The organism is Streptomyces sp. HSW2009 (assembly GCF_040240285.1).
In the GTDB taxonomy this organism is placed as follows: Bacteria; Actinomycetota; Actinomycetes; order Streptomycetales; family Streptomycetaceae; genus Streptomyces.
In genome coordinates, this window is the sequence record NZ_JBEHZD010000002.1 from 1 (window position 1) to 57671 (window position 57671).

Below are 57671 nucleotides of genomic sequence, written 5' to 3' on the forward strand. Positions count from 1 at the left end.
GCCACCACCTCGCTCCCCGGGACCCAGCGGGCCAGCGCCGCCGAGAAGACCCCCGTGCCCCCGCCCCCCCCCCCGGCCGGGCGCGGCGGGGGGGGGGGGGGGGGGGCGGGGGGCCCCCCCCCCCCCCCCCCCCCCCCCCCCCCCCCCGCGGCGGGGGGGGGGGGCGGGCTTTTTTTAAAACCCCCCCCCCCCCCCCCGCCCCGCCGCCCCCCCCCCCCACCGCGCGCCCCAGATCGCGTTCGCGCCCGCCGGCCGGTTCCCGCTGACCGAGACCGATCTGCGCGAGCACGGGCCGCAGCGGGCCCGGGAGTTGGCGGTGGAGACGGCAGCCGCCGAGGCCCGCCGCCCCTTTGACCTCGACGGCGGCCCGCTGGTCCGCGGCCGGCTGCTCCGGTGTGCCGACCAAGACTGGTTGCTGGTGGTGGTGTTGCACCACCTGATCTGTGACGGGTACGCGCTGGGGCTGTTCTTCGCCGAACTCGGCGCGGCGTACGCGGGCGACGCCGAGCCCTCACCGGCCGTCGACGCGCTGACCGCCCAGCACGAACTGGCGACCGCGGCCGGGGGCGCCGAGCGCGCCGCCGACCGTGCCTACTGGGCACGACAGTTGGCCGACGTGCCGGCCCGGATGGCGCTGCCCACCGACCGGCCGGGGCCGGCCACCGCCAGGATGGGCCGGCGCATCCCGATCCCGCTGCCGTCCGACTGGTTCGCCACCGCGCGTGCGGCGGCCTCCGAACTGCACACCCCGCCCTTCGCGGTGGCGCTCGCCGCGCTGGCCCGTACCGTCGGTGCGCTCGCCGACAGCACCGACGTGGTGATCGGCACGACGGTCAACGTGCGCGCGGAAGCCGAAGCCGAGGACACCATCGGCTACTTCCTCAAGACCGTCCCGCTTCGGCTCCACCTGCCGCCGGAACGCACCGTCGGCGCCGCCGTACGGCACGCGCACGAGGTGGTGCTCGCGGCGATGGCGCACACGAGCTGCGAGTTCGACGACATCGTCGCCGCCGCCCCGGCCCCGGACGCGGCCCGCCCCGAACTGTTGCAGGTCGCGCTGGAACTCCAGTACGCGGCGGAGGAACTGGAGCTGACCGGCACCGACACCAGCCGCATCCCTCTGCACACCGGCACCGCCAAGTCCGACCTCACCTTCCATCTGAACGCCGCACCGGGCGCCCCGAGCGAGCTGGAGTTCGCCACCGAGCTGTACGAGGAGTCGACGGCGCACAGCCTCGCCGCGGCGTTCGCGACGCTGGTGACCGGAGTGCGGGCCGGCGGCGGGGCGCGCCCGGAGGCCGTACCGCTCGATGCCCTGCCGCTGGATGAACTTCCGTTCACTGACCGTACGGTGCGGGGAGCGGTGGAGGATCTGGCCCGGGGTGTGCCGCTGCCCGAACTGCCGTGGACCGTGCTGCCGGCCGCGGTACGGGCCCGCGCCCTGCGCCACCCGGAGCGCCCGGCCGTCGTCGCCGACCCGGCCGACGGCGGGCCGCCGACCACGTTGACCTACGCCGAACTGGTAGCCCACGCCGATGCGTTGGCCGGATGGTTGGTTGCTGCCGGGGTGCGGCGGGGCGCGGCCGTCGGCGTCCTCGCGCGCGACGCGGCGGTGCGGATCGCCGCCGTGTTCGGGGTGTGGCAGGCCGGCGCGGTCTGCGTCACGCTCGACCCCGACCTGCCCGCCCGCCGGCTGCGGCACATGGTGACCGCCGTCGATGTCGGAGTGCTGGTCGTGGAGGAGGGGCAGGACGCCGCGTTCGCCCCGCCCGAGCTGCCGCGCTTGCGCTGGCCGCACGGCGCGTCACCCGGTGCGCTCCCCGGCGCACCCGCCGATGTGTCCCCCGACGCGGCACCCAACGCTTCCCCTGGCGCGTCACCTGGTGACCCCACCACGCCTGCACCGGCCGGCGTCGGGCCCGGCCCGGACGACACCGCGTACGTCATCTTCACCTCGGGCAGCTCCGGCACGCCCAAGGCCGTGGCCGTACGCCACGGCAGTCTCGCCGCCTTCGCGGAGGCGATGCACCGACTGGCCTTCGCGCGGTTGGTCGCGGACGCCGGAGGCCCGCTGCGGGTCGCCCAGAATGCGCCGCCCTCCTTCGACGCCTCCTGGCAGTCCGTGCTGATGCTGGGCACGGGACACACCCTGTACCCGGTGCCCAGCACGCTGCGGCTGGACGGCAAGCGCTTCGTCGACTTCCTCCGCGACCACCGAATCGATCTGCTCGACGCCACCCCGACCCATGCCCAACACCTCGTGGACTCAGGCTTGTTGGAGCCTGGGCCGGTCGCCCCGCGGCTGCTGGTGCTGGGGGGCGAAGCCGTCCCGCAGGGGCTGTGGACGCGGCTGAGTGCCGGGCCGGTGCGGGCCGTGAACGTGTACGGGCCGACCGAGTTCACCGTGAACGCCACGGGTTGCCCCATCGACGCCGACCACCCGCGCCCCGCGATCGGACGCCCGCTGGCCGGAGTCACCGCCCGGGTGCTCGACCGCCGGCTGCGCCCGGTGCCGCCCGGCTTCCCCGGCGAGCTCTACCTGTCCGGTCCGCAACTGGCGATCGGCTACCACGGCCGCCCCGACCTGACCGCCGAACGCTTCATCGCCACGGCGGGCGCCGTCGCCACGGCCAACACCGCCACCACCACGACGACCACCCCTGGTACCGGGGCAGGCACCGGAACAGGCACCGGCACGGCCGTCCCCGGCGAGCGGGCCTACGCCACCGGCGACCTGGCCCGCTGGCTGCCCGACGGCACCCTGGAGTTCCTCGGCCGCCGTGACGACCAGGTGAAACTGCGCGGCCACCGCATCGAGTTGGGAGAGGTCGCCGAGACCCTACGGGCCGCTCCGCTCGTCGCGGACGCGGCGGCCACCGTCCTGGACACAGGACCGGCGGGCCCGGTCCTGGTCAGCGCGCTCGTACCGGCCGGGCCCGGGCTGACCACGGACGCGGTGCGCGACTTCGCCGCCGAGCGACTGCCGCGCCACCTGGTCCCGGCCGCGTACCACGTACTGGAGGCGCTGCCGCGCTCCGCCGCGGGCAAGCTCGACAGGTCGGCGCTGCACACCCTGATCGCCGCGGCGCACACCGCACCGGCCGCGAACCCGGACAACACGAGCGCACCGGCCGACAGCCCGCTGGCCGCCCTCTGGTGCGAACTCCTCCAACGCGAGAGCGTCAGCCCGGACGACGACTTCTTCGCCCTCGGCGGCCACTCCCTGCTCGCCACCCACCTGGCCAGGGAGGCACAGGCCAAGCTCGGCGTTCGGCTCCCGCTGCGCATCATCTTCGAGCACCGCACCCTGGCCGCCATGGAAGCAGCCATCGCCGACCGCGAGCCCCCACCCGGCACCCCGGCACCCAGCCCACAGACCCCGCCCACCATCGCACCCACACCCACACCCACACCCACACCCACCGCCACACCCACCCAGGCCCGTACCGCACCGGCCGGCGGCCACCGGCTGGTCACGCCGCTGACACCGCACCGCGAGGGCGCCCCGCTCGTCCTCGTCCACCCACTCGGCGGCACCCTGCACGCCTACGAACCGCTGCTGCGCCTGCTGCCACCCACCCTCCCGGTCCTCGGCCTACGCTCGCCGGCCATGGCCGGCGCAGGTCAGGAGCCCGCCACCGTCCCCGAACTGGCCCGGCGGTACGCCACCGAACTGGTCACCCACACCCGGTTGCCCGCGCTCGCCCTGTTCGGCTGGTCGCTCGGCGGGCACGCGGCGCTCGCCGTCGCCGCCGAACTCGAACGGCACGGCATCGAGGTCACCTCCGTCGACCTGTGGGACTGCGGCATCGGCGACTGGGAACCCGACGGTGACCAGGAGGCCCTGCGCCTCGCCCTCAACGCCACCTACGGAGCGGGTGACTCGCAAGCCCGCCGCCGCGTCCTGGACCTCGTACCGGAAGGGACGGTCGCCGACGAGGCCGCGCTGCGCCGGGTCCTGGACCTGTCCGGACCACCCGGCGATGCGGACCGAGACACCCTGGAACACCACTTCCGCACCATCAGGCACCAGAGCGACATCTTCCGCGGCTGGCGGCCCGACACCTGTCTGCGCGCCCCGCTGCACGCCGTGTACGCGAGTGACAGCCTGCGCACCGCGGTCGTGGCCCGTACCGACTGGACGCCGTGGACCGGCGGCGACTGGACCGAGGACACCATCGAAGCCGACCACTACAGCATGATGCGCCCGCCCCGGGTGGTACTGGCCGCCCGTGGCCTGCTGAGCCGACTGCACACCCGGAGGACCCCGTGAACACCCGCCCCGAGCCCGTACCGGCGCCCGTCCCACCCCATCGGGCCGCGGCGACCGCCGACGTCCGCAGCCTGTACGAGCGCTTCCCCTACCCCTCGCCGGACGCCCAATCCGGGCTCATCCACGACGTGTCCAACGCCATGGGATTCCTGCTGGCGGACGGGCAGTTGGGCGCCCGACGGGTGCTCGACGCGGGCTGTGGCACCGGGCACCGGCTGGTCGCGCTGGCCAAGAGTCACCCACAGGCGCACTTCGTCGGCGTCGACGCCAGCGAGGCGTCCCTCGGGGTCGCCCGCGAACTGGCCGACCGGCACGGGGTGGGCAACATCGACTTCCGGCAGGGGCTGGTGCCCGGGCTCGACCTGGCGGACGACTTCGACCTGGTCGTCTGCACCGGCCTGGTGCACCACCTGCCCGACCCGCGGGCCGGACTGCGCTGGCTCAGCCAACGACTCGCCCCCGACGGCCTGTTGTACCTGTGGCTCTACCACGCCGTCGGCGAACACGACCGGCTGTTGGACCGGGAACTGGTCCACGCCCTGCTGGACGAGTCGGACGCGGGCTCCGGGCTGGCCACGGTGCGCGCCCTCGGACTCACCCTCGCCGCCGACCGCTACGGCTCCACCAGCGAGAGCGCCGCGGCCGGCGACATCCGGCACGTCATCGACGCGGACGCCTACCTGCACCCGGTGGTGCACGCCTGGCGCTTCGGCGACCTGCCCGACCTCCTGGCCGGCCTCGGCCTCGACTGGGTCGCCGCGTTCAGCATCAACTACGAGGGCGGCAGCAAGTTCGTGGACCTGGCCGCCGCGGAGGACGACCCCTACCTGTGCGTCAGCGGAGCGGAGAACCTGCCGGCGGAACTGGCGGACCGACTGCGCCACCGCGACCCCGCACACCGCCTCCGCGTCCTGGAACTCACCCTGCGCCCCACCGGAATGAGCCTGGTGGCAGGCCGGGGCAACAGCCTGCACCACTGCGTGCCCCGGGTTGCTGGCAGCCGCTTCATCGGCGCGGAGCAGGAGTGAAGCGGGGTTGATACGGGCTGGCACAGGGGAGGGCGGCGCCCACGGCAGCACGGCAAGGGCGCCGGACGGGTACAGGGCTCGGGCAGGGCCGGTAGGCGCCCGGCCGAGGCTGGTACGGGGCTTGACCAGGGTTGGTTGGGAGTTTGATCAGGGTTGGACCAGGGGCGTTCGGGACTGATCCAAGGTGTGCTCGGGGTGGGATGAGGCTGGCACAGGGTGGGCGCCGGTCCCGCCCAACCCCGCTGAGCCACCCCACCCATCTCCACTGAGCCACCCGCGCCCTTTCCCCGGCCCGATCCCTCCCGTGTCCCGTGCCGGTGGGTACGCGCGCCGGACCGAGCGCGGCAACACCCTGCCTGCGGCGCAGGTGTGTCGCGTACGCGGGGGCGGTGCCCACGGCACCCCGTGGGCGGCGGCCGTCAAGGAGTGGGCAGGGCGAACACGGCCACGTCGTAGCGTTCGAGGACCGGTCGCGGTCCGCCGGCTGCGGCCTCGGCTGCTGCCGCGGCCTCCATACGGGCCAACCCCCGGGTGAACTGTGCGTCGGTGAGCTGGGTGAACTTGGACTGTGGTGCGTGGGTCAGCCGGGCCCGGTAGTCGGCGAGGCCGGCTGCGACGGGCTGGGCGAAGGAGTCGACCGACTCCAGGCGGAATCCGGCGGCGAGGAAGTCGGCGACGACCTCCGCCCGGTTGGGGAAGCGCCGTGCGTCCAGCGCGCGGAGTTGTGGCCAGTAGTCGTAGACCACCGCGTCCAGCCGCTCGCGGAACGTGGTGCGGACCACGACCCGCCCGCCGCCGCACAACCCGGGCCAGCTCCTGGGCTGCCCGCGCCCGGTTGGTAATGTGGTGCACCACCCGGGAGAGTAGGGCCAGGTCGAAGCAGTCGGCCGCCGTGGGCAACGCCTCCGCTTCGCCCGACAGATAGCGCACGGCCGGGTGCGGATGGTGGCGCCGGGCCTCGGCAAACATCGCGGCCGACGCGTCCACGGCCACCACCTCGCTCCCCGGGACCCAGCGGGCCAGCGCCGCCGAGAAGACCCCCGTGCCCGCGCCGACCTCGATGACGGCGGGCGCGGGCCGTGGCGCGTACGAGGCGATCAACGCGACCCACGCCCGCAACGACGCCTCCGGCATCTCGTTGCCGTGCTCGTACGCGCCAGCAAGCCGCTCATTGTCGTAGACACGGTTCATGGCACCGATCCTCAGGCAGGGCCCGCGTGCGGACAAGGCCGCCCCGGCCGGGGGATGCGGACGCGGCTCGGGTCCCACGCCACAAGGCGACCAACGCTCCCGCGCGCGGGCCGGCTCAGGCTGTGTGCCCGGTCCTGGTCCGGCCCCGACCCGGTGCCGGGTGTGTCGCGTACGCCTGATCAGCCCGGGCTACCCAGCCGGGCGTTCCGTCGGGTTGGCAGCCGGGCGGGCAGCCCTGGGCGGGGAAGATGGCCGAGGGTGTGCGCGCGTGCGTCGGGCATCAGCGCGGGTCCTCCTCGCGCTTCCCCTGGCCCTTGCCGAGGTACCAGCGTGCGGTACCCACCACCCCGTAGTCGCGCAACCTGCGGGTGGAGTTCGCCACGACCATGTCGCGGGCGTGTACGACGGCGGCGGTGTGTCGACGCACCCGGTTCACGAACAGCCGGTCGGTGGGGGAGGGCCGGCGCGGCATTCCGCCCACCTTCTCGTACAGCGCCGCGGTGATCGCCAGGTTGTTGCCCGCGTGCATCCGGTACGGGGCGAGGTAGCCGTGGCGGCGCCGGTGTGCGGGGCGCACCCGGCCGAACAGGGCCGCGCCGCGCACCAGCGTGCGGAAGACCGCCCGACCCAGCGGCCCGTGCTCGTCGCGCCGGGTGTCGACGCGCCCGCAGACCAGACCGGCGCCGCTGCCCAGCGCGGTGCGGGCCGCCGCCGTCCAGGTGGGCCGCGGCAGGCAGTCGGCGTCGGTACGGGCCAACAGCGAGGCGCCGTGCCGGATCGCGTACCGGCAGCCGGTGTCCACGGCACACCCCAGGCCCTTCTCCGGCTCGTGCAGCACGTGCACCGAGAACGGCGCCCAGCGGGCGAACTCGTACGCGATGGCCGCGGTGCCGTCGGTCGAGGCGTTGTCCACGACCACCAGCGTGAAGTCCCGGTCCCGCTGGGCGGCCAGCGCCTCCAGCGTGTCACCCAGCCGCGCCGCCTCCTGGTGGGCGGGGAGCACCACCCACAGGCCGCTCACGCCTTCTCCCACACCATCGTCATGACGCCCGCACCGCCGCCCAGGCCGGCGGGGAGCACTCGTTCGGCGGGGCGCAAACCCTCGTGCACCGGGTTCGGGGCGGCGCTCTGTTCCTGGAGTCCGTACGAGGTCACCTCGCGCTGAGGCAGGTAGGAGGCCACCGCCGAGATACCCATCCGGCGCGAAGGGGTGCGAGCTGCGTGGTCTGTGTGCATGGGCAGGACCCTACGAACGCCTTCGAACATCCTGCCTGAGCACGGATACTCAGCCGACGTGGGGCGGGGGCTGAGTAGGAACCGCGCAGAGACCACAATCTGGTGCCGGGGACGTGGGGCGGTTCCGCGAGCAAGCCGGACGTGCTGGCGTCGGCGCTGAGGGTGTGGGTTGGCCCCTGGTAGCCGTGGCTTGAAGCCGGGGGTCTCCGGGCCCAGACGGAAGAAGGCGTGTTGCGCGGAGCCGTAAATCCCCATCCGGAGCGTTGCCGACCGTGGGTGGTGCGCATGCCCAACTGGCATGTGGTGGCCGATGGTTGGTGGTCAGCGCGTTGCCGCGGGCCCGCGGCAAGGGACGAGGGGGCGGGCATCAGGGTGTGTCGCCCCGCGGGTGGGTCGCACGCGCCGGAAACCCATGTGCGTAGGAGGGTGTGTTGCTGTCATTCTGCGCAGATGTCCCAGCGACTCGAATCCATGGTCATCCGACACACCCACCGCGTTCCGCGCCCCGAGGGACCCGCCGGCGACGGTGCACGGGCCGCGCGGCGATTCGACGCGGCCTTGATGTCCGTGGGATTCAAGCTCTCTGCCGAACTGCTGGCCAACCTGTCCGAGCTGGCTGAGGAGAGCGTCGTGGCGAGCGCGGTGCGCACCCTGGACACCGTCCGCGAGCTGGTCGGCGACCACGTCCAGCACAACACGTACTTCATCGACTTCCCCGCCCGGGTGCCCGACACCTTCGACTTCTGGATGGAGTGCATCGTCGACGCCCTGCTCGACGGCGCCTCCCGGGAAAACACCCTGGCCGGGCTGCGGGCCGGCACCGTCGACCTGCTGACCCTGCCCAAGTACGGCAACTACCAGCACACGTACCAGCAGATGCTGGCCGCGCACGACGAGCTGATCGCAGCCGCCGGCGACCGGGTCACCACCCTGCACCTCGGCGGCCCGCTGGAGACGGAGGTCACCGCCCTCTACCTGGCCCTGGCGGGCAGCACCACCCCGCTCGGCGAGCAGGGCATCGCCGACCTCGGCACGCTCGCCGGGCACTGCGCGGACGGGCCGCAGCCGGACGCCATCCCGGTGCGGGAGAACCGCGCGCTGATCAACGCCGCCCGCCTCCAGGTCGGTGCCGGCCCGCAGGTGGACACCGTCACCGACGTGCTCAGGCTGGCCTGTGCGCTGGCGGGTGGTGACGTCAGCCTGGTCGAGCCCACCCGGTTCCGCTCGGTGCCCCGCGGGCTGCGCCGGGCGCTGTTGGCCTGCCTTGACGGGCTGGTTGCGGCTGCCCCGGCCAAACTCGCCGACGTCGGTGCGCATCGCGAGCAGTTCAAGCGGCTCGGCGAGCGGCTGCACCCGCACGAGTACCCGCAGTGGCCGCACGCCGCCGAGGTGTTCGCCGTCGCCCGGGGCGAGCAGGAAGCCCGCTCGTTCGACAGCCGTGTCGAAGGGTTGCTCGCCGCGGGCGACGTCACCGGCGCGACCCGCCTGCTGGCGACCGCGCCCGGCAAGCTCTTCCGCGCCCTGGACCGGCTGCTGTGCACCGGCTCCACCGACGAGCAGCGTGCGGCCGTGCTGGCAGCGGCCGAGCAGGTCGCCCCGCAGATCTCCGGCCGGGTGCTGCTCTCCGTCCGCGAACACCTGGGCAACCGGACCGGCGACGCCCGCCACGGCCGGCTGTTCGTCAACCGCTTCGGCGGTGCCTGGGCGGCGCCCGACCGGCGCCAGGCCCTGCCCGATTCCGTCCGCAGCCGGCTGATCGCCACCCTGGACGCCGAAACCCGGCGCCGGCTCCCCACCCCCGGCCACCTGCTGGTCGATCCGGAGGTGCTGGACGTCGCCCTGCCGCTGAGCGGTCGGGCGAGCGCGGCCGGCCTCGGCGTGCTGCCGCGCGGCTCCCGCTCGCGCATCGACGGCGAACTGCTCCGCTTCTTCGTCTACTGGAAGCAGACCGCCCGGACCACCGACTACGACCTGTCCGCGCTGCTCCTGGACGCCTCGTACGAGACGGTCGACTGGCTGTCGTACACCGCCCTCACCCGGGCCGGGGGCGAACACTCGGGTGACATCACCGATGCGCCCGAGGGTGCTTCGGAGTTCATCAACCTGCGGCTCGGTGCGGTGCGCGGCGCCTCCATCGTCCCGCAGGTCTACATCTACGCGGGGGAGGGCTTCCACGAGGTCGCGGAGTCGTTCTTCGGCTTCATGCTGCGCGAGGGCGAACAGCAGGGGCAGCCGTTCGAGGCCCGTACCGTACGCATGAAGTCCGAGCTGCGCGGGCCCGGCCGGGTGGCCCTGCCGGTGGCGTTCGTACGCGAGGACGACGGGGCCTGGTACGCCCACTGGCTGCACTTCTACCTCAAGGGTGAGCCGAGTGGGAACCGGGTCGAGGAGAACCAACTGTCGGTCGGCACCCTGCTGCGCGGGGTCATGCAACGCGACTACCTGACGGTCCGCCACCTCGTGGACCTGATGGCCGAGCGCGCCACCACGACCACCCGGTGGGAGGGCGGGCAGGTGCCTGCGGAACCGGTCACCTATCTGGGGTTGGAGCGTCCTGCCGACCTGCACCCGGACTCGGTCGTCATCACCCCGGAAAACCTGCGTGACCTGATCCCGGGGTGACTGTTACGGTAAGCCTGGGCGAGGCCATGAAGGGGCTTCCTTCTCTCCATTCACTCATAGAATCTAGCCCCTTCGCTTTCCTCGCCCCTCGCACGTTCTCGCACGGCGGGGCGCCCCCCCCCCCCCCCCCCGCGCGGGGGTGCCCCCGCCCCCCCCCCCCCCCCCCCCCCGTCGTGCTGTCCCCGGACGCCCCACCGCCTCCCAACCTTCTTTTCCTCCCACCCCCTTGCTTCCCACCCTGCCGGGGCGGGCGCCCACGCCGAGTGAATGGGCAGGCATGGGCTCCGAGGCAGGCAACCCCGATGACCCCGGGTGAGCAACCCCGGTAGCCCTGAGGTGAGCAACCCTGGCGTGGCCCCACGTGGGTAACCCTGCCGGCTGTGGCAGCCGTGGCGTCAGACGTTCTCCGAGACCAGCACCGCCGTCGTACCCGGCTCAAGGGCGCGGAAGACGTGCGGTACGTCGGCGGGGTAGGCGATGTAGTCGCCGGGGTGGAGTTCGACGGGGTCGGACTCCACGCCCACCAGGGCGCGGCCGGTGCTGAGCACCACATGCTCGACGACGCCCGGCGTGTGGGGGCTCGACGTGCGCTGGCTGCCCGGCTCGGCGGTGATGGTGTAGATGTCGCGGCGCGCCCCCGGCGGGCCGACGGCGAGCAACGTGGCCCGGTAGTCGGCGTGTTCGGCGGCGAAGACCGGACCCTGGCCGGCGCGCACCACCCGGACCCGGGGCGTGGGCAGGTCGAGCAGCCGGGAGAACGGGATGCCCAGCGCCACGCACAGCGACCACAGCGTCTCCAGGCTCGGATTGCCCGAGCCCGACTCCAAGAGCGAGAGCGTGGACTTGGACAAGCCGGCGCGCCGGGCCACCTCGCTGAGCGAGAGCCCGGCGCGCTGCCGCTCCTGCCGCAGGGCCGCGGCGACGGTCTTCATCAGGGGAGCGGAAGGGCCGGCGGGCGGACCGGCAGCGGTTCCACCGGACGGGCCGGCCGCGGTGGCGGGTCCTTCGTGCGGTGACGGGGGTGGGGACTGTGGCGACATGGTGATCCGTGTGTTTGACGGGGCGGGACGATGTGTTCATTATATTCAACATGCGATCGATGTGGCGAACCCTGGATCGGAGTCTGCTTCGCGGGATCGTGTTGGCCTGTCTCGCGGTGGGCGCCATCGGCGTTTCGTACGGAGCGGTCTGCGTCACCGAGGGCTTCCCGATGTGGTTCCCGGTGCTCGCCGCCTTCCTCGTGCTGGCCGCCTCGTCGGAGTTCCTGTTCGTCGGGGTGATCTCGGCCGGTGGCAGCCCGGTGGCCGCGGTGCTCGTCGCGCTCCTCGCCAACGCCCGACACCTGCCGTACGGCCTCGCCATCCCACCCCGGGTGATCCAGCCAGGCTGGCGCCGGGTCGTCGCCTCCCACCTGATGAACGACGAGAGCGTGGTGCTGGCCCTGGCCCAGCCCGACGTGCCCAGACAGCGCAGCGCCTACTGGGTGTGCGGGGTGGGCATGCTGATCTGCTGGCCGGCCGGGGCGCTGCTCGGGGCGCTGGCCGGGAACGTCATCCACGACACCGACGCGCTCGGGCTCGACGCCATGTTCCCCGCGGTGATCCTGGCGCTGATGCTGCCGGCCCTGCGCGAGCGCAAGATGCGCCGGGCGGCGTTGGCCGGCGCCGCCGTCGCCCTGGCCGCCACCCCGTTCCTGCCGTCCGGACTGCCGGTGCTGCTGGCGCTCGGCGCGGTGTTCCTCAACGCCACCCCGGCCGAGCAGGAGAAGACCCCCTGATGCCCTACTCGCCCGCCGTGCTGGTCGCCCTCCTTGCGCTGGCCGCCGGCACCTTCGCCTTCCGCTTCACCGGCCCCGTGCTGCGCTCCCGGCTCACCTTTCCGCCGCGCGCCGAACAGTTGCTGAACACCTCGGCGATCGTCCTCCTCGCCGCCCTGGTCGTCACCTCCGCGCTCGCCACCGGCCAGCACATCGGCGGTGTGGCCCGCCCCGCCGGAGTGGTCGTCGGCGGCGTGCTGGCCTACCGCAAGGCGCCCTTCCTGCTCGTGGTGGTCGCCGCCGCGGCGGTCACGGCCGTGCTCCGCCTGCTCTCCGTACCGTGACCGCGGCATGTGCTCCGGGCGCTGGCTGTTTCCGGCCTGCCGCACCCCGGACAAATGGGCAATCGCCTGTCCGGGGTGCGGGGGAGTGGCTACAGTGAGCCTCCGGATGCGAGCGTGCGACTTCTGTATGGGAGTGCGACGATGCCGGATGCCGAGGACGACCAGACCTATCGCGTCGTGCTCAACGACGAGGAGCAGTACTCCATCTGGCCAACCGAGCGGGAGCTTCCGGCGGGTTGGCGGGCCGAGGGTGCGCAAGGCAGCAGGCAGCAGTGTCTGGACCACATCGAACGTGTCTGGACCGACCTGCGCCCGCTGAGCGTACGTCGGATCCAGGGATGAACCCGGACGCCACCGCAGCACCTACCCAGTCGCCAGGGAACCCCGCACCACCGCCGGTGCGACCCCAACTCACGCCGCTTGATGTCGAGTTGATCGCTGAAGCGTCCTTGACGCAGCGTCAGGCAGCGGACGTGGCCGCACTGGTGGGCGCCGCGTACGCGCGATCCGATCCGCTGCCGGGGCTCCCGGTGCCCGATGGTGCACATGAAAATCCCTTATCTGTAAGGGAGTTCACGCGCAGCGGTGGATGCATCTGGGTCGGGCGCGATCCGTCCAGCGGCACGCTCGTCGCCGCCCTGCGCACCGAACTCCAGGCGGACGGCGGGCTCTTCGTCTCCCGCATCTCCGCACCACCCGACCACCGCGGCGGCGACGTGGGCGCGCGTCTGCTCGCCGCCGTCGAGGACCACGCGGTCGGCAGGGGCGTGCCGGTGGTACGGCTGACCGCCGTGGTGGAGCGCTGTCTGCCCACCTACTACACCCGGCTCGGCTACCACACCGTCCAGCACCACCTGGCCGTCGACGACAAGCTGCTCACCGAAGTCACCCTGGAGCGCACGCCGGGCACGCCGCGCCGTGTGCTGCCGCCCTACCCGTTCGACGTACCGGACGCCGCACTCCGGCGGGCCGGCCCGTTCGGCCCGGTCACCGGCGTGCTCTGCTGGTTCCTCACGCCCGGCGGGCTGGCCGCGGTCGCCGGCCGCGGCCCCGTCGCAGCGCTCGCCGCCGACGGTGCGCGGGCACTCCCCGGCGCCCGACTGGCCGGCATCGACCTGTGGCGCGGCCCGGCCGCCGACTGGCCCGCCGTGCTCGACCTGCCCCCCGGCGAACCCGGCCCGGCGGGCGCGCAGCTCGTGCACCGCACCGGTGCCGACCGGGCCGGGCACCCCACCCACCTGATGCCCCGCACCACTCACCGCGACCTCTGGGCCGCCCTGCGCATGCGCCCCGGGCACGAGAGCGGACCCACGGGCCCGGCACCAGACCTTCGATGAATGAGGCGACGTTGACGCTGCCACAGCAGACCGGCACGCAGGGCACCGTTCCCATCGACCTGCGCCCCCACTTCGACAACCGCGGCATCACCGGCCCGGACGAACTGGCCAAGGGCGAGTTCAACATCTGGTCCAACAGCTTCCCCGCCGACGAACTGCCCCCACCAGGCGGGCACACCGACGTCGGCGGCCTCCCGTTCCTCTTCCCCGCCCCCCGCGAGGACGGCGCAGACAACCTGCGCTGCGCCGGCCAGTACGTCGAACTGCCGCCCGGCCGCCACGACTGGATCTACCTGCTGGCCGCCGCCGAACGACGCAGCGAAGACGCCGTCCACCTGCACTACGCCAGCGGCGCCGTCGACCCCGAGTGGCTGCGCGTGTCGGACTTCTGGGCCGAGACACCCGCGCACTTCGGCGAGTCGGCCGGCCTGACCTGCACGGTCCTGCACTACCCGCGCCACGTCCAGCAACGGATGGGGCCCTCGGTCTGGCGCACCCGGGTGCCCGTACCGCGCGAGGAAGACCTCACGGCCATCCGGCTGCCCGACAACCCGGCCATCCACCTCTTCGCGCTCAGCCTGGTCCGCTCCCACCCGTACGGAGGTACGGCATGACCGACCCCGAAGCGCACCTGATCGACGGGCTCCGGCCCTGGCGCCACGACCTGGTCGGCTGCCTGTGGACCAGCGCGGGAAGCCTGCTCGACCACCACGGGGCGCCGGTGCTCGAAACGCTCGGCGCCGCCTGGGGCTTCCGGCACCTGCCGGCCGACCTGCGCCGCGAGGAGTACTACTACCCCACCGACCCCGGCACCTCGCTGTGGGAGGCGCTCGCCCCGTACCACCCGGTGCGCTCGCGCTGGCACGAGCCGGTGGACGCCGAAGCGGGGTGGGCCGAGGTCCGCGCCGAGGTGCTGGCCGGGCGGCCGACCATCGTGGCCGCCGACAATTTCGACCTGCCCTTCAGGCCGGCCTACCAGGACGTGCACACCAACCACCTGGTCATCGTGCACGGATTTGACCAACGGGCCGGTACCGTGCGGGTGTTGGACGCGGTGCCGCCCCGCTTCCACGGTGACATCAAACTGGCGGAGCTCGCCGCGGCCCGTGGTTCGCACAACCCCGAACTCCACGACCGCGACCTGTTCTTCACCAATCGGCCGATCGCCAACCGCTGGCTCGAAGTCGAGATCGACACGACCGACTTCCCACCCTTCGACGTCGACACCGTCCGCCGGACCATCGACGCCAACCTGGAGCGGTTCGCAGCCCCACCGCCCGGCGACGGCTTCGCCGGACTCGCCGGACAGCGGGCCTACCTCGCCGACGCCGTCGAACGGCTCGCCGCAGGACAGCCGCTGGCCGACGAGATCTTCCTGGTGGCCGGCGCGGTGCTGGCGCACACCGCACTGCACGCCGACTGGCTGGCACTGGCCGGCCGCACCCTGGGCCGCCCACAGCTCACCGAGGTCGGCAGGTCGGTGGAGCGCGTCGCCCACCACTGGACGGCCGTCCGCATCGCCGGCGCCCTCACTCGCGACGGCTCCGTCGGCCCGGACCGGCTGGCCCGCAGGTTCGCCGCGCTCCACGCCGACCACGCCCGCGTACTCGAACACCTCGCGGACGTGCGCGACACCCTGTGAGACCCGCGCGCCCCGGCCCACCACGGCACCTGCCACCGCCGGGCCCGGCGGGTCGCGGGGCCGGGGCGGCGCCCCCGCACGCAGGGCCGGGCCCCCTGACCGGACGGGGGGCCGCCGCCGCCCGCCCCCCCCGCCCCCCCCACCCCGCGGGGGCGGGGGGCCCCCCCCCGGGCCCCCCGCGCCCCCCGCCCCCCCCCGCCCCCCCCCCCGGCGGGGCCGGGGGGGGCGGGGGGCGGGGGCGGCGCCACCGAACGAAGGGACGGACACCATGACCGTACGGGAGGCCGCCGCGGACGGCCCCGCGCTGACCGCAGCCCGAGCGGCCCTGCTGGCCCTGGCCGCACGACGGCGCGCCGACCGCACGGGCCAACCGGACGCGGACGCCACGGGCCCCGGCCACCCGCCCGCCACGGAGACACAGCGCCGCTGGTGGGACAGGTACGCCCGCCGGGCCGACGGCGAGGGTGTGGCCGGCGATGCCTCCGCATCTGGCGGGGCTTACGCGTCCGGTGATGCTTCTCTAGGTGGCAGTGCCCATGGGTCGGGTGACGCTCGCCTACGCGGCGCCCCCCAGGCGTCGGGTGACGTCCACCTACCTGGCGATGCCCCTGTGTCCGGTGACCCCCAGGCACCTGGCGATGCCCACGTACCTGGCAACCCCCACGCGTCCGGCGAAGCCCACGTCCCCGGGTTGCTTCGGCTGCGCGGGCGGCTGGACGGTGCGGCGTTGCGGCGGGCGTTGGTCGCGCTGGTCGCGCGGCACGAGGGGCTGCGTACCCGGTTCGCCGCCGAACGCGGCGTCCCGTACTGCATCGTGGACCCCGCGCCGGACCGGGCGCCCCTGGCCGAAGAGGCGGTGCCGGGACCACAGGAAACGGCATGGGGCCGGGCGCTAGCCCGGGCCGCCACGTACGCCGCGGACCCCTTCGACCTGGCCGCCGGGCCGCTGCTGCGCGGCCTGCTGCTGACCGTCGGCCCCGATGACCACCTGCTGGTCCTGACCGCCTCCCGCGCGGTGGTTGACGAACGGTCGATGGCCGTCGCCCTGTACGAGCTCGCCGCGCTCTACCGCTCCGCGACCGGCGAACAGATTCCGGAACTTCCCCAACTGGCAGTCACTGCATCGCAGTTGGCGGTGGAGCAACGGTTCCGTTCGGCCGCCGGTGTGCTGGCGGAACAGGCCCGGGGCTGGCGCGAGCGGTTGGCCGGCGCGGCCGAGCCCGACCTTCCGACCGACCGGCCGCGCGGCCCCGAGGCCGCCGCCGTGCACACCGTCACCGCCACCCTGTCCGCGGCCGACACCCGCGCCGCCGTCGCCCTCGCCTCGGAGGCGGACGCCACACTGCCGGAGATGTTCGCCGCCGCCGTCGGCGTCGTAACCGCCCGCTGTACCGGCCAGCCCGACCCGGTCATCGGGACCGTGCTGCCCGGCCGCGACCGGCCGGGCAGCAGTCACGTGGTGGCCCCGCTCGCCACCGTGGCCGCCCTGCGCGTCGGGCCCGTGGACGGCGCGCCCGGCCGCGAACTGATCGCCCGCTGCCGGCGCGCCGTCGCCGCGGCGACGACCGGCGCGGACACCGCCCACGCGGCGCTGGCCGAGGCGTTGCACCCACAGCGCACGGCGGCCGGCGCCCCGTTCTTCCGGGTGCTGCTCGACGCCACCGCGCTCACCACCCCGGGCGAAGGGCCGGCGCACTGGGGCGCGCACCTGACCGCCGAGCCGGTGCCGCAGCCCGGCCCCGCCGCCCGTGCCGAACTCGACCTGGTGCTCACCCCGCACCCCGCCGGCGGGGTGCGACTCACCCTCGGCTACCTCCCCGCACTCTTCGACCGCCCCCGCGCGGCCCGGTTGGCGGAGCACGTGCTCACCGCCGTACGCGCACTCAGCGCGGCGCCGCACCGCCCGGCCCGGCGGACCGACATCCTCACCCCGGCCGAACGCGCCACGCTCACCGCCGGCGCCCAACCACCCGCCGTCGACTTCGGCACCGAAGGCCGGCTGCTGCACGAACTGTTCGCCCACCACGCCGCCACCGCGCCCGACCGCCCCGCGGTCCTCTTCGCCGGCACCACCCTCAGCTACGGCGCGCTGGAAGCGGCGGCCAACCGGCTCGCCCGGCGACTCCAGGACCAGCACCGGGTGGGGCCCGAACGGCGGGTCGCGCTGCTCCTGGACCGCGGCCCGCACGTGCCCACCGCCGAACTCGCCGCGATCAAGGCCGGCGGCGCCTGGCTGCCGCTCGACCCGAGCCACCCCGCGACCCGGCTCGCCTTCCAACTCGCCGACGCGGCCGGCCGCGGCGCCGGCCCCCCCCGTGAACACCCCGAAGGCCGCCCCCCCCAGCTGCCCCGGGGGGTGGGCGCCGCCCCCCCCCCCCCCCCCCCCCCGGCCCGGGGCCCCCCCCCCCCCCCCCCCCCCCCCGGCCCCGCCCCCCCCCCCCCCCCGCCCCCGCCGCCCCCGCGGCGCCGTCACCACCAGTGAACACGCCGTACTCCTCCCCGCCGATCTGCCCCGGGTGGTGCTCGACGACCCGGCCACGGCCGCCGCCCTGGCCGCGACGCCGGCCACCGCGCCGCCGTGCGCCGCCGTCCCCGACAACACGGCGTACGTCATCTACACCTCCGGCTCCACCGGCGCACCCAAGGGCGTCCAGGTCAGCCACCGGGCGGCGGTCAACTTCGTCGGCGCAGCCGCCGGCGAACTCTTCGCGCTCACCCCCAGCGACCGGGTCCTCCAGTTCGCGAACCCCACCTTCGACGTCAGCGTCTTCGACGTGTGGGCCGCGCTCGGCTCCGGCGCCGCCTGTGTCGCGGCCCCCGTCCCGGTGCTGCACGACCCGGTGGCGCTCGGCGAGCTGATGCGTCGCGAACGGGTGACCGTCGCCGACATCCCACCGGCCGTACTCGGACTGCTCGACGAACGCGAACTCCCCGATCTGCGCGCGCTGTTCGTGGGACTCGAAGCGTTCCCCGCCGAACTCGTCAACCGCTGGCGCACCCCCACCCGCGCCTTCCACAACGGGTACGGGCCCACCGAGGCCACCGTGGCCTGTACGGACTACGCCTGCCCGGCCGAACCGCTGACCGCCCCGCCGCCCATCGGCCGCCCGCTGGCCAACATGCGCGCCTACGTCACCGACCGGCACGGCGAACTGGTGCCCGTCGGCGTCCCGGGCGAGCTGTGCGTGGCCGGCGTCCAGGTGGCCACCGGCTATCTGGGCCGGCCCGCGCTGACCGCCGAACGCTTCGTGCCCTGCCCGTTCGGCCCGCCCGGGCAGCGCATGTACCGGACCGGGGACGTGGTGCGCCGCCGCGAGGACGGTGAGCTCGAATTCGTCGGCCGGGCCGATCGACAGGTCAAGATCCGCGGTCTGCGCATCGAACTCGACGAGGTGGAACTCGCGCTCGCCGGCCACCCCGCGGTACGCCAGTGCGCCGTCCAGATCGGCCGCCACGAGGACAAGCCCCGGCTTGAGGCGTACCTGACCGTGGAGGCCGTCGACGCCGCCGGCCCGCCGACCGAAGCCGCGCTCCGCGCCCATCTGACCGAGCGGCTGCCCCTGCACATGATCCCGGCGACCTTCTCGCTGCTCGACACCCTCCCGCTGACCAGCAGCGGCAAGGTGGACCGCGCCGCCCTGCCCCGACCCGGCACCACCACGCCCACGGTGACGGGCAGCGTCCCACCCACCCCCGCGCGCGACCCCGGCACACCCACCGAACGCGCCGTGGCAACCCTGTGGCGCGACCTGCTCGGCACCCCCGACGTGCCGCTCACGGTGGACGCCAACTTCTTTGCCTTGGGAGGGAGTTCACTCGACCTGGCGCGGCACGGCAACGAGGTGCGGGCCCGCTTCGGCGTACGCCTGGACAACCGGGACGTCTACCTCGCCCCCACCCTGGAAGCCGTCGCCACCCTCCTCGACCGGCGCCGCGACCTGCCGGCCGGCGCCGCGGGGCCCCCCCCCCCCCCCCCCCCCCCCCCCCCCCAACCCCCCCCCCCCCCCCCCCCCCCCCCCCCCGGCCCCCCCCCCCCCCCCCCCCCCCCCCCCCCCCCCCCCGGGAACCCGCCCCCCCCCCCCCCCCCCGCCCCCCCCCCCGCCGGCCGGGCCCCCCGGGCCAGCCCCCCGCCACCGCCGGCCAACCATCCGACGCCGACCACCGGCGCACGGCGGGGACCGACCCGCTGGTGGCGCTGCGCACCGCGGGCGACCGGCCCCCGCTCTTCCTGGTCCACCCGGTGAGCGGCTCCGTCACGCCCTACCTGGCCCTGGTGGACCTGCTCGATCCCGGGCAGCCGGTGTACGCCTTCGAGTACCCGATCGGCGACGGCGCCCCGGAGACGGTGGCGGACATCGCCGCCCACTACGTCACCGCGCTGCGCAGGGCCCACCCCGCCGGCCCCTACCGGCTGGGCGGCTGGTCCGCCGGCGGCGTCATCGCGTACGAGATGGCCAGGCTGCTGCGGGCGGCCGGCGCAGAGGTCGAAGCGCTCGTCCTGCTCGACTCCGGGGCGCCGGGGGCCAGCGACGGCGTTCCGGGTTCCGGCGATGGTGCGCCGGACCTCGCCGGCGGTGTGCCTGACCCCAGCTACAGCGCGCCGGACCCCGCCGACCGTGTGCAGGGCCTCGCCGAAGGCGCACTGGCCCCCGCCGAAGGCACGCCAGTCCCCGCAGGCGGCGCACCGGCCCCCGCAGGCGGCGGGGCCGCCGCGCCCGAGCCGACCGACGACGCCGCCGCACTCGCCCTCTTCGTCCAGGACCTGGCCCTGCTCCAGGCCGCGCCCGACCCTGGCGTCGACCCGGAAGCGCTGCGCGCCCTGCCCGCCGAGCAGCGCACCGACACCGTTCTCACACTCCTGGAAGAACGGGCGCTCGTGCCGGCGGGCACCCGTGCCGAGGTGCGGCGCAGGTTCGGCGTCTTCGCCGTCGTCCTGCGCGCGGTGCTGCGCTACCGGCCGGGGCCGCTTGACCTGGCCGTCACCGTGATCGAAGCGGCCGACACCCCGGACGGCGGGCCGGCCGACGGGGTCGCCGCCACCTGGCGCCCGCTCGCCCCGGTGCGTGCTGAGCAGGTCCCCGGCACCCACCACACCATGCTCAGGCCCCCACACCTGGCACGCCTGGCCGAGGTGCTCGGCGCCCACATCGAGACACCCCGGCCGACACCGACCGACCACGGACGAGGATGAGGGAGGCGCCCTGATGGACCTGGCCCTGACCGCGGCACAGGAAGAGTTCCGCAGCCGCGTCTGCGCCCTCCTCACCGACCAGGAGACACAGGCCGAGGCCGACCGCGACCGACGGCTGCCACCCGGCGCCGAACCCGGGCTGCCGACGGTCTACCGGCGCCTGGGGGAACGCGGCTGGCTGGCCCCCAACTGGGCCCGGGAACACGGCGGCGCGGGCCTGACGCTGGTCGAAAAGGCCCTGCTCACCGAGGAGTTGATCGCACACGGCGTGCCGGACGTGGCACACACCCTGTCCGTTGACATCGTCGGACTCGCGGTCCACCTGTTCGGCACGGCCGAACAGCAGACGGCCCTGCTGCCGCCGCTGGCCCGTGGCGAACAGATCGGCTGCGTCCTGTTCAGCGAGCCGGAAACCGGCTCCGACCTCGGCAGCCTGACCACCCGCGCGGAGCCCGAGGGCGAGGGCTGGCGGCTGTACGGGCGCAAGACGTACAGCCTCAAGTCCCACCTGGGTGACTTCGCGCTCTGTGCCGCCCGCACCACCACCTCACCGGTCCGCTACCACGGCATCACCGTCTTCGTGCTGCCACTGCGAACCCCCGGCGTCGATCGGCGCCCGCTGCCCGTGATGACCGACGACAAGTTCGCCGAACTCACCCTGACCGGGCCCCTGATGACCCGCGCCGACGTGCTCGGTGAGGTCGACGACGGCTGGCGGGTCATCAACCGGGTGCTCAGCCTGGAGCGGACCGGCATCGAGTTCGAGGCCAAGGGGCGGCGGCTGGTCGATGCGCTCCTGGCCCATGCGGAGGCCGCCGGCCCGCAGTCCCCGTACGCGGAACGGCTGGTCGCCCTGGACGCCGAGGTGCGCGCGGGGCGGCTGCTGGCCTGGCGCGCCCTGTCCCTGCTGACCGGCGGTGACCACGACGACCCGCTGTACGCCATGGCCAAGTGGCACACCGCGGAGAGCGCCCGCGCCGCCGCGCTGCTCAGTTCGTCGGTGTGCGGCCCGGACGCCGCCCTGCACGCCAGGGACGCCGAGAGTCCCGCCGGCTGGACCGTCGAATCGAGCTTCCGCGACGCCCCCGGCTACACGCTGGCATCCGGCACCTCCGAAATGATGCTGGCCCTCATCGCCTCCGGCGCCCTGTCCCTGCCGACGTGACCCCTGCCGACGTGACTCCTGTTCACATGATCCCTGTCCACGCGAACCCCGTCCGCGTGAACTCTGCCTGTCGGGCCGCTGCTGGCCTCGCTGGGAGCGCCCCCTTGCCCCCCGGCACGGCGCCGGGGCGCGGCCGGGCCGCCCGTACGACCCGTACCGCACCACTCGTACCAACTGCCCCATGCCCGACCGCCTCGTGCCCGACCCGTGGGAGCCGTCCGTGGACGTGAGCCTGACCGACGAGCAGACCGCCATCGCCGGGCGGTTCAGCGCACTGTTCCGTGCGGACCTGCTGCCCGCACTGCGCCGGTTGTACGAACACCCCGCCGCACCGGGCCCGAGCGGCGCGCCCGACCCCGAGGACGCCACCGCCGGCCGGGCGGTCTGGCGCGCGCTGGTCGAACTGGGCGCCACCCGGCTGCTGCTCCCCACCGAACTCGGCGGCGAGGGCGCCGGGCAGCGGGGCGCGGTGGTGCTCGCCGAACTGGCGGGCACCGCCCTGTACGGCGGGCCGCTGCTCGACACGATGACCGCCACCGAAGCCCTGCTCCCCGGCGCTTTCGCCGCCGCCGACGGCACGGCCAAGTACCTCGCCGAAATCGCCGACGGCGCCGCCGTACCGCTCGCCCCGCGCGCCCGCGGGCACGACGACCCGGCCGACCCCGCCCCGCTGCCGGCCGTCGGCACGCCCGGCATCCGACTGCACCGCCGCCTGGTGGCCGCCGCACCCGAGGGCCGCTACCTGCTGGTACTCGGCCGGGCCGGGGCGGCGGCCGGCGGCGGCGTGCACGGCGCGCTGGTCCGGAGCGATGACCCGACCCTGACCTGCCGCCAGCACGAGGACGTCACCCGCGGCGGGCTGTACGCGGTGGAGCTGGCCGACACACCGGTACTGGCCTGGGTGCATCCGGCGGACCCGGTGGGTGTGACCGGCGTGACGGGTGCTGGCAGGGCGCGCGGCGGTGCCCGTACGGGTGACGCTGCCAGCGCTGCCGGGGCTGCTGGTGGCCTCGGTGCTGCCGGGCCGTTCCGGAACGCCGACCCGCGGTCCGGCTGGCCGGGCCTGGTCGCCCGGGCCAGGCTGCGGCACGCCGGCTATCTGGTCGGCCTGGTGCAGGGCGCGCTCGACCTCGCCGTGGCGCGGGTGAAGGAGCGGCGGCAGTTCGGCCGGGAACTCGGCCGGTTCCAGGCACTGGCCTTCCGCCTCGCCGAACTCACCGCCCGCACCGAGGGCGTGCGCTGGCTGGTGCGGTCCGCGGCCTGGGAGGCCGACACGGGGCGCGACCCGCGGCTGACCGCGGCCCAGTCGCTGGCCGCCGCGGCCGACCTGGCCGGTGACGCCACGGCCGCCGCCATGCAACTGCACGGCGCGTACGGCCTGACCGACGCCGCCGACATCCAGATCTGCTACCGGCGCGCCCATCTGGACCGGGTGTGGCAGGGCAGCGCGGCGGCGTTGCGCCGCGAGGTCTTCCCGCTCCTCGTAGCTGAACGAAAGTTCGCACACCGAACGGACCCTGCGGGCTGAGCCCCGACGCCCCCACGCTGCTCCCGGCGGCGCTCTTGGCGGCCCGCTTCTGCCGGGGAGAGACCGCCGACGACCGGGATGCGCGGCCCGTACCGGGGATGCACCAGGCGTACGGTGCGCGTCGCCCGGGCTCCCGTGCGCTCAGCAGGGCAACCCACGGTGCGTCAGCCCATCGCGTACGGGGTGTCACTCACCCGCCGGTACAGGCAGAGCCGGTACAGGCAGAGCGGGTACGGGCAAGTGCGCGGCGGGGAGTGCCGCCAGGCTGTGTGCCGTGTGCCGTGTGCCGTGTGCCGTGTGCCGTGTGCCGTGTGGCCAAGTGAGGCAGTGGCCCGTGTATCCGTCGGCCGGATGCGCGGGCCACTGCTGTTGCTTACGCGGGCCAGGCCACCGCGCCAGTGAAGGTGATGCGCGCCGGGCCGGCCAGGGCCGTGCCGGTGTCTGTGTTTGTTTCTCTGCCCGTGCCTGTGTCCGAGCCCCTGCCCGTGTCTGTGCCCGTGTTCGTGCCTATGTCTGTTTCGAGGCCCGGTTGTGGTTCTGGTTCGGCCAGTCGGACTGACAGCGGGGTGCCGGCCCGGTTGTCCACCCGTACTCGGGGGCCGGTCACCAACCCCAGGTGGTGGGCGGCCTGGGCGCAGGCGACCGCGCCGCTGCCGCACGACAGCGTCTCGGTCTCGTTGCCCCGCTCGTAGGTGCGCACCCGCAGGCCGTCCGGGGTGACCTGGGCCAGACAGACGCTGGTGCCGGCCGGCTGGAAGTGCGGGTGGTGGCGCACTGTGCGCCCGATGGCGTTCGCGTCGTACGCGTCGACGTCGGCCACGAACGCCACCGCGTACTCGGTGCCGGTGTCCAGCCAGTGGTAGTCGAGCCCGTCGATGGTCACCGGGCCGGACACCGCCCCTGACGTCGGCGCGGACACCTCAAGCAGTTCGCCCACCGGGCGCGCCACCAGGCTGTGCAGCCGGTCCCGGCCGGCGAACTCCACGGCCAGCGGGGTCGGCGCGCCCTGCGCGATGGCGTACCTGGCCGCGCACCGCACGCCGTTGCCGCACATGCGTGCCACGGAACCGTCCGGGTTGATCACCGTGGCGCCGATCCGGCCGACCCCCAGCGAGCGCACCACCACCACACCGTCGGCACCCACCCCCTCGTGCGCCGGGCACACGTGCCGGGCGAAGGCGGCCAGATGGTCAGGCGGCGGCTGGTGGTCGACGTCCAGTACGAGGAAGTCGTTGCCGGCCGCCACCAGCTTCGTGAACGCGATCGTGCGCCCGGCCCCGGCCCCGTCACCCGAACCCGCTGCCGCCTTCACATCCACCGGCGCACCCTCACCCACCGGCACACTCTCACGCACCGGCACACCCACACCCTCACCCACGTCCTCACTCGGCATGCCGGACGACCTTCTCGTAGTACGGGTAGTGGTGGGCGTAGAAGGCGCGCAGGGTGGCGTTGTTGTCCACCGTGTCGGCGTAGGTGTTGCCCCGGTCGACCAGCCCGCTGCTGCCGATGGCGTCCAGGTGCCAGGCGCGGTGCCGCTGCCACTCGGCGCGGTCCTGCGGACGCCAGGACAGTGCCTCGGGCAGGAACGGCAGACCGACGTGGTCGCAGAAGCCCCGTACGACGGCTTCGGGCTCGTCGACCAGCCGCTCCGCGCGCAGTACCAGCGGCTGCCGCCCACTGGCCGCCCGCACCAGCTCGAACAGTTCGTGCAGCCGCTCGAAGCCGATCTCGGGGCTGGTCACCGTCGGCTTCATCGCGTAGTGCGAGGCGATCGTCGGGCGCGGATGGCGGACGATGAAGGTGTGCCAGAACGCGGCCAACGCCTGTGGCTGGTCGAAGACGTACGGATAGCGCTGGTCCAGCACCTCCTTCACGAACACCGGTCGTTCCTGGCCCAACTCCGCGAGTCTGTCGACCAGTTCGGGCCCGGAGTCGACGGCGGATTCGCCGCCGCCCGGCTGTGGGACGGTGGCCGCGCCGGTCTCGGCCAGCGCCAGCCACGGTTCGTGCAGCACCGTCACGTCGCCGCGCTCCAGCATCATCCGGGAGAACGCCGTCGACCGCGAACGCGAGTGCGCCCACAGACAGATCACCGTCATCGTGGCCCCCTCTCCGGCCGGTGCGCCACCGGGCGGGCCGGCCGCCCGGCAACCGCCTCGGCCCGCCTCGCCCGGATGAACCGGACCGTCTGGCTCACCCGAACCACCCGGCTCGCCCGGACCGTCCGCGCCGCTCGAACCACCCGGCTCACCCGGACCACCAGGCCGGTTCGCGGTCCCAGCGGTGCGCCCGCAGCCTGGCCACCAGTTCGTCGTCGAGCGGCCGGCCGTCGCTCACCGCCAGGTTGGACCGTACGTGCGCCAACTGCCGCATTCCGGGGATGACCGTGGTGACCGCCGGGTGCTGGAGGACGAAGCGCAGCGCGAGCTCCGGCAGCGGCATCCCCTCGGGCACGTCCTTCTTCACCCGCTCGGCCCGCTCGACGCTCGGCAGCAGGTTCTCCGGGCCGAAGTAGGTGGCCCGCCAGTCCTCCTCCGGCCAGGTGCTGTCGGCGGTCACCGCACCGGTCAGCGTGCCCTCGTCGAACGGCACCCGGGCGATGATGGCAACCCCGTGCCGCTGCGCCCGCTCGAACAGCTCGTCCTCGGGTGCCTGGTCGAAGACGTTGTAGATCACCTGCACCGCGTCGACCAGCCCGGTGTCCAGGGCGGCCAGGCAGTTCGCCGGCTCCCAGCGGTTGACGGAGAGGCCGAAGCCGGCCACCAACCCCTCGTCCTTCAGCCGGGCCACCGCCTCCTGCCAGCGGGGATCGTCCGCCCACCGGTCCTCCCAGCCGTGCAGTTGCAGCAGGTCGATCCGGTCCACGCCCAGGTTGTCCAGGCTGCGCCGGGTGTAGTCAAGGATGTGATCGGTCGGGAAGACGTCGTCCAGCGTGTCGTCGGGGCCCGGCGGCCACTGCCGGTTCTTCGGCGGGACCTTCGTCGCCACCCGCAGCTCCCGCCCCCGGTTCCGGCGCAGCGCCGCCCCCAGCAGCAGTTCGCTCACGCCCCTGCCGTACGCCCAGGCGGTGTCGAAGAACGTACAGCCCTGCTCGATCGCCTCGTCCAGGCACTGCGGCGCCAACTCGTAGTCAGCCCCGGCCGCGAACCCGCCGGGGCCACCGGCGATGCCCCACATCCCGTAGCCGATCTCACTGACCTGCCACCCGAGGCGGCCCATCGTGCGATAGCGCATGTACGCCCTGCTCCCCTTGTTCGGTGGTGCGCTGATGTGTTCCGTCGTGTGCTGTCGTGTTCCGCGCGGTGGTCGTCGTGCGGGCCCGCGCCGGTCAGCCGGCTGCCCCTCGCGGGGTGGCGTCTGCGCCGCCTTCGGTGTGGCCAGGGCCCCGGGTGTCTCCGACGGTTCCGGCATCCGCGGTCGATGCGGTCGGCGGGCTCGGTGTGGTCGGTGGGACCACTGCGGGAGGTTCGCCCAGTAGGGGAGGTTCGGCCCGTACGGTCGGTTCGGCCCGTACGGCCTGTACGGCCTGCGTACCTCCCGCGTCCGGCGCGGGCCCGCGTGGCGCCACGTCGTCGGTCTGCTGCGCGAGCCGGCGGCGGTAGGCGGCCACTGGTTCGTCCAGTGAACCGTCGTTCAGGCCCCACCGCCGCTCGGCACCGCGGCAGGCGTCGCTGCGGTAGTGGCGCGGATTGTCGGTCAGCAACTCCTCGAACGCGACGCGGAGTTCGTCTTCGTCGGCGTGGTCCGGGTCGGGCAGCAGCGCCGCCAGGGCGGCCGACTCCCGACCGCCGTCCGTGGCCTCCTTGCGCAGCAGGGCGAGGAAATCGGCGCACGGCACCGGCTGCGGCGCCGCGGGCAGTTCCGTCAGCAGCGTGCCGAAGTCCACGCTGGCCGGGTGCAGCAGATGCAGGTCCGTGCCCCACACGGACCGGTCCCGCACCGCGTGGACGATCCGGCGCGCCGCGTAGTCGGCCGGCGTGTAGTCGGACACCATCTGCGCCGCGGGCCGCACCCCGAGCCGTGCCACCGCGGTGAGCAGCAGGTGCGTCAGCGCCGCGGGGTTGGCCAGCCCCGAAGCGGTGGCCGGCATCACCTCGCCCAGGCGCAGCACGGTCACCGTGGCGCCCTGCCGCCGGGCCGCGGCCACCTGCTGCTCGGCCACCCACTTGGAGCGGTTGTAGCCACCCGGCGGCGCCGGTACCCGCCGCAGGTCACAACCCTCGGGCACGCCGGCTGGGTGGTCGGCCCTGGCGCCCTGGAGCGCGGCGAGCGTGGAGACGTGGTGCAGCGGTACGGGCCGTCCCTCGCCGGCCAGGCCCAGCAGCTCGGCCACGCCCAGCACATTGGCCCGCCGGTGCGCGCGGTAGTCGAAGAGGAAGTTGACCAGCGCCCCGCAATGCAACACCAGGTCGGGCCCGTGCGCGAGGTCGCGCCGGACCTGGGCGGCGAGCCCGAGCCCCGGCAGCGCCAGATCGGCCGCGTACGCCCGTAGCCGGTCGGCGAACTCCGGCCGCCACAAGCCGCGTTCGCGGAGTGAACCGACCACCCGTTCGCCGGCCCGCGCGTCGCTGCCGGCCCTGACCAGGCAGACCACCTCGGTGTCGGCTGCGGTGGCCAACCATTCGTGCACCACCTGTGCGCCGACGAACCCGGTCGCCCCGGTGACCAGGACCGTACGCGGCTCCCCGGCGTCGGCCGCCGCGGCCCGTACCGGCGGGAGCGGCGTGAGCGCGTCGCGCGCCAGTAGTTCTTCCTCCCGCTCGTGCACCGCCCCGTCCGCGCGGTAGGTCTCGGCGAGCAGCGTCAGCCGCGCCGCGGTCGGCTGGTCGAACACGTCCTGGGCACACAGTTGCGGCAGGTCGAACCCGGCCCGTACCGCGTTCACCACCGACAGCGCCGTGAGTGAGTCCCCGCCGCTGTCGAAGAAGTGGTCGTCGGGGTCGAGTCGCGGCAGGTTCAGCGCGGCGCGCATCGCCCACAGCACCCGGCCGCCCAGCTCGTCGGGGGCCGCCCCCTCCACCGTTTCCGCGGCCTCCGCAGCCACCCGCCGGTCCAGCACGTGGGCCAGCTCCCGCAGATCGGTCTTGCCGTTGTCTCCCAGCGGCATCCGCGGCAGCAGCAGCACCCGCCGCGGCACGCTGGTGCGGGGCAGCGTGCCGCGCAGATGGGCGAGCACCTCATCGACCCCGGCGCCGTCGGCGCAGACCGCGAACAGCGCGAGCCACCGGCCCGGGCCCGCCGCCCCCTCCCGCGCGTGCTCGGCCACCAGCGCCTCGGCCTGCACCACGCCCGGACAGCTCTCGGCCGCCGCCTTCACCTCACCCAACTCGATCCGTACGCCGCCGATCTTCACCTGGGCGTCCTTGCGGCCCGCGCAGAACAGCCGGCCCTGCTCGTCCATCGACCCCAGGTCACCGGTGAGGTAGAGCCGGTCGGTGGGGACCAGATCGGGGAAGGGGTTGGGCACGAACGCCGCGGCGGTGGCCGCCGGAGCGCCCAGATAGCCCGCGCCCAGACAGGCACCCCCGATGGCGATCTCCCCGGTGTGGCCCGCCGGCAGCGCCTCCAACCGCTCGTTCACGATCACCGCGGCGCAGTTGTCGATCGGCCGCCCCACCGGCACCGTGTCGCGATCGGCCGCCGACATCGGATGGAAGGCCATCCCGATGGACGCCTCGGTCGGACCGTAGCCGTTGGTGACGTGCAGGTCGGGCAGGAGAGAGGTGAGCCGGCGCACGGTACGCGGGTTGACGGGCTCGCTGCCGACGATCAGCCAGCGCAGCGAGGCGAGCGCGGCCAGCGCGTCGGGGTCGTCCTCGACGGTGGCGACCAGCGCGTTGAAGACGCTGGAGACGAAGTCGGCGGCGGTGATCCGGTGGGCGCTGATGGTGGTGATGGTGCGGCGCAGGTCGAGGAAGTCGGTGTGCACCGGCAGCACGGTGCGCCCGCCCTCGGTCAGCGGCCACAGCAACTGCCACAGCGAGGAGTCGAAGGTGTGCCGGCTGTTCTGGAGGACCACTTCGTCGCCGGTGGCGTGGAAGTAGCGGGACATGAAGCGGAACCGGTTGGCGAGCCCGCCGTGCACGTTGATCGCGCACTTGGGGGTGCCGGTGGTCCCCGAGGTGAAGAACCCGTAGATCGCTTCGGACGGGTCGAATTCCACCGCCCGGCGGCCGGCCGCGGTCGGCAGCCGCTCCACCGGCGGCACCCGCACCGCCAGCGCCCGGTGCGCCGGCGGCACCTGCCGCGGGTCGGCGCAGAGCACGGCCCGCGGCGCGAGCAGGGCGAGCGCCACCGCAAGCCGCTCGGTCGGCCAGGCCGCGTCGACCGGTACGAACACGGCCCCCAGCTTCATCAACGCCAGGAGTGTGACGGGGAGTTCGAGGCTGTTGCCGAGGGCGACCGGTACCACGTCGCCGCGGCGCAGCCCGCGCCCGGCGAGCTCGTCGGCGAGGCCACCGGCCAGTGCGTCGAGCGTCCGGTAGGACAGCGTCCTGCCGTCGTGGGTGACCGCGGGCCGGTCGGGGAAGCGGTCGGCCGCCGCCTCGATCATCGCGGGCACGGACTGGAACCCGGCCCGGCCCCGTGACGGGCCGTCCCCGGGCTGGTCAACGAACGTGTGCATGCTTCCCCCTCGGACGCGGGCCGGGCTCGGTGGCCGGCCGACGGCGTGGGCCTGACGGTGTTGTCAGCGCCGGGGTAGTGCCTGTTCGAGATCCGCGATGATGTGCTCCACGTCGACCGTGTAGCCGCACGCCAGGCGCACGGTGCTGCGGTCCACGCCGATGTCCCGGAGGCCGGCGTCGTCGTACTCGAAGTACGTGAAGAACGTGCTCTGCTCGACGAGCGTCTGTGGCGCCCCGAAGTTCGACGCCATGTAGGGGATCTGAAGCCGGTCGACGACCGCGGCCGTCTCCTGCTCGGTCAGGCCGAGTTCGAAGGTGACCACCCCGCCGTGCCCGGCGAGGTAGTGCTCGGCCAGCTTGTGGTGGGGGTGACTGGGCAGGCCGGTGTAGTAGACCTGGCTCACCCTGGGGTGGGCCTCCAGGTACGAGGCGACGGCCAGGCCCTGGGCGTTGACCCGCTCCATCCGCAGTGGCAGCGTGTCCAGGCTGCGGCGCAGCAGAAAGGCCGTGTGCGGGTCGGCGACCGCGCCGGTGGTGTCGCGGTACCAGCGGACCCGCTCCACCAGGTCCTGCCGGCCGGACAGCACGCCGGCCACGATGTCACCGTGGCCGCTGAGGTACTTGGTGGCGCTGAACAGGACCAGGTCCACGCCCCAGCGCAGGGCGTGGAAGTTGGGTGGCGGGGCGAAGGAACCGTCGAGCGTGATCACGGTGTCAGGGCCGACGGCCGCCCGCACCTGCTCGACGTCGATGAGGTACATGTGTGGAGAGGACGGCATCTCCAGGTGGACCAGCCCCACCCGGTCGGCGAGTTGGGCCAGCCGCTGCACGAAGGCGCTGGGGTCCCGGATCGAGATCTCGTGCACCCGCACGCCGAACTTCGGCAGGATCTCCTTGAACACGTTGCGCACCTGGCGGTACGACTCCGCGGGCAGCACCACCTCGCTGTCCGCCGACAGCAGCGCGAGGAAGGTGGTGAAGTGGGCCGCCATTCCGGAGGAGAACAGCAGCGAGGACTCCGCTCCGGACAGCTCGTTCAGCCGGCGCTCCACGTCCAGCCAGGTCGGGTTGGAGTAGCGCCCGTACCGACCGGCGGGTTCCGACTTCTCGTGCAGGCCGGTCCTGACGTGTTCCGCGTGGTCGAAGTAGTAGGAAGCGCTGTAGTACACCGGTGGCAGAACACTGTTGACGTATGCGTCAGGCGCTCTTTCCCGCGTCATGTTGGCTCCTCGCCCATCGGACGCTGAACTTTTAGCATCAGACAGCACCCGCTCCCGCTCCGTCAAGTATGCGCTGTGCATGGGTTGTTGGGCCCGCTTGCGGTGTGATCGGGGCGCTTGTCGGGACCCTCCGATCAAGCCAGGTAGAGCTTGCCGCGGGCGGGCGGAACGTGGCGATTGCGCACCACCCACACACGGTGCACACAGATGGGAGTGGCGGGTTGCCGGATATCGGTGCCGATGCTGTCAACGCGGGGTGATCGGTGGTCCGTTCGGGCATCCGCCCGGTGTGTCTTGGTGCGGTGTGGTGCGGTGCGAGGTGGTTTGGTCTGGCGGCCGGGGCCGGGCCGGAATGGGTGGTGGTTGTGTGGTGGGTGGTCGGGCAAGGCGGTCGGCGCAGTGGGTGGGCAAGGCGGGTGCGTAAGGCAAGTGCGCGGGGTGGGTGGGCCGTCGCGGCGGCCACCCGTCCGGTGTCGGGTCCGGTGCTACGCGTCACCCCCGGGGCGTCGGCCCTCCGGCATCACGCCGCGTGCGTCCGTCGGATCGGTGGGTGCGGCGTGCGCGGGGGCTGCGTCTGCCCGGTCTGCGTCTGCCGGGTCCGGGGCCGTGGTTTCCCCGGTGGTGAGGTACGCGCGGAGCGGCCCCGGGTCGTTGACGCGGGTCCGCTGGAACACCAGGTATCCCTCGCCGTCGCGCGGCGGGCGGGTCCAGGAGCGGCTGACGAACGTGGGCAGCCGCCCGTACCGGATGGCGTGCCGGGGGAGGGTGACGTCGAACTCGTCGGCCAGCGCTGCCAGCAGTGCCCGTTCGGCCGCGACCGTTGCGGCCCGGTCGGTCGGTTGGGCCGGGTCGCCGAAGAACCGGGCCGGGGCCAGCGCCGGCGGTATCTCGCCGCTCGCCCGGACCTCGCCGGCCAGATAGGTGAACGCGTACTGCTCGACGCCGTCCGCCGCCACCGAGACGTGGCAGAAAGCCTCCTCCCCGCGCTGCGCATGCAGCCCGCTCCACACCACCACCGCCCGGGTGCCCGTACTGGCGGCTGCTGCCGGGGAGACGAAGCGGGGGTGGTGGAATCCGGTGGGGTCGCCGTCGAAGGCGAAGCTCCAGCCGGCCCCGGCCCGGCCGACCGCCATCAGCGCCCGGTCGGCGAAGGACGAGAACTCCTGGAGATCGGCCCGGGCATCCCGGTACGCCTCCTGTCGGTGCAGGGGCACGGAGAGCCGGGCCCCGACCCCGAGCCCGGCAGCCCAGCCGTCCTCGTCCCCGAGCCCGGCAGCCCAGCCGCCCTCGTCCCCGAGCGCGGAAGACCCGCCGTCCGCACCTCCGAGCCCGGAATCCCCGGTGTCCCCACCCCCGTCCTCGGAAGCCCGGCCGTCACCGCCAAGGCCACCGTCGCCCCCGCCAACCCCACCGTCGTCCGCGGCCCCGTCGGCGAGGCGTCCGGGCATCTCATCCGGTGCCACCCCCTCCACCAGGACGAACCGGTAGGGCGTCGGCTCCTCGTGCGGTTCGGAGTCCGCGAGCCAGTCCAGGCCGTCGTGGTCGAGCCCGGGCGTCGGCGGCGGGGCGACGCCCGTCTGCCCGCCCCGCGGCGTGGCCAGCAACTCGCGGCCCCGCTCCACCGTCCACAGCGGCCCGAGCAGCGGATCCGCCAGCCAGCCGAGCGGAACGATCTGGTCCGGCCCCACCGGCTCCCACTGCGGCAGCGCCGCCCGCAGCATCCGCCAGGCGCCGTCCGTGTCCGCCTCCCGCGCGAGCGCCCGCGCCCGCTCGACCGCCACCCCGAACGGCCCGGCGGCGGTGTAGCAGTACGTCAGCTTCCGCACCTCGTCCAGGGTGGCGTACGCCAGGGACACCAGGTCGTCGTCGGCGCCGCCGAGCGAATACGTGAGGGTGGAGTCGTCGCCGTACGAGTGCTCCGCGTAGTCGGCGACCAGGGGCGGCAGCACCTCCGACGCGTACCGCGCATCGGCTGCCAGTCCGTCGAAGGACACCTGGTAGGTCTCCCCGAGCAGCCGGCGGATCTGGTCGCCTAGCCCGGTGGCCAGCGGTCTGCCGTACTCCTTGGCCTCGTCCAGCATCCGCAGGGCCTGCTGCCAGTCGCCGCGCAGGGCCGTGAGCCTGGCCTCTGCCACCTGGTCGTCCAACCGGCGCGTCGTGTCGTTGGCGAACTCTGGGGCCGCCTCGTCGCCGTCCCCGGACCGCAGACTGTGGAACTCGCGGTACATCTCCTGCATGAAGTCCCAGAAGGTGCCGTGTGGTTGCGGGTCTTCGCAGCGCCAGCTCGCCCAGGAGTAGACGGTCCACTCGCCGTCCTCGTCCACGTCTTCGGGGTCCATGAGGACGTGGACGACATCGGATTCGACGTCGAGTTGGAGCCCGCGGTGCCAGATGTCCACCACCCGCCGCTCCTCGGCGTCGGCGTCCTCGTCCAGGAACTCCGTGAACATCTCGGCGAGCTCCGACTCGTTCTCGTGCCAGTGCGCGTCCGCGGTCCCGGCCAGCAGCCAGACGAATCCGCCGGCGTGTCGCCAGCCGTCGGTGACCTTCAGGAACTCCCGGTAGGACGGCGGGAGCCGGCGGCCGAGGCGCTGCTCAAGGGTGACGACCTGCTCCTCGGTCGCGGGCGGTAACCCCAGCCAGCGGTCCCGGCGGGCGGCCAGGTCGTCCGCGTCCCGCACGTCGTCGTCGGTGAGCGACTCCGCCCACTCCGCGCTCCATCGCAGGAGGAAGGGGCGCCAGTCGAAATGTGTGGTCTCTGTCATGGGGCCGATGTTGCCACCCACCACTGACAGTGGCCGTTCGGCGACCGAGTGCCCTCACCGACGTGAGGGGCGAGTACGCAGGTCAGACATGGTTTCTGGTGGTGCGGGCGGGCCGGTCCGTGCCGGGTCCGGCCGGTCCGGCTCGGCCCCGTGGCGCGGTCGAGCCGCCCGGTTCGGCCTGCCCAGGCCCGGCCCCTGGGTCGGCTGGCAGGGCCGGCGCCGGGGGCCCGTACGCGTACGACACAGCCGGTGTGCCGGGCGCGAGGGCCCGGGCACACCGGCTGCGGTTGGGGCAGGGGACCGTCAGCGGCCCAGGGCCGCCACGCCGGCCTGGGCGAACTTCTCGTCCAGGTCGCCGCTGGGCGCGCCGGCCACGCCGATGCCCGCGATCGGGGCGCCCTTGACGGCGACCGGGGCGCCGCCGCCCAGGAACAGGGTGCCGGGGATGTCCTTCAGGTTCGGCGCGTTCGTCAGCCGCTTGGCCAGCTCCGAGGTGGGGGCGTTCCAGGACACGGCGGTGTACGCCTTCTTGACGGCGGACTCGTAGGACTGCGGGCCGGCGCCGTCGCCGCGCAGCGTCACCACCGTGTTGCCGTTGCGGTCGACGACCGCGACCGACACCCGCTGGTTGTTCTTCTTCGCCTCGTCCAGGGCGGCCTTCGCGGCCTTGGTGGCGGCCTCGACGGTCAGGTGCGTGGACTGGGTGGTGTTGCCCTTGGCCGCGCTGCTGGCGGCGGCCGGGGCGGGGGTGGTCTTCGGGGTCGCGGCGTTGGCGGACAGCGCGCCGAAGGTGCCCGCCGCGAGGGTGGCGGCGACGGCGGTGCCGGTCAGGACGCGGGCGCTGCGGGAAAACTTCTTCATCTCGGGCATCTCCTGCTGCTCGGTGGCTTGCTGTGCTTCCAGCCTGCGGCCACCCACCGCCCCGGGGGCTCGACGGAACGGCTCCACCCCGGGCGCCGGACGGCGGAGCGCGGGGTCATCCGATCGGTTGACCCGGCGGTCGGCACCCTGGCGGACAATGAGGCGATCCGCGCAGGTCCGGGCAGGGTCGGGAGAACCCGAAACAGGGCGTCACCGGCCGGTCAAGTCCGGTTGTCGCAGCGACCGGTACGACCAGTTCCGTGCGGCCGACGGTCGGGAACGGCGGCGCACACCCCGTGCGGCGGCGTACACGCTGCGCGGCGCCGCGGACCGGGAGGCGGCGCGGGGACCGTACGGAAGCAGGGCGAGGGCAGTACCGAGGCGGTGCGGAGGGAGCGCGGAAGGGCAGCACCGTGACCGCGGACGGCAGCGGAGAGACAGCAGAGACGGGCACGGCCGGAGCCACGGCCCAGCCCCCAGACGTACCAGCAAACGACGCAGCAAAGGGCCGCGAGCGCGCGGGACGTGGGTTGCGAGAAGGGAGTAGACGGGGTGAACGGAGCCCCCCGACCACCGCACGGGACCGGCGACGAGGGCCCGACCCCGGGCGGTCCCGCCGGGCCGGACGCCGTGGGCGAGCAGGACGCCCGCTGGCTCTCGGCGGTCATACACGCGGCCTTCTTCCTGCTCCTGGCAGCCTCCCTGACCCGCTACCTCATCCGGCACCCCGGGTCGCCGCACACGGGCTGGATCATCGCGCTCAGCGCGGCCCTCGGCCTGCTCTACACGCTCGGTCCCGCGATGGGTTCGCGGCCCACCCTGCGCAGGCTGCTGTGGCTGGGCGCCGAGGTCGCCGTCTGGGTCGTCCTGGTGGTGCTCGCACCCAGTTTCGGCTGGTGCGCGGTGCCGCTGTTCTACACCGGCCTGCGCACCCTGCCACCGCGCGCGGCGCTCGCCCTGGCCGCGCTGCTGACCGCGTTCATGGTCGCCGCGCAGCAGCGCCTGGTGTCCGGCATCGACCCCAACCTGTTGATCGCGCCGCCCGCGGTCGCCGCGCTGGCCATCGCGGTCTTCGTCCACATGGACCGGCAGGCGGCCCGGCAGCGCGCCCTCATCGACGACCTGGTGCGCACCCGCAGGGAACTGGCCGCGACCGAGCGCCGCGAGGGCATGCTCGCCGAACGCCAGCGGCTCGCCATGGACATCCACGACACGCTCGCGCAGGGCCTGTCCAGCCAGCGGATGCTGTTCCAGGCGGCCGAACGGATCTGGGACACCGAACCGGAGACCGCCCGCGGCCATCTGCGCGCTGCTGCCGCCGTCGCCGAACACAACCTCGCCGAGGCCCGCCGCTTCGTGCACGACCTGGCCCCCGCCGACCTCACCGCGGGCGGCTCGCTGCCGGCCGCGCTGCGGCTGCTCGCCGACCGCGAGTCCACCGCCGACCTGGCCGTACGCTGCCGGGTCGAAGGGACGGAGACCGCGCTGCCCGCGCGGGTCGAGTCGGCCCTGTTGCGCATCGCACAGGGCGCGCTGGCCAACGTCCGCGAACACGCCGGCGCCCGCACCGCCCAACTGACCCTCACCTACCTCGGCGACCTGGTCGTGCTCGACGTCGCCGACGACGGCCGGGGCTTCGACCCGGAGGCCGGCCGCGCCCGCGGACTGCGCGGCCACGGGCTGCCCGCCAGTGACGCCCGGGTGCGGCAGTTGGGTGGCACCCTGACGGTCGAGTCCGCGCCCGGCGAGGGCACCGTGCTGTCCGCCGCGATCCCCCTGGAGTACCCATGAGCACCCCCGTCCGTCTGCTGGTCTGCGATGACCACCTCGTCGTCCGCGCGGGGCTGCTCGCCCTGCTCGGCAGCGCCCCCGACATCGAGGTGGTGGGCGAGGCGGGCAACGGCGCGGAAGCCGTCGCGCTGGCCGCGAAGCTCACCCCCGACGTCGTCCTGATGGACCTCCAACTGGGCCCGGGCATCGACGGCATCGAGGCCACCCGGCAGATCGCCGCGACTGGGGTGCGGGTGCTCGTGCTGACGACGTACGACACCGACGCCGACATCACCCGCGCCATCGAGGCGGGCGCCACCGGCTACCTGCTGAAGGCGGAGCGGCCCGAGGAACTGTTCGCCGCCATCCACGCGGCGGCCCAGGGGCGCACCGCGCTCTCCCCGCCGGTCGCGAGCCGGGTGATGGCCCGGATGCGGGCGCCGGGGCCCACGCTCACCTCGCGCGAGTTGGACATCCTGCGCCAATTGGCCCGCGGGCTCGGCAACCGGGAGATCGCCCGCGCCCTGTTCATCTCCGAGGCCACCGTGAAGACCCACCTCGGCCGCATCTACGACAAGCTGGGCGTGGACACGCGCGCGGGCGCGGTAGCCGTCGCCACCGAGCAGCGGCTGCTGTCCTGACGACCGCGGCGGGTGGCCCGGGGCAGGGCCACCCGCCGGGTGCTCAGAGCAGCGCGCCGTCGCGGGCGACCACCCGCCCGCCGTGCACGACCACGTCGCGCTGCGGCATGTCCACCACGATCTGCGGTACGCACCCGCCGCGCAGCAGTACGAAGTCCGCCGGGTCGCCGGGGCGGAACTCCACCCGGTCGAGCCCCAGCACGTCGGCCCCGCCGTGCGTGCCCACGGTGTGGCAGCGGACCAGTTCCTCGTCCAGCCGCGCGCCCGTGATCCACCCCAGGATGTGCGTGCGGTGCAGCATGTCGGCGTTGCCGAACGGGCTCCAGGAGTCGCGTACGCCGTCCGAGCCGAGACCCACCCGCACCCCGTGCTCGTGCAGCGTGGTCAGCGGCAGGAGCAGCGCCGCGCTCGGTGCGACGGTCGTCAGGGCGATGTCCTGCTCGGCCAGGTCGGCGGCGATCGTCTCCAACTCGCCACGGCCGAGGAACGGCAGGCAGAAGACGTGGCTGACGGTCACCTTGCCGCGCAGGGACAGCGCCTTGGTGCGCTCGATGATGGCGCGCAGCACGCGCACGCCCTTCTCGTCCCGGTCGTGCAGGTGGATGTCGACGCCCACGCCGTAGCGGTCGGCGAGGCCGAAGACGAGGTCGAGCTGTTCGACGAGCGCGTGGTCGAAGCTGATCGGGTCGATGCCGCCGACCTGGTCGACCAGGCCGCCCCGCGCGGCGTCCGCCAGCAGCTTCGAGGTGCCGGGGGTGCGCACCACGCCGTGCTGCGGAAAGCCCACGATCTGCACGTCCAGCGCGTGCGCGAGCCGTTCACGGGCCTCGGCGACCCCTTCGAGCCCCTTCAGCCCGTAGGCCGGGGCCACGTCGACGTGCGCCCGCACCGCCCGGGTACCGCGCGTCACCGCGTGCGCCAGCAACCCGTACGCGCGCTCGCCCACCGGCCGGGGCTGGCTGCGGAACAGCTCCGCGTCCTGCTCGCCGTACTCGGCGATGCCCGACGCGGGCCGGCGGGAGATCCAGTCGCCGCCCCAGGTCGTCTTGTCCGGGTGGATGTGGGCGTCGACGAGACCGGGCAGCGCGAGGCGCCCGCCACCGTCGACGACCTGCGCGTCGGCGGGTGCGGGACGGTCCGTGAAGCGCCCGTCGACCACGGTCAGGTCCACGGGGGCGCCGGTGCCGAGCGGGCGTACGTTCCGGAAGACGACCGCCTTGGCCGGCTTGTGTCGGGCCTCGCTGTCCGTGGCCGTGGCGGCGGGGCCGGCCGGGCTGGCCGGGTCTGCCGGGCCTGCCTGGTCGGTCCGGCCGCCGGGCACGCGCGGGGTGTCCGCGGCGCCAACGGACGCGGAGAGCGCGGCGCCGGCGCCCGCGAGCGCGGCGGCGCCGACGAGGGCGCGTCGGCGGGACAGGGGAGGAACGGCCATGACGTCTCCTTGCGGGTCGCGGGTGCGGGGCGAAGGTTGTGGGTGCGTGGGTGCGTGGGTGCGTGGGTGTGTGGGTGTGGGCGCGGGGCGGAGGGGTTCGCGTTGGGGGTTGGCTTACGGGCCTCCGGCGCCGGTCCGTGGCTCCGCGCGGGATGCCGGTTGGGTGTGGGGGTACCGACTCGACTCGGGGTACCGGACCCCGCCTCCGAATTTTGTATACCAAGGTGATGGATGGGGCAAGGTGGTGTCGAGCTGGTGTTCAGTTTTATTTGCTTATAAGGGGATAAATCTCTTCGGATGTCGTATCGACTCGTCAGGGCGACGTGCCGGCCGGTCGGGAGGTGGGAGGCAGGTGCGCGGCTTGGTATACAACGAGCCGTCGCCCGGCTGTCACCTTGCCACCCTGCCGATTGGTCGCCGTGCCGCCGTGCTGCCTTGTCGACTGGCTGTCCGACCGTCCGGTTGCCTTGTCGACTGCCCGACTAGCCGTCGCCGAAGAGCGACCGCAGGGCCGCCGCGCGGCTGTCCCGGACGTGCAGCAGGGTGCTGGCCGCCGCCAACTGTGCGTCCCCCGCGGCGATGTGCCGGAACATCTCCGCGTGCTGCGCCCGCATCTGGGCCGACTCCTCACGCATGCCGAAGATCAACTGGAGCTGCCAGCTCAACTGTTCCATGGTGCGTGCAAGGAGCGGGTTGCCGGCCAGGGTGACGATCTGTTCGTGGAACGCCGTGTGCGCGCCGACCTCCCGCTGCCCCTGGTCCGCCGCGGCTGCGTGCTCGGCCCGCGCCAGCAGCGCGCGCAACCGGGCCAGCCCCGCCGGGTCCCCGCCCGCTGCCACCCGGCGGGCGGCCAGCGACGACGCCTGTACGGCCAGCGGCTCCCACACCTCGTACAGGTGGCCCACGTCGGCCCGCTCCAGGGTGCGCACCCGCACCCCGCTGTGCGGCGACAGTTCGAGCAGGCCCTCGGCGGTGAGGGCGCGCAGCGCCTCGCGCACCGGCACCCGGGACATGCGGAGCTCCTCGGCGATCTCGCGCTCGACGAGTCGGGAGCCCATCGGGTAGCGGCGGTCCACGATGCGCTGCCGTACGGCCTCGCGCGCCTGCGCGCCCAACGACACCCGGCCCCCCGCCGGCTCGTCGCCCCCGGCCGCCTTGCTGTCTGCCATTCGCATCGCCCTTTGCGCTCCGTGTCCCCGGCGAGAATACGGCGCCACGCGGTGCGGGCCGCGGACCGACCCCGACCGGATCGCCGCCGTCGGCTGCGGCACCGGGGGCGTCGTCGGGCTGGAACTCGGGCGCGTTGTGGCTCGCCAGCCATGAGCCGGTCCATGGCTTGCATCAGTGCCGCGTGAGCTGCGGGTGTGACGCTCATCGTGCGGCCTCCTCGGACTGGTCACGCATGTGTCTGAGCTGCTCGATCTGCTGTGCACCGCAGCTTTCTGGAGGTTGGTCAAAGGGCGGATGGCCAGCAGTTTCCGGGCGTCACCAATGCCGTTGTCGATCGCCGAGCGGTGCTGGGGCAGTACGCAGGAGTTGGGGCACTTCGCGGGCGCCCGATGTCCGCTCGGATTGCTGGCGCCCCTGGCTATGTCAGGTTCTTGCGCATCAACGTGCACATGGTTTCGTACCGTTTGACCGAGCCCTCTTCGGTCTCCACGTCCCAGGAGTCCAGCTCGCGGCCGTAGGGCCGGTAGCCCAATCGCTCGTAGAGGACTCGGGCTCTGGGGTTGCTCTCCTCCACGCCCAGTTCGGCCACCGCCAGACCACGGGCTGTGATCCGAGCCTCTGCGGAGCTGATCAGCAGGGTGCCGACGCCGCACGACTGAAGCGCAGGATGGACACCGAGCTGCCAGAGCGTGCCAGCACCCCTCTTGAGCACGTAGTCGACGCCGCCGATCGCCACCGGCATGTCCGCGGGCCCGCAAACGGCTAGGTAGTCGACCTCGCCGCGCTCGGCCCGGCGCAACTGCTCGGCGATCTGCCTCACGTGCAGGGCGGAGCCCGACCAGTCGCACGAGGGCAGGTCCTCGTGGGTGAGATCACGCACGGACAGGGAGATCCTGATGTCGGTCACTGTGACCACCTCCAGCGCAAGAGGCTCGACGACAGCCCAGACAGACGCAACACCATTTGGGCAGCCGCCTCGGGGCCGAGTCATCTGCTGCCCGGGCTGCGAGGCTACGGCACCGGCCCCTTCGCCGGCGGGCCGCCTGAACCCGGCGCCCGCCACGTACCCGGGGCCGGCGCGGTCCGTACGCGGTCCGCACGGGGTGCGGCTGCTGAGCGGCGCGGTTGCTGAGCGGCGCGGTCCGTACGCGAATCAGAGTTCGTACGCGGCAAGGTCCGTACGCGACGGGGCCCGGGCAGGTCGGCAGGGTGAACCACCCCCCAGCACACGCCCCGCCATCCCGCACGGTGCGCAAGGCGCAACAACCAGCCGTTCCCCAGGCGCCGTTGACAGTGTCCGGGGCGGGCGTGAGTATCCGTCTCGATCCGCAGACCCAGAGGGGGGTACCACTGTGTCCAGATCGCTTTCCGGCAGACCCGAGGGAGCCGGCGGAACCGGCAGGGCTGGTACGGCTGATGGGGCTGGCAGCGCCGGCAGGTTCGGTGGGGCCGGGGCGTTCGCGCCGCGGCGCCGCACCGTGCTGCTCGGCCTCACCGCGGGGGCGGCCACCGCGCTCACGACCGGGCTGCCGGCTGTCCGTGCGGCCGACGCCCCGTACGAGCCGGTCCTGTACTGGGGCAAGATCCTGGAGGGTGCCGTCAAGGCCGCCGGCGGGGCGCCGGGTCCGGCGGCCCGGGCGGCGGCGATCATGCATCTGGCGATGTACGACGCCGCCAACTCGATCGTGCCCATCGGCCGGCCCTACCTGGTCAAGCAGCCGGTGCTCGGCACCGCATCGCTGAACGCGGCCATCGCCACCGCCGCCTACACCGCACTGCGGGCCCAGTACCCCACGGGCTCCTTCGACGGGAACTACGGCTTCGCCCTGTCGCAGGACAGCAGTTCCCAGGCGGAGAAGGACAAGGGTGTCGCCGTCGGACGGGCGGCGGCGCAGGCGTTGGTGCAGGCCCGGGCGGACGACGGGGCGAGCAACGAGGTGCCGTACACGCCTGACGGGGTGCCCGGCGCCTGGCGCCCGACGGGGTCGCAGGCCGCCATGACGCCGCACTGGGGCCGGGTGACGTCCTTCGGCGGTTCCACTCCGGGCCAGTTCCGCCCGGGCCTGCCCGGCGGCTTCGGCACGTACCAGGACCTGCTGCGCAGCAGCCAGTACGCGGAACAGGTCAACGAGGTGCGGGTGTTCGGCGGGCACTCCAGCACGGCCGTGACGACGGTGGTGCGCACCCAGGAACAGAGCGACATCGGCCGGTTCTGGGCCAACGACCTCGACGGCACGTACAAGCCCACCTCACAGCTCTACCAACACGCGCGGATCATCTCGCGCAAGAAGACGCTGACACCCACCCAGAACGCGCAGTTCTTCGCCGTGCTGTCGATCGCCCTCGCGGACGCGGCGGTCGTCTCCTGGGACGCCAAGTTCAACACGCCGATCGACCTGTGGCGGCCGGTGACCGCGATCAACCTCGCCGCCGACGACGGGAACCCGGCCACCACGCCCGACCCGGCCTGGCGCCCGCTCTCCTCCAACCTGGACGGTTCGGCCTTCACACCCGCCTTCCCCGCCTACATCTCCGGGCACGCCACCTTCGCCGGGGCCTGGGGCGGCGTGTTGCAGACCTACTTCGGGACCGACACCATCGCCTTCAGCGCCACCACCGACAGCGGCACCGTCACCCGGCGGTTCACCACCATCTCGGCTGCCACCAGCGAGAACGCCATCAGCCGGCTCTACCTCGGCGTCCACTACCGGTGGGACGCCGAACAGGGCCTGGCCGCCGGCGAACGCGTCGCCCGACAGGTCACCGACACATTTCTCTGAGCCGCTGATGCATTGAACTAGCGATCCACTGATCCACTGATCCACTGATCCACTGATCCACTGATCCGCTGGTTCGCTGGTGTACTGATTCGCTGATCCACCTCGCGCCACCTCGGCCGGTCGGGACCTGTGCCCGGCCGGCCGTTCGCACGCCCGCGGACCGCGGGGCTGCCCGACGCCCAGGCCGCCCGACCACCCGGCCACGGGGCCCGGAATGCCCGTTTCCGCTGCCCCGAAGCGCAGTGCACACACCGGGGGTTGTCGCCCCTTTTCCTGGCCCCGGGTCAGAATCCCGGTACGCCGCGGGCACGTAACCTGGCCAGTGTCCGACCCGACCGCCGCCCGTCGCAGGCGGCCGGGGCCACCGCCACCGCGCAGGTGCCGACCGGGCCGCGGCGGCCACGCCTACCGCCCCACTCGCGGTCATCTGCTTACCGTACTGATCCGAGATCAGTACGAGATCAGGGAGCCGGGCCGGCTCGCGGGGCTCGGAGCGGCCGGTGCACGGCCGGTTCCACCACACCCCGCGGCCCGTCGTGGACCGACGGCAGGTCGGCGGCTTCTCACCGGTCCCTACGAGAAGCCGACCCCACTCCCGTCCCATCGCGCGCAACCGAAAGTTCCTCGCATGTCACCTCACTCTCCTGGCGACCTTCGTGCCCTGCCCGGGGCCGTCCTTCAGATCGCGGCCTCCGTCCTCCAGACCGACGGCCTGACGATCGACGACAACTTCTACGACCTGGGCGGCACCTCGCTGCACGCCGTGCGGATCTGCGCCCGACTGCGCACCGAGTGGGGCATCGCCGTCGCCCCGCAGGCGCTGTTCGACCACGACACCATCGGCGGCTTCGGTACGGCCGTCGCCATCGCGAACCGTCACCCTGACGGCGAGCGGAACCCCACGACCGGCCTTGCGACCGAGCCCACGGCCGACTCCGCGACCGGTGCCACCACCAACCCCAGCGCCAGCCCTGCGTCCAACCCCGCGAACTCCCACCCGTACACACCCTCCCGCGCCCCGGCCCCGCCACACCACCCGGTCGAGCAACGGCAACCGCCGTCGCACGAGATACGCACCGAAGGGGAGCGGCTCGACACCCGGCTCATCCACGAGGCCGTGAGCCGCCAGGCGCTGCTGCGTCCGGATGCCACCGCCCTGGTCAGCGGCGCCGAGCGGATCAGCTACCGGCGGCTGGACGCGCTCGCCGAGGGGTACGCCGCCGCCCTGAAGGACCTGGGGGTAGGCCCTGGGCACGTGGTGCCGGTCGTGCTGCCGCGCTCGCCGCGGCTGGTCCTCGTCCTGCTCGCGGTCCTCAAGTGCGGCGCCGCCTACGCGGCCCTCGATCCCCGCTGGCCGGCGGCGCGCATCGCCGCGGTCACCGGGGCCCTCGACACACCGGTCGTGGTCACCCGCACGCCGGGCCCGTGCGCCTGGGACCCGGACGCCTGGGACCCGGACGCTTTCCGTCGGGATGCGGCAGCGGCGCGGCCCGCCCGTACGGTGCCGGTCGCGGTGGCGCACACGGCGCCGGCCGCGGTGTTCTTCACCTCGGGCAGCACCGGGACGCCCAAGGGTGTGGTGGCGCCGCACCAGGCCACCACCCGGCTCTTCGCGACGGCCGACTTCGCCGACTTCGGTCCTGGCCGGGTCATGCCGCAGGCCGCGCCCGCCTCCTGGGACGCGTTCGGCCTCGAACTGTGGGGCATGCTCACCACCGGCGGCACCTCGGTGCTGGTGACCGGGGACTATCTACTCCCGGCCGACCTGCGGGAACTGACGGCGGGCGAGGGTGTGGACACCCTCTGGCTCACCGCCAGCCTGTTCAACCTCTTCGTCGACGAGGACCCAGCCTGTTTCACCGGCCTCACCCAGGTCCTCACCGGCGGCGAACGCCTCTCCACCACCCATGCCCGCGCCTTCCTGACGGCCCACCCTGACATCCGGCTGGTCAACGGTTACGGCCCGGTCGAAAGCTGTGTCTTCGTTACCGCGCACACCGTCACCCCGGCCGACTGCGAGCGCCCCGAGGGCATTCCGGTCGGCCGGCCCGTACCCGGTACGACCGTGCACCTGCTGGCCGGGGACACGCCGCTGGGCGCCGGGGCCGAGGGCGAGATCTGTGCCGCAGGCACCGGCCTGGCCACCGGCTACCTGGGTGACGAACCGGCCACCGCCGCCTCATTCGTCACCCTGGCGATCGACGGTGCCCCGACCAGGCTCTACCACACCGGCGACCGGGGGAGGCTGGACGAGGACGGAGTGCTGCACTTCCTCGGCCGCACCGACCGACAGGTGAAGATCGCCGGCCACCGGGTCGAGCCCGCCGAGGTGGAGGCCGCGGCCCGGCGGCTGCCCGCCGTACGGGACTGCGCCGTGGTCCCGGTGCCGCGGCCCGACGGCGGCCACGAGCGGCTGGTGCTCTTCTACACGCCCGCAGCTCCGTCCACTGGTGCGCCCAACGCCACGGTCGCTGCTCCGGAAGCCGGCGCGCCCGGCGGCCCCCTGAGCAACCCCGGGGGCGACCCGCCGGGCGACGACGCCGAGGCGGTGCGCGCGGCGCTGGCGGCCGTCCTGCCCCCCTACCTCCTGCCGACCAGCGTCCACCGGCGCCGGGCGCTGCCGCGCACCCCGAACGGCAAGCTCGACCACGCCGCGCTGCTGCACGACCTCAGCGCGCCTGCGTCCGCACCCACGCCCGTACCCGCACCCACGCCCGTACCCGCTTCGGCCCGGACCACCGGCGGCGACACGTCCGCCGTGCCCCGTGCGCCCGCCGCCGCGCCCGACGCCCCGCGCACCTTCCCCCTGTCCTACGAACAGGAGTCGATCTGGCTCAACGACCTTGTCCAGGAAGGGACTTCGCGCTATCTGGAGTCCTGGGTCAACACGCTGCGCGGCCCGTTGGACGTGGACGCCGTACAGCGTGCCCTGGACGGCATCGTGGCGCGACACGAGAGCCTGCGCAGCCGGCTGGTGCTGCTGGACGGCAGGCCGGTGCAGCAGGTCGGCGACCCGATGCCGGTCCCGCTCACCGTCCGGGACGTCACCCGTGAGGGGTTGGACGCCGCACTGCACGCGGCCGTGTCGGCCGCGTCCCGACCGATCGCCCTCGACCGGCCGCCGCTGCTCAGGGCGGTGCTGTTGCGCATCACGGACGAGACGCGGGCGGACGAGAAGGTGGGTGAGAAGGCGGACGAGGGACGGTCAGGCACTGAAACAGGTGACGAAACAGGTGAGGGACGGCCGGGCGGGGAGCCGGGTGGTGAAGCCGTGCTCGCCGTGTGTGTGCACCACGCGGTGATCGACGGCTGGTGCTTCAGCCTGTTCGACCGCGAGTTCAGCGCGCTCTACCGGCAGGCCGTGGGCGCGGACCACCCGCCGCTGCCCGGGCCCCGCCTGCAACTCGGCCCGTACGCGACTGCCCGGCGTACGGGCGGTGCAGCGGCTCGGGCCGCTGCGCTCGCCTGGTGGGAACGGCACCTCGCGGACGCGCCCGAGGAGTCGACCTTCCCGACCGACCGGCCGCGCCCCGCCGTACTCGGCGCCGGCGGCGACCGCATCGAGTTCGCCATCGATGCCGAACTGGGGCGCGACGTCCGGGCGCTCGGCCGGCGACTGCGTACCACCCCGTTCGCGGTGCTGGCCGCCGCGCTCGCCGTGCTGCTCGGGCGGCACACCGGCCAGCAGGACATGGTGCTCGGCACCCCGATCTCCCGCCGCGACGACCCCGGGACGGTCGACATGGTCGCCTGCCTGGCCGATGTGCTGCCACTGCGCCTGGCCGCCGCGCCCGACGCGTCCTTCCTGGAGGTCGTCGCCGGCGCCAAGGAAGCGACCTGGTCGGCCGTGCGGCACAAGGACGCGCCGTACAGCCATCTGGTGCGCGCGCTGGGTGTGTCGCGAACGCTGAGCCGCTTCCCGCTGTTCCAGGTCGTCTTCACGCTGGACGACGCCCCCGCGCCGCACGTGGACCTGCCGGGCGTGGTCGCCGAGCGCCGCTACGTGCACTCCGGGACCGCCAAGTACGACTCCTTCCTCCACTTCATCCCGGACGGGGACGGCTACCGCGGGCTGTGGGAGTTCGCCACCGACCTGTTCGACGCGGCCACCGTGCACCGTCTCGCCGCACGCCTGCGCACCCTCCTCGCCGCGGCCGTCGCCGAACCGGATTGCCCGGTAGGGGAGTTGGAGCTGCTGCCGAGGCAGGAGCAGGACCGCATCGAGAGCTGGGAGCGGACCGCGCCGGCCGCTGGGACCGAGACCGCGCCGGCCGCCGGGACCGCACCGGCCGTCGGGACCGCACCGGCCGTCGGGGCCGGTGTCCTCGCGCACGAGGGGTTCCGGTGGTGGGCCCGGCGGCATCCCGACACCCCCGCCGTCCGCTGGCGCGGGCGCGACCTCACGTACGGGGAACTCGACCGCCGCTCGGACGCGGTCGCCGCGCACCTGGTCGACCAGGGGTGGGAACGCACCCCCATCGGCGTCTGCGTGGAACGCTCCTTCGACCTGCCGGTGGCCGTGCTCGGCGTGCTCAAGGCCGGCGGCGCGTACGTACCCATCGACCCGGCCTATCCGGCCGAGCGGACCGCCTTCATCACCGAGGACAGCGGCGTCAAGGTGGTCATCACCCAGCGGTCGCTGGCCGGTCGTACGCACCTTCCGGCCGGCACCGCGCACTGTCTCATCGACGAGGTGCCCGCCACCGGGAGCGACCCCCGCACCCCGGTCACCGGCGACGACCTCGCCTACCTGATGTACACCTCGGGCTCCACCGGCCGCCCCAAGGGCGTCGCCATGCCGCACGGGCCACTTGCCAACCTGCTGGCCTGGCAGGCAGACCGCTCCGCCGCCAGCCACGGCACCCGTACCCTCCAGTTCACCTCCCTCAGCTTCGACGTCGCCTTTCAGGAACTCTTCAGCACCTGGGGCACCGGCGGCACGCTCGTCCTGGTCGATGACGAGGTCAGGAAGAACCCCGCGGAACTGCTCGACCTCATCGACGCCGAGCGCGTCCAGCGGCTCTTCCTGCCGTTCGTGGCGCTCCAACAACTGGTGGAGTACGCCGGCGCCACCGACCGCCGCTGCCCCACCCTCACCGAGGTCATCACCGCCGGCGAGCAACTGCACGCCACACCGGCGCTGCGCCGCTTCTTCGCCGAGCTGAGCACGGCCACCCTGGACAACCAGTACGGACCGTCGGAGACCCATGTGGTGACCGCCGAACTGCTGCCACCCGATCCGTCCACCTGGCCTCAACTGCCCGCCATCGGCAGGCCGTTGACCGGGGCGCGAATACGCCTGCTGGACAGGAGGCTGCGCCCGGTTCCGATCGGCGCGGTGGGGGAGCTCTGCGTGGCGGGCCCGGTGCTCGCCCGCGGCTACCTGGGCCGCCCCGAGCTGACCGAGCAGAAGTTCCTCCGCGCCGAAGGGGGTCGGCTCTACCGGACGGGGGACCTGGCCAGACATCTGCCCGACGGGCGCATCCAGTGGTGCGGACGCGCCGACGACCAGGTCAAGATCCGCGGTCACCGGGTGGAGACGGGCGAGGTGGAGGCGGCGCTACGGGCCGTGCCCGGCGTCGCGGACGCCGTGGTGGTGGCGCACGATCCGGGTGGCGGCACGGGCAACCTGCTCATCGGCTACTACCTGGCCGGCCCGCAGGCCCCGGCGCCGGCCACGGTCGTCGCCGCGCTGCGCAGCCGGCTACCGGACGCCATGGTGCCCACGCACTGCATCGCCCTGCCCGACTTCCCGCTGACCGCCAGCGGCAAGACCGACCGGGCCGCGCTGGCCACCCGCAGGCCCCAGGCCCCCGCCGCCGCGCCCACCGACTTGCCAGGCACGCCGAAGGAACGGCACGTTGCGCTGATCTGGTCCGGGCTGCTCGGCCTGGAGGGCATCGGCGTCCACGACGACTTCTTCGCACTGGGCGGCAACTCGCTGCTCGCCACCCGCCTGGTGCTGGCCCTGCGCACGGAGCTCGGTGCCTCCGTGCCGCTGCGGGCCGTGTTCACCACACCGACCGTCGCGGGCCTTGCCCGGCTGCTCGACGACACCGGTGCGCCGTCCGCGCAGACGCCGGACCTGGCGGCCGAGGTGCGCCTGGCCCCGGACATCGTGCCGGCCGCCGTGGTCGACACGGTGGCCGAGACGCCCCGGCAACTCCTGCTCACCGGCGCCACCGGCTTCCTCGGCGCCTTCCTGCTGCGCGACCTGCTGCTACGGACCGAAGCCCACGTGTACTGCCTGGTCCGCGGAGAGGACCGGGCCCACGCCACCGACAGGCTGTGGACCACCTTGCGGCGGTACGGGTTGGCCGACGGGCTGCCGCGTGAGCGCACCACGGTGCTGATCGGCGACCTCGCGAAGCCTCAACTCGGGCTGACAGATAGGGAGTTCGACCGACTGGCGCGTACCGTGGACGCCGTCTACCACCCGGGGGCCGCGGTCAACCTGGTGTTCTCGTACGCCCAGTTGCGCGACGCCAATGTGCGCGGCACCGAAGAGGTGCTGCGGCTGGCCGCGCGGCACCGCACGGTGCCGGTCCACCATGTCTCGACCGTCGGCGTGTTCGCTGCTGGTGCTGGTGCTGGTGCTGGTGCTGGTGCCGGCGAGCGGTCGGTCGACGCCGGGCATCCGATCGGCCCGGCCGCCGCCCTGGAACACGGCTACACCCAGAGCAAGTGGGTGGCCGAGGGGCTGATCGAAGAGGCCAGGGCGCGCGGGCTGCCGGTCTCCGTCTACCGGCCCACCCGGATCTTCGGCGACTCGATATCGGGTGCCTGCCAGTCGGGCGACTTCCTCTGGCTGCTGCTCAAGGCGTGCATCCAGGCGGGGGCGGCGCCCGCCGGGGTGGACACCGCGTTCGACCTGGCGCCGGTGGACTACGTCAGCGGGGCCGTCGTCACCCTCTCCCGACAGCCGCAGGCCACCTCCGGCACCTTCCATCTGGCGGCAGGCCGCCTGACCCGCCTCGACGTGGTGGTCGGCTGGCTGCGCGGGGCTGGCTACCGCCTCGTCGACGTCACCCCGTCACAGTGGTTGCAGCGCATCCAGGCCGACCCGGACAATGCCGCCTTCCCGCTGCTCAGCACCCTGGCGGCGGAGACGGAGGACGGCGGGTCCGAGGGCGGCATCCACTTCGACACCACGGCCACCCGACAGGCACTCGCGGGCACCGGCGTCGACTGCCCGCCGGTGAACGAGGAACTGTTCGCCCGCTATCTGGAGTACTTCGTGCGCACCGGCTTCCTGCCCGGCCCGGCGGGGGCCTGATCCCGGTGGAGACCTGATCCGGTGCGGGGCTGGCCAGGTGCGGACCTGACGGGGTGGGAGCCCGACGGGTGAGTGACCTCCCGCGGTGTGCTGATGGCCGTGGGTTGGTGGCCGTCGGGCGCGTCGACACAGCCGCCGGCAGGGGGTGGCCGTCAAGTGGCCAGCCCCTGCCGGCCGTTGTGCGTCCGGAGGCGCATGGGGCGGCCTCGGGCTTGGCGTCTGCCTGTACCCATCGAGGCTTGCGGCCGGGCCCGAGCGCCGTCCCGTGGCACATATAACCCGCGAGTCCGTGACACAACGTGACGAGCCGGGGCGCATTGCCCGAGGCCGTGGAGATCGGCGGGTGCTTGCATTCACTCCGCGTAGTTGTTTAGGTTAGCCTTACCTATCGAGCGGGGGGTGTGGGGACATGCGAGGCGGGGGACCGGGCCGACCGGTCGTAGTGGCGTACGGCGGGGCACCGGCGCGTTCATCGGCCGCACCGGCCGGGGCGCGTACGGCAGTCGACGTGCCGCGTACGGCAGTCGGCGCCGGCCGGCACCGTGCGATGCCCGCCACCGGAGTGCGGGCCCCGACGGTCGGCGCTGGCGCCGACCGCATCCGCCATCACGACCCGTACGCGGCGCCAGTCGGCCACATCCGACTGCGTCGGAGCCCCTCCCGCACCACCGCACTCCCCGCGCCACCGGCGCCGACCTCCGCAGGAGCCATGCGATGAACCACCCCTCGCCGCCCGACCCCGAGCGCCCGGGCGCGATAGGGCCGCGCGAGCATGTCGGGCCCGCGCCGCGCGGCACCCGGGACCGGTTCGGTCCCACGTCGGTACGCGGCGAGCGGCGCAGCAACCGGAGCCGTGCCGCCACCGCGCCGCGACCCGAGTGGGCCCGCCACGCGACCCTTCTGACGGGAGGTCGGGCATGACGCGGGAGGACTTCCGGGACCGCCACCTGGAGCGAATAGCCCAGGTCAGGGCCGGTCGACAGGGTGAGAAGGTGGCCTATCCGATCCGGATCAGGCAGGCCGAGGTGGTACGCACCGCGCCGGTCGGCACCGGGCTGCTGCGGGTGACCCTGGGCGGCCCAGGCACCGCGGGGTTCGAGGCGCACTCGCCCGACGAACACGTCAAACTGCTCTTCCCGGAGCCCGACGGGACGCTGCGGCTGCCCGAACCGAACGGCCTGGTGCTGAACTGGCCGCGGCCGTCGCCCACCTCGCGCGAGTACACGGTGCGCCGGTACGACCCGGCCACCGGCGAGATCGACATCGACGTCGCCCCGCACGAGGGCGGCCTCGCATCGGCGTGGGCGGAGCGGGCCAGGCCCGGCGACGTCATCCACGTGGCGGGCCCGCCCGGCGGCCTGATCGTCCCGCACAGCTACGACCGCTACCTCCTCGCGGGCGACATCACCGCACTGCCCGCGCTGGCCCGCTGGCTGGAGGAGTTGCCCGCGACCGCCCGCGGCTGGGCGTTCGTCGAAGTCGCCGACGCCACCCAACAGATCCCCCTGACCGCGCCCGCCGGCATTGAGGTGCACTGGCTGCACCGCGGCGAGCGCCCGCCGGGTACCGGCGACGCCCTCGCCCGGGCCGTGACCGCGGTGACCGTGCCGCCCGGCGAACGGCTCTACCTGTGGGCCGCGGGCGAGGCCGGCCAGATCAAGCCACTGCGCCGGTGGGCCCGCGACGTCCTCGGCCTGGACCGGGCCGACCACGACATCACCGGCTATTGGAAGCGGGGCGTCGCCGACTTCGACGACGACCACTGATCTGCGGACGCGCGGGCTGTGTGGGTGGCCCGGCGGTCGGGTGGAGGGACGGCGGGGGGAGCCGAACGGGTGGCCCGGCGGGCCGATAGTGGCCCCGTCGTCGGTGTCCCGGGCCGACACACCCCATCACCCCACGGGTGCGTCCCCGCCCCGCCGGCACACCCGGCCACTCCGCCGGCACACCCCGGCGCGTCCCCGCCAACACACCCAACAACGGTCCCCCTGGCACACCCCGGAGAACCGCCACCCCGCCCCCGCACAAGCCCCACACGCACGACGGCCCGGACGCGCCCGCAACCCCGGCACACCCGGAACCCCGCCGCGCCCGAAAGTCCAAGCCACCCGGCACCCCGAACAACCCGGCACCCCCGAAATCCCCCGAAACGCACACCGAGGAGTACCCCATGTCCCTTCGTAGAACCTCCTGCCTGGCAGGTGCCGTGGCGCTCGCCCTGGCCCTGACCGGGTGCGGTTCCTCCGACGGCAAGTCGGGCGGTGCGCAGGGCAAGACCCGGGTGTTTGCGGCCGACAACGGCAAGATCACCATCCCGGAGAAGCCCAAGCGCGTGGTGGCCACCGGCTACGCCGTGCCCGCCCTGATCGAAGCCGAAGCGCCGCTGGTGGGCATCTCGTCGTGGAAGCGCGGCGAGCCCCTGATGAACGAGCAGGACCTCGCCACGTACAAGAAACTCCCCAAGATCGCCGGCGAGTTGGCAACCGAGACCAACTACGAGGCCATCGCCGAGGCCAAGCCCGACCTGATCGTCATCGGCGTGCCGGCCCCCGTACTCGGCGACATCGACGTCAAGCGGCTTGAGTCCATCGCCCCGGTGGTGGCGATCGGCCCGACCGTGCCGAACATGTGGCGCAAGCAGTCCCACCAGCAGGCCGACGCCGCCGGCGCGCTCACCAAGTTCGACGCCGTGAAGAAGGCGTACGAGGACAAGGCCGCCGCGCTCGCCGCCAAGTACAAGGCCGTGCTGCCGCAGCTCAAGGCGGGCCACGTCGGCTCGTACGGCGAGGCGGCCAAGGGCACCTTCCAGCGCGAGTTCAGCGACTCCTGGGGCACCAACATCGCCCAGGACCTCGGCGTCACCTACTACGGCCAGGTCAAGAAGAAGGGCCCGGGCTCGCAGTCGGTCAGCGAGTACCCCTCGATCGAGGAACTCCCCGCCTCGCTCCGCGACGCCGACGTCATCACCTACTCCGTGAAGCCCGACGGCAGCCTCCCCGAGTCCGTCAAGTACGTCATGGACTCGAAGCTGTGGAAGACCCTGCCCGCCGTCAAGGCGGGCAAGACCTTCCCGCTCCGCTACACCGAGGCCGCCACCTACGGGCAGGCCGTGAAGACGCTGGACGCGGTCGACACCGCACTCGCGCCGCTGCTGAAGCGGTGACCACCGCAGGCCCGGTGCCCGGTGCGAAGGCGGCGGCCGGGCGGGCCCGGTCGCTGCCCCAACTCGGCCTGCTGATCGGCGGGTTGGCGCTGCTGGCGGCCGTCGCCCTCCTCAGCATCGGCATCGGTGCCCGCGCGGTGCCGCCGGTCGAGGTGCTGCGCGCCCTGTTCGCCTACCGCGGCACCGAAGAACACGTGATCGTCCGCGACGTACGGGCGCCCCGCGCGCTGCTCGCCATCGCCGTGGGCGCCGCCCTGGCCGTGGCGGGCGCGCTCATCCAGACGACCGTTCGCAACCCGCTGGCCGAACCCGGCATCCTCGGCGTCACCGCCGGCGCCGGGTTCGCCATCACCCTCGGCGCCGGGTTCGGCCTCGCCGCCGGGCAGGGCGGCCAGTTGGGGTGGGCGATCGTCGGCTCGGTGATCGCGGCACTGCTGGTCGCGGCGGTCGGACGGGGATCGCCGCTGCGCCTGGTGCTCACCGGCGTGGCCCTGACCGCGGTACTGAACGGCGTCGGCCTCGGCCTGCGCCTGACGCACCCGGAGGTCTTCGACGTCTACCGCTTCTGGTCGGTCGGCTCCCTCGCCGCCCGCGAACAGGCGCCGCTGGCCGTCCCGCTGACCGCCATCGGCCTGTCCCTGCTCGGCGCGCTGCTGCTCAGCCGGTCGCTCAACGCCCTGGCGCTCGGCGAGAACGTCGCCCAGACGCTCGGCGCTGGCGTGGGCCGGGTGCGCGCCCTGGCGCTGCTGCTGATCACCGTGCTCAGCGGGGCCGCGACGGCCATCGCCGGGCCGATCCTGTTCGTCGGCCTGATCGTGCCGCACCTGGTGCGCAGACCCGCCGCGGGTTCCGTGCCCTGGCTGATCCTCTACACCATGGTCCTCGGCCCGATCCTGCTGCTCGTCGCCGACATCGGCTCGCGCGTGCTGCTGCCGACCGGCGAGGTGCCGGTGGCCATCGTGACCGCCTTCCTCGGCGGCCCGATGCTGATCTGGGCCGTCCGCCGCTACGGAGCGGGGTCACTGTGAACGCGTACGACACACAAGGCGCGCAGCCACGGCGGCTGCGCGGCGCACGCGGGCCCGGCGCGCTCGGCCTGCACATCGGGCGCCGCACTCTGGTGCTCACCGCGGTGATGACCATGCTGCTGCTCGGCCTGTCCCTGCTGGGACTGTGTTACGGGGCCTCCTGGGCCACCCCGGGCGAGGTGTTCGCCGCGCTGAGCGGGGCGGAGCCCTCCGTGGTGATCTCCGAGTGGCGGCTGCCGCGGGTACTGTCCGGCCTGGTCTTCGGCGCCGCGCTCGGCGTGGCCGGGGCGGTCTTCCAGAACCTCACCCGCAACCCGATGGGCAGCCCCGACGTGATCGGTCTCGACGCCGGCGCGTACACCGGCGCCCTGGTCGCCCTCACCGTGCTGTCCGGCACCTCCGCGCAACTCGCCGTCGGCTCCGTGCTCGGCGGGCTGCTGGTGGCCGCCGTGATCTACGCGCTCTCCTTCGACCGGGGCTTTTCCGGGCTGCGCCTGGTCGTCATCGGCATCGCCCTGAACGCGATGATGACCGCGGTCAACTCCTGGATCGTGCTCCGCGCCGACCTGGAGGTGGCGATCGCCGCCGTCGGCTGGAGCGCGGGTTCCCTCAACGGCATCGGCTGGGAAGACGTGGGCATCGCCTTCCCGGTGATCGCCGTGCTGCTCGCCCTGATGGCCACCCAGGCGCACGCCATGCACCAGGCCGCGCTCGGCGACTCCGTCGCCGCCACCACCGGCGTCGGCCTGGCCCGGCTGCGCCTGCTGATGGTGCTGGTCGGCGTCGGCTGCACCGCCACCGTGACCGCCGTCGCCGGACCCATCGCGTTCATCGCGCTGGCCGCACCGCAGATCGGCCGCCGCCTCGCCGGCGCGGCCGGCGTACCGCTACTGCCGGCCGCCCTGACCGGGGCCGTGCTGCTGCTCGGCGCCGACCTGCTCGCCCAGATGCTGCTGGCGCCGGTCGCGCTCCCCGTCGGCGTGGTGAGCACCGCGATCGGTGGTTGTTATCTGATCTGGCTGCTGACCAAGGAGGTGAGGCGGGCGTGAGCGCACGCCTGACGGCGCGGGACATCACCCTGCGCTACGGAGACCGCGTGGTGTCCACCGGGCTGAGCATCGACGTCCCCGACGCCGCGTTCACCGCCATCGTGGGCCCCAACGGCTGCGGCAAGTCCACCCTGCTGCGCGCCTGCGTCAGGTTGCTGCGCCCGACCGCGGGACGCGTGGAACTCGAAGGGCGCGAGGTCGGCGACTATCCGGCCAAGGCGCTGGCCAAGCAACTCGGCTTCCTGCCGCAGGACCCGCAGGCGCCCGAGGACATCAAGGTGCGGCAACTGGTGGGCCGGGGCCGCTTCCCCTACCAGTCGTTCCTGGCCCTGTGGTCGAAGGAGGACGAGACGGCCGTCACCGACGCGATGGCCGCCGCGGGCGTCACCGACCTCGCCGACCGATCGGTGCAGGAACTCTCCGGCGGCCAGCGCCAGCGGGTGTGGATGGCCATGGTGCTCGCCCAGCAGACGCCGCACCTGCTGCTCGACGAACCCACGTCCTTCCTGGACATCACCCACCAGTACCAACTCCTCGGCCTGCTGGCCGAACTGCGCGACCAGGGCCGTACGGTCATCGCCGTACTCCACGACATCAACCAGGCGTGCCGGTACGCCGACCACCTCATCGCCATGAAGGACGGCCGGGTGGTCGCCGAGGGCGACCCCACGGACATCGTGGACGCCGAGCTGATCCAGGACGTCTTCGGACTGCCGAGCGTCATCGTCCCCGACCCGGTGGCGGGCACGCCCATGGTCGTTCCCACCCTGTGAGGAGAGCATCGTGCGCACAGTTGGTCCGAACGGCTCGGGCGACCCGGGCGACCCGGATGGACCGGGCGATCCGGACGGCGTGAACGAGCTTGGTGGGTTGGATGCCCCCGACGGGCCTGGCAGGTTGGAAGACCCGCACGAGCCAGGTGGGTTGGAGGCACCACACGAGCCAGGTGGGTCGAAGGTATCGGACAGGGCCGATGGGTTGGAGACGCCGGACGGTCCCGGTGGGTTGGAAGTCCCACGCGAGTCGGGTGGGCTGGAAGTCCCGTGCAGAACGGGCGAGTTGGAGGTTCCGGACGTACCGGCTGCGCGGTCCGCGCCGGCCGAACGGGCCGTGCCAGCCATACCGACAGCGGAGACCGGACCAGCCGCCCCAGCACCCGGGGCCACACCAGCAGCCGGGGCCACCCCGGGCGCACCGTCGACCGGGCCTGCTCCGCCGCCTGCCCGAGTCGACGCGTCCTTGTTGCGGATCGCGTTCATCCTGGTGCTCGGCACCTTCATGGCCACGATCGACGCGACCATCGTCAGCGTCGGCATCGACACCCTGACGGACGAGTTCGACGCCTCCCTCACCGAGATCCAGTGGGTCACCACCGCCTATCTGCTGGCCGTGGTGGCCGCCGTGCCCGCGTCCGGCTGGCTGGCCGACCGGTACGGCGGCCGGCGCACCTGGCTCGCCGCCGTGGGGGTGTTCCTGCTGGGTTCGGCGCTGTGCGCACTGGCCTGGTCGGCCACCAGCCTCATCGCCTTCCGCGTACTCCAGGGCCTCGGCGGTGGCCTGCTGCCCGCAACCGGCCAGGCGCTCCTGGCCCGCATCGCGGGCCCCACCCGCACCGGTCGGGTGATCAGCATCGTGGCGGTCGTCCCGATGCTGTCGCCGGTGCTCGGGCCGCTGGCCGGCGGCTCGCTGCTGGCCGCGGCCTCCTGGCCGTGGCTGTTCCTGATCAACCTGCCGATCGGGGCGGTCGCGGTACTGCTCGCCCGGCGGTACGTACCCGAGGTGCCGCCCGCACAGCGGCGCGCACCGTTCGACCTCCGCGGGGCCGTGCTGCTCTCGCCGGGGCTCGCCGTCTTCGTCTTCGGGCTGACCGAGGTCGCGCACGGGCGAAGGCTCCCGGCGACGGTCGGCATCGTGGCCGGGCTCGCCATGCTCGTCGGGTTCACCGTGCACGGCCTGCGCACCCGCGGCACGCCGCTGGTCGACCCGCGCCTGTTCACCCGGCCGCCGTTCGGCGCCGCCGCCCTCGCCCTCCTGGTGCTGGGTGCTTCGGTGTTCGGCACGATGTTCCTGCTCCCGCTGTACTTCCAGACCGGGCGCGGCCTCTCCGCCTGGCAGGCCGGACTGTTGCTCGCCCCGCAGGGCCTCGGCGCCGCGGCCGGGGCGGTGCTGGTCAACCGCACCATCGACCGGGTGGCGCCCCGCACCCTGGTGGTGGGTGGCATCGGACTGATCCTGGTGGGCACGTTCCCGTTCACCCAACTCGGCCACGAGCCGTCCGACACGGTGATCGCCGCGGCGCTCGCCGTACGCGGCATCGGCATGGCCATGGTGGGCGCGCCGGTTATGAACATCGTCTACAGCCGCATCGAGCCCACCCAGATACCCCGCGCGGCCGGGGCTCTCAACTTGCTCAACACGGTGGGTGGTTCGGTCGGTACCGCGGTGCTGGCGGTGGTGCTGCAAAGCCGTCTCGACGCCCGGGGCGCCGCCATCGGCTGGGCCTTCGGCGACACCTTCTGGTGGGTGATCGGCTGCTGCCTGCTCGCCGCGACCGGAGCCACCCGGCTGCCGCACACC

The 57671-nt window shown here is 73.7% G+C and carries 40 protein-coding genes and 2 pseudogenes (1 of these 42 running past the window's edge); 26 read left to right on the plus strand and 16 right to left on the minus strand.

What is annotated here, in order from left to right; translation table 11 throughout:
• The coding region (locus AAHZ94_RS00225) for a hypothetical protein (protein ID WP_349989741.1) at positions 1 to 289 on the minus strand (289 nt) is incomplete at its 3' end.
• A 27-nt stretch (positions 290 to 316) separates the two neighbouring features.
• On the opposite strand from AAHZ94_RS00225, the gene AAHZ94_RS00230 reads away from it, so the two are divergent.
• On the plus strand, positions 317 to 4273 hold the full coding sequence (locus AAHZ94_RS00230) for a non-ribosomal peptide synthetase (protein ID WP_349989742.1): 3957 nt from the start codon (positions 317 to 319) through the stop codon (positions 4271 to 4273).
• Positions 4270 to 5301: a class I SAM-dependent methyltransferase gene (locus AAHZ94_RS00235; protein ID WP_349989743.1), complete on the plus strand. Its 1032-nt coding sequence runs from the start codon at positions 4270 to 4272 to the stop codon at positions 5299 to 5301. The genes AAHZ94_RS00230 and AAHZ94_RS00235 overlap by 4 nt, the downstream gene beginning before the upstream one ends.
• Before the next feature lie 419 nt (positions 5302 to 5720).
• Here the strand turns inward: AAHZ94_RS00235 and AAHZ94_RS00240 are convergent, their stop codons facing one another.
• Together AAHZ94_RS00240 and AAHZ94_RS00245 are read right to left on the minus strand one after the other, a co-directional pair.
• Entirely contained in the window at positions 5721 to 6083 is a 363-nt protein-coding gene (locus tag AAHZ94_RS00240; protein WP_349989779.1) for a hypothetical protein, read from the minus strand.
• Between the two features lie 70 nt (positions 6084 to 6153).
• Positions 6154 to 6402 (minus strand): annotated as a pseudogene (locus AAHZ94_RS00245) (class I SAM-dependent methyltransferase); the annotation flags it as partial.
• Between AAHZ94_RS00245 and AAHZ94_RS00250 the strand changes: the two are divergent.
• On the plus strand, positions 6344 to 6481 hold the full coding sequence (locus AAHZ94_RS00250; RefSeq protein ID WP_349989780.1) for a hypothetical protein: 138 nt from the start codon (positions 6344 to 6346) through the stop codon (positions 6479 to 6481). The pseudogene AAHZ94_RS00245 and the gene AAHZ94_RS00250 sit on opposite strands and share 59 nt — an antisense overlap.
• A 291-nt stretch (positions 6482 to 6772) precedes the next feature.
• On the opposite strand, the gene AAHZ94_RS00255 is transcribed toward AAHZ94_RS00250, so the two are convergent.
• Positions 6773 to 7513 (minus strand): glycosyltransferase, encoded by a 741-nt coding sequence (locus tag AAHZ94_RS00255; protein WP_349989744.1) that lies wholly within the window; start codon positions 7511 to 7513, stop codon positions 6773 to 6775.
• A complete protein-coding gene (locus tag AAHZ94_RS00260) occupies positions 7510 to 7728 on the minus strand; it encodes a hypothetical protein (RefSeq protein WP_349989745.1) in 219 nt (72 codons plus the stop codon). The genes AAHZ94_RS00255 and AAHZ94_RS00260 overlap by 4 nt, the downstream gene beginning before the upstream one ends.
• Positions 7729 to 8178: 450 nt before the next feature.
• Here AAHZ94_RS00260 and AAHZ94_RS00265 point away from each other — a divergent pair, with 450 nt between their 5' ends.
• Complete coding sequence (locus tag AAHZ94_RS00265; RefSeq protein WP_349989746.1) at positions 8179 to 10350, plus strand: TerD family protein; 2172 nt, start codon at positions 8179 to 8181, stop codon at positions 10348 to 10350.
• Positions 10351 to 10745: 395 nt separating this feature from the next.
• On the opposite strand, the gene AAHZ94_RS00270 is transcribed toward AAHZ94_RS00265, so the two are convergent.
• Entirely contained in the window at positions 10746 to 11282 is a 537-nt protein-coding gene (locus AAHZ94_RS00270) for a helix-turn-helix domain-containing protein (protein ID WP_349989747.1), read from the minus strand.
• A gap of 167 nt (positions 11283 to 11449) precedes the next feature.
• Between AAHZ94_RS00270 and AAHZ94_RS00275 the strand changes: the two genes are divergently transcribed.
• From AAHZ94_RS00275 to AAHZ94_RS00325, 11 genes are all read left to right on the plus strand, one after another.
• A complete protein-coding gene (locus AAHZ94_RS00275; RefSeq protein ID WP_349989748.1) occupies positions 11450 to 12127 on the plus strand; it encodes an AzlC family ABC transporter permease in 678 nt (225 codons plus the stop codon).
• Positions 12127 to 12450 (plus strand): AzlD domain-containing protein, encoded by a 324-nt coding sequence (locus AAHZ94_RS00280; RefSeq protein WP_349989749.1) that lies wholly within the window; start codon positions 12127 to 12129, stop codon positions 12448 to 12450. Before AAHZ94_RS00275 ends, AAHZ94_RS00280 begins: the two co-directional genes overlap by 1 nt.
• 141 nt (positions 12451 to 12591) lie before the next feature.
• Positions 12592 to 12792 carry an MbtH family protein gene (locus tag AAHZ94_RS00285; protein ID WP_349989750.1) on the plus strand — a complete coding sequence of 67 codons (201 nt, stop codon included), beginning with the start codon at positions 12592 to 12594 and terminating at the stop codon, positions 12790 to 12792.
• Between the two features lie 107 nt (positions 12793 to 12899).
• Positions 12900 to 13787 carry a GNAT family N-acetyltransferase gene (locus tag AAHZ94_RS00290; RefSeq protein WP_349989751.1) on the plus strand — a complete coding sequence of 296 codons (888 nt, stop codon included), beginning with the start codon at positions 12900 to 12902 and terminating at the stop codon, positions 13785 to 13787.
• Entirely contained in the window at positions 13784 to 14401 is a 618-nt protein-coding gene (locus tag AAHZ94_RS00295) for a beta-sandwich domain-containing protein (RefSeq protein ID WP_349989752.1), read from the plus strand. The genes AAHZ94_RS00290 and AAHZ94_RS00295 overlap by 4 nt, the downstream gene beginning before the upstream one ends.
• Entirely contained in the window at positions 14398 to 15429 is a 1032-nt protein-coding gene (locus tag AAHZ94_RS00300; protein ID WP_349989753.1) for a BtrH N-terminal domain-containing protein, read from the plus strand. The genes AAHZ94_RS00295 and AAHZ94_RS00300 overlap by 4 nt, the downstream gene beginning before the upstream one ends.
• Before the next feature lie 268 nt (positions 15430 to 15697).
• Entirely contained in the window at positions 15698 to 17911 is a 2214-nt protein-coding gene (locus AAHZ94_RS00305) for a condensation domain-containing protein (protein WP_349989754.1), read from the plus strand.
• Between the two features lie 34 nt (positions 17912 to 17945).
• The gene (locus AAHZ94_RS00310; protein WP_349989773.1) at positions 17946 to 19673 is read left to right on the plus strand and encodes a non-ribosomal peptide synthetase; all 1728 of its coding nucleotides are present in this window, start codon (positions 17946 to 17948) and stop codon (positions 19671 to 19673) included.
• Positions 19619 to 20620: a thioesterase domain-containing protein gene (locus AAHZ94_RS00315; RefSeq protein ID WP_349989755.1), complete on the plus strand. Its 1002-nt coding sequence runs from the start codon at positions 19619 to 19621 to the stop codon at positions 20618 to 20620. Before AAHZ94_RS00310 ends, AAHZ94_RS00315 begins: the two co-directional genes overlap by 55 nt.
• Before the next feature lie 13 nt (positions 20621 to 20633).
• Entirely contained in the window at positions 20634 to 21785 is a 1152-nt protein-coding gene (locus AAHZ94_RS00320; RefSeq protein ID WP_349989756.1) for an acyl-CoA dehydrogenase family protein, read from the plus strand.
• Positions 21786 to 21966: 181 nt separating this feature from the next.
• Positions 21967 to 23313 carry an acyl-CoA dehydrogenase family protein gene (locus AAHZ94_RS00325; protein WP_349989757.1) on the plus strand — a complete coding sequence of 449 codons (1347 nt, stop codon included), beginning with the start codon at positions 21967 to 21969 and terminating at the stop codon, positions 23311 to 23313.
• Positions 23314 to 23686: 373 nt separating this feature from the next.
• On the opposite strand, the gene dapF is transcribed toward AAHZ94_RS00325, so the two are convergent.
• The 7 genes from dapF to AAHZ94_RS00360 all read right to left on the minus strand — a co-directional run bounded on the left by dapF (position 23687) and on the right by AAHZ94_RS00360 (position 34788).
• A complete protein-coding gene (dapF, locus tag AAHZ94_RS00330) occupies positions 23687 to 24706 on the minus strand; it encodes a diaminopimelate epimerase (RefSeq protein ID WP_349989758.1) in 1020 nt (339 codons plus the stop codon).
• A complete protein-coding gene (locus tag AAHZ94_RS00335; protein WP_349989759.1) occupies positions 24696 to 25415 on the minus strand; it encodes a sulfotransferase-like domain-containing protein in 720 nt (239 codons plus the stop codon). Before AAHZ94_RS00335 ends, dapF begins: the two co-directional genes overlap by 11 nt.
• A 148-nt stretch (positions 25416 to 25563) precedes the next feature.
• On the minus strand, positions 25564 to 26550 hold the full coding sequence (locus AAHZ94_RS00340) for an aldo/keto reductase (RefSeq protein ID WP_349989760.1): 987 nt from the start codon (positions 26548 to 26550) through the stop codon (positions 25564 to 25566).
• A gap of 94 nt (positions 26551 to 26644) precedes the next feature.
• Complete coding sequence (locus AAHZ94_RS00345) at positions 26645 to 29941, minus strand: non-ribosomal peptide synthetase (protein ID WP_349989761.1); 3297 nt, start codon at positions 29939 to 29941, stop codon at positions 26645 to 26647.
• Positions 29942 to 30004: 63 nt separating this feature from the next.
• Complete coding sequence (locus AAHZ94_RS00350; protein WP_349989762.1) at positions 30005 to 31162, minus strand: PLP-dependent transferase; 1158 nt, start codon at positions 31160 to 31162, stop codon at positions 30005 to 30007.
• A gap of 485 nt (positions 31163 to 31647) precedes the next feature.
• Entirely contained in the window at positions 31648 to 33927 is a 2280-nt protein-coding gene (locus AAHZ94_RS00355; RefSeq protein WP_349989763.1) for an SMI1/KNR4 family protein, read from the minus strand.
• 303 nt (positions 33928 to 34230) lie between these two features.
• A complete protein-coding gene (locus AAHZ94_RS00360) occupies positions 34231 to 34788 on the minus strand; it encodes a GlcG/HbpS family heme-binding protein (protein WP_349989764.1) in 558 nt (185 codons plus the stop codon).
• Positions 34789 to 35340: 552 nt separating this feature from the next.
• On the opposite strand from AAHZ94_RS00360, the gene AAHZ94_RS00365 reads away from it, so the two are divergent.
• Both AAHZ94_RS00365 and AAHZ94_RS00370 read left to right on the plus strand, forming a co-directional pair.
• The gene (locus AAHZ94_RS00365; RefSeq protein ID WP_502964547.1) at positions 35341 to 36579 is read left to right on the plus strand and encodes a sensor histidine kinase; all 1239 of its coding nucleotides are present in this window, start codon (positions 35341 to 35343) and stop codon (positions 36577 to 36579) included.
• Complete coding sequence (locus AAHZ94_RS00370) at positions 36576 to 37199, plus strand: response regulator (protein ID WP_349989765.1); 624 nt, start codon at positions 36576 to 36578, stop codon at positions 37197 to 37199. The genes AAHZ94_RS00365 and AAHZ94_RS00370 overlap by 4 nt, the downstream gene beginning before the upstream one ends.
• 43 nt (positions 37200 to 37242) lie before the next feature.
• Here AAHZ94_RS00370 and AAHZ94_RS00375 read toward each other — a convergent pair whose 3' ends face one another.
• Both AAHZ94_RS00375 and AAHZ94_RS00380 read right to left on the minus strand, forming a co-directional pair.
• On the minus strand, positions 37243 to 38628 hold the full coding sequence (locus tag AAHZ94_RS00375) for an amidohydrolase (protein ID WP_349989766.1): 1386 nt from the start codon (positions 38626 to 38628) through the stop codon (positions 37243 to 37245).
• Positions 38629 to 39110: 482 nt separating this feature from the next.
• On the minus strand, positions 39111 to 39797 hold the full coding sequence (locus AAHZ94_RS00380; protein ID WP_349989767.1) for a GntR family transcriptional regulator: 687 nt from the start codon (positions 39795 to 39797) through the stop codon (positions 39111 to 39113).
• A 49-nt stretch (positions 39798 to 39846) separates the two neighbouring features.
• Here AAHZ94_RS00380 and AAHZ94_RS00385 point away from each other — a divergent pair.
• Positions 39847 to 39930: pseudogene (locus AAHZ94_RS00385) on the plus strand (dienelactone hydrolase family protein); the annotation flags it as partial.
• A 286-nt stretch (positions 39931 to 40216) separates the two neighbouring features.
• Here the strand turns inward: AAHZ94_RS00385 and AAHZ94_RS00390 are convergent.
• Positions 40217 to 40678 carry a GNAT family N-acetyltransferase gene (locus AAHZ94_RS00390; protein WP_502964548.1) on the minus strand — a complete coding sequence of 154 codons (462 nt, stop codon included), beginning with the start codon at positions 40676 to 40678 and terminating at the stop codon, positions 40217 to 40219.
• 472 nt (positions 40679 to 41150) lie between these two features.
• Between AAHZ94_RS00390 and AAHZ94_RS00395 the strand changes: the two genes are divergently transcribed.
• The 8 genes from AAHZ94_RS00395 to AAHZ94_RS00430 form a co-directional block, all read left to right on the plus strand.
• Positions 41151 to 42578, plus strand: coding sequence for a vanadium-dependent haloperoxidase (locus AAHZ94_RS00395; RefSeq protein WP_349989768.1), 1428 nt, complete (start codon positions 41151 to 41153; stop codon positions 42576 to 42578).
• A 628-nt stretch (positions 42579 to 43206) separates the two neighbouring features.
• Positions 43207 to 49854 carry a non-ribosomal peptide synthetase gene (locus AAHZ94_RS00400; RefSeq protein ID WP_349989769.1) on the plus strand — a complete coding sequence of 2216 codons (6648 nt, stop codon included), beginning with the start codon at positions 43207 to 43209 and terminating at the stop codon, positions 49852 to 49854.
• Between the two features lie 917 nt (positions 49855 to 50771).
• Positions 50772 to 51620: a siderophore-interacting protein gene (locus AAHZ94_RS00405; protein ID WP_349989770.1), complete on the plus strand. Its 849-nt coding sequence runs from the start codon at positions 50772 to 50774 to the stop codon at positions 51618 to 51620.
• A gap of 404 nt (positions 51621 to 52024) precedes the next feature.
• Positions 52025 to 53017, plus strand: coding sequence for an ABC transporter substrate-binding protein (locus AAHZ94_RS00410; RefSeq protein ID WP_349989771.1), 993 nt, complete (start codon positions 52025 to 52027; stop codon positions 53015 to 53017).
• Positions 53014 to 54045 (plus strand): FecCD family ABC transporter permease, encoded by a 1032-nt coding sequence (locus tag AAHZ94_RS00415; RefSeq protein WP_502964549.1) that lies wholly within the window; start codon positions 53014 to 53016, stop codon positions 54043 to 54045. Before AAHZ94_RS00410 ends, AAHZ94_RS00415 begins: the two co-directional genes overlap by 4 nt.
• 107 nt (positions 54046 to 54152) lie before the next feature.
• Positions 54153 to 55094, plus strand: coding sequence for a FecCD family ABC transporter permease (locus AAHZ94_RS00420; protein WP_349989777.1), 942 nt, complete (start codon positions 54153 to 54155; stop codon positions 55092 to 55094).
• Positions 55091 to 55867: an ABC transporter ATP-binding protein gene (locus AAHZ94_RS00425; protein ID WP_349989772.1), complete on the plus strand. Its 777-nt coding sequence runs from the start codon at positions 55091 to 55093 to the stop codon at positions 55865 to 55867. Before AAHZ94_RS00420 ends, AAHZ94_RS00425 begins: the two co-directional genes overlap by 4 nt.
• A gap of 466 nt (positions 55868 to 56333) precedes the next feature.
• On the plus strand, positions 56334 to 57671 hold the 5' portion of the coding sequence (locus tag AAHZ94_RS00430) for a DHA2 family efflux MFS transporter permease subunit (RefSeq protein ID WP_349989778.1). The gene runs 18 nt beyond the window's last position; the window shows 1338 of its 1356 coding nt (coding positions 1-1338); the start codon lies at positions 56334 to 56336; its stop codon lies off the right edge, out of view.

What these genes read in the sequence shown, in the direction of transcription:
- AAHZ94_RS00410 (WP_349989771.1), top strand. Translation starts at nt 52,025, where the DNA reads ATGTCCCTTCGTAGAACCTCCTGCCTGGCAGGTGCCGTGGCGCTCGCC.
- AAHZ94_RS00280 (WP_349989749.1), top strand. Translation starts at nt 12,127, where the DNA reads ATGCCCTACTCGCCCGCCGTGCTGGTCGCCCTCCTTGCGCTGGCCGCC.
- AAHZ94_RS00375 (WP_349989766.1), bottom strand. Translation starts at nt 38,628, where the DNA reads ATGGCCGTTCCTCCCCTGTCCCGCCGACGCGCCCTCGTCGGCGCCGCC.
- AAHZ94_RS00285 (WP_349989750.1), top strand. Translation starts at nt 12,592, where the DNA reads ATGCCGGATGCCGAGGACGACCAGACCTATCGCGTCGTGCTCAACGAC.
- AAHZ94_RS00325 (WP_349989757.1), top strand. Translation starts at nt 21,967, where the DNA reads ATGCCCGACCGCCTCGTGCCCGACCCGTGGGAGCCGTCCGTGGACGTG.
- AAHZ94_RS00350 (WP_349989762.1), bottom strand. Translation starts at nt 31,162, where the DNA reads ATGACGCGGGAAAGAGCGCCTGACGCATACGTCAACAGTGTTCTGCCA.
- AAHZ94_RS00355 (WP_349989763.1), bottom strand. Translation starts at nt 33,927, where the DNA reads ATGACAGAGACCACACATTTCGACTGGCGCCCCTTCCTCCTGCGATGG.
- AAHZ94_RS00295 (WP_349989752.1), top strand. Translation starts at nt 13,784, where the DNA reads ATGAATGAGGCGACGTTGACGCTGCCACAGCAGACCGGCACGCAGGGC.
- AAHZ94_RS00265 (WP_349989746.1), top strand. Translation starts at nt 8,179, where the DNA reads ATGTCCCAGCGACTCGAATCCATGGTCATCCGACACACCCACCGCGTT.
- AAHZ94_RS00380 (WP_349989767.1), bottom strand. Translation starts at nt 39,797, where the DNA reads ATGGCAGACAGCAAGGCGGCCGGGGGCGACGAGCCGGCGGGGGGCCGG.
- AAHZ94_RS00400 (WP_349989769.1), top strand. Translation starts at nt 43,207, where the DNA reads ATGTCACCTCACTCTCCTGGCGACCTTCGTGCCCTGCCCGGGGCCGTC.
- AAHZ94_RS00420 (WP_349989777.1), top strand. Translation starts at nt 54,153, where the DNA reads ATGACCATGCTGCTGCTCGGCCTGTCCCTGCTGGGACTGTGTTACGGG.
- AAHZ94_RS00340 (WP_349989760.1), bottom strand. Translation starts at nt 26,550, where the DNA reads ATGCGCTATCGCACGATGGGCCGCCTCGGGTGGCAGGTCAGTGAGATC.
- AAHZ94_RS00275 (WP_349989748.1), top strand. Translation starts at nt 11,450, where the DNA reads ATGTGGCGAACCCTGGATCGGAGTCTGCTTCGCGGGATCGTGTTGGCC.
- AAHZ94_RS00260 (WP_349989745.1), bottom strand. Translation starts at nt 7,728, where the DNA reads ATGCACACAGACCACGCAGCTCGCACCCCTTCGCGCCGGATGGGTATC.
- AAHZ94_RS00405 (WP_349989770.1), top strand. Translation starts at nt 50,772, where the DNA reads ATGACGCGGGAGGACTTCCGGGACCGCCACCTGGAGCGAATAGCCCAG.
- AAHZ94_RS00270 (WP_349989747.1), bottom strand. Translation starts at nt 11,282, where the DNA reads ATGAAGACCGTCGCCGCGGCCCTGCGGCAGGAGCGGCAGCGCGCCGGG.
- AAHZ94_RS00320 (WP_349989756.1), top strand. Translation starts at nt 20,634, where the DNA reads ATGGACCTGGCCCTGACCGCGGCACAGGAAGAGTTCCGCAGCCGCGTC.
- AAHZ94_RS00305 (WP_349989754.1), top strand. Translation starts at nt 15,698, where the DNA reads ATGACCGTACGGGAGGCCGCCGCGGACGGCCCCGCGCTGACCGCAGCC.
- AAHZ94_RS00335 (WP_349989759.1), bottom strand. Translation starts at nt 25,415, where the DNA reads ATGACGGTGATCTGTCTGTGGGCGCACTCGCGTTCGCGGTCGACGGCG.
- AAHZ94_RS00370 (WP_349989765.1), top strand. Translation starts at nt 36,576, where the DNA reads ATGAGCACCCCCGTCCGTCTGCTGGTCTGCGATGACCACCTCGTCGTC.
- AAHZ94_RS00360 (WP_349989764.1), bottom strand. Translation starts at nt 34,788, where the DNA reads ATGAAGAAGTTTTCCCGCAGCGCCCGCGTCCTGACCGGCACCGCCGTC.
- AAHZ94_RS00300 (WP_349989753.1), top strand. Translation starts at nt 14,398, where the DNA reads ATGACCGACCCCGAAGCGCACCTGATCGACGGGCTCCGGCCCTGGCGC.
- dapF (WP_349989758.1), bottom strand. Translation starts at nt 24,706, where the DNA reads ATGCCGAGTGAGGACGTGGGTGAGGGTGTGGGTGTGCCGGTGCGTGAG.
- AAHZ94_RS00345 (WP_349989761.1), bottom strand. Translation starts at nt 29,941, where the DNA reads ATGCACACGTTCGTTGACCAGCCCGGGGACGGCCCGTCACGGGGCCGG.